This window comes from Vulcanococcus limneticus LL, from assembly GCF_002252705.1.
In the GTDB taxonomy this organism is placed as follows: Bacteria; Cyanobacteriota; Cyanobacteriia; order PCC-6307; family Cyanobiaceae; genus Vulcanococcus; species Vulcanococcus limneticus.
Genome location: NZ_NQLA01000002.1, coordinates 161,806 through 204,585 on the forward strand (window position 1 = coordinate 161,806; position 42,780 = coordinate 204,585).

General features: G+C 70.5%; 44 protein-coding genes and 2 tRNA genes (1 of these 46 only partly in view). 20 read left to right on the forward strand and 26 right to left on the reverse strand.

What is annotated here, in order from left to right; genetic code table 11:
- Positions 1 to 596 carry the 5' portion of an SPFH domain-containing protein gene (locus tag CJZ98_RS02000; protein WP_094587835.1) on the reverse strand. Its footprint begins 283 nt before the window's first position, so 596 of the gene's 879 nt are visible here — the first part of the coding sequence; it begins with the start codon at positions 594 to 596; its stop codon lies off the left edge, out of view.
- A 95-nt stretch (positions 597 to 691) separates the two neighbouring features.
- Here CJZ98_RS02000 and CJZ98_RS02005 point away from each other — a divergent pair, with 95 nt between their 5' ends.
- Complete coding sequence (locus CJZ98_RS02005; protein WP_094587836.1) at positions 692 to 1,129, forward strand: NfeD family protein; 438 nt, start codon at positions 692 to 694, stop codon at positions 1,127 to 1,129.
- A gap of 23 nt (positions 1,130 to 1,152) precedes the next feature.
- On the opposite strand, the gene CJZ98_RS02010 is transcribed toward CJZ98_RS02005, so the two are convergent.
- The 3 genes from CJZ98_RS02010 to ebsA form a co-directional block, all read right to left on the reverse strand.
- Positions 1,153 to 1,665: an LOG family protein gene (locus tag CJZ98_RS02010; RefSeq protein ID WP_094587837.1), complete on the reverse strand. Its 513-nt coding sequence runs from the start codon at positions 1,663 to 1,665 to the stop codon at positions 1,153 to 1,155.
- A gap of 92 nt (positions 1,666 to 1,757) precedes the next feature.
- Positions 1,758 to 2,903, reverse strand: coding sequence for a phosphotransacetylase family protein (locus tag CJZ98_RS02015; RefSeq protein WP_094587838.1), 1,146 nt, complete (start codon positions 2,901 to 2,903; stop codon positions 1,758 to 1,760).
- A gap of 24 nt (positions 2,904 to 2,927) precedes the next feature.
- Entirely contained in the window at positions 2,928 to 3,374 is a 447-nt protein-coding gene (ebsA, locus tag CJZ98_RS02020) for a type IV pilus biogenesis protein EbsA (protein ID WP_094587839.1), read from the reverse strand.
- 66 nt (positions 3,375 to 3,440) lie between these two features.
- On the opposite strand from ebsA, the gene CJZ98_RS02025 reads away from it, so the two are divergent.
- Positions 3,441 to 4,205, forward strand: a complete 765-nt coding sequence (locus CJZ98_RS02025) for an NAD-dependent epimerase/dehydratase family protein (RefSeq protein ID WP_232756112.1) — start codon at positions 3,441 to 3,443, stop codon at positions 4,203 to 4,205.
- On the opposite strand, the gene map is transcribed toward CJZ98_RS02025, so the two are convergent.
- A complete protein-coding gene (gene map / locus CJZ98_RS02030; RefSeq protein WP_094587840.1) occupies positions 4,206 to 5,099 on the reverse strand; it encodes a type I methionyl aminopeptidase in 894 nt (297 codons plus the stop codon). It lies immediately after the preceding gene.
- 100 nt (positions 5,100 to 5,199) lie between these two features.
- Between map and CJZ98_RS02035 the strand changes: the two genes are divergently transcribed.
- The 6 genes from CJZ98_RS02035 (at position 5,200) to gltX (ending at position 8,448) form a co-directional block, all read left to right on the forward strand.
- Entirely contained in the window at positions 5,200 to 5,520 is a 321-nt protein-coding gene (locus CJZ98_RS02035; protein WP_094587841.1) for a peptidase, read from the forward strand.
- A gap of 71 nt (positions 5,521 to 5,591) precedes the next feature.
- The gene (gene rplS / locus CJZ98_RS02040; protein ID WP_094587842.1) at positions 5,592 to 6,065 is read left to right on the forward strand and encodes a 50S ribosomal protein L19; all 474 of its coding nucleotides are present in this window, start codon (positions 5,592 to 5,594) and stop codon (positions 6,063 to 6,065) included.
- Positions 6,066 to 6,168: 103 nt separating this feature from the next.
- Positions 6,169 to 6,241 (forward strand) — tRNA-Trp (locus CJZ98_RS02045).
- 36 nt (positions 6,242 to 6,277) lie between these two features.
- Positions 6,278 to 6,466, forward strand: a complete 189-nt coding sequence (locus CJZ98_RS02050) for an SH3 domain-containing protein (protein WP_006043540.1) — start codon at positions 6,278 to 6,280, stop codon at positions 6,464 to 6,466.
- Positions 6,467 to 6,875: 409 nt separating this feature from the next.
- Positions 6,876 to 6,949, forward strand: a tRNA-Asp gene (locus CJZ98_RS02055).
- A 26-nt stretch (positions 6,950 to 6,975) separates the two neighbouring features.
- A complete protein-coding gene (gene gltX, locus CJZ98_RS02060; RefSeq protein ID WP_094587843.1) occupies positions 6,976 to 8,448 on the forward strand; it encodes a glutamate--tRNA ligase in 1,473 nt (490 codons plus the stop codon).
- Between the two features lie 20 nt (positions 8,449 to 8,468).
- Here gltX and CJZ98_RS02065 read toward each other — a convergent pair whose 3' ends face one another.
- Together CJZ98_RS02065 and CJZ98_RS02070 are read right to left on the reverse strand one after the other, a co-directional pair.
- The gene (locus CJZ98_RS02065; protein ID WP_094587844.1) at positions 8,469 to 9,686 is read right to left on the reverse strand and encodes a cation:proton antiporter domain-containing protein; all 1,218 of its coding nucleotides are present in this window, start codon (positions 9,684 to 9,686) and stop codon (positions 8,469 to 8,471) included.
- Between the two features lie 79 nt (positions 9,687 to 9,765).
- Positions 9,766 to 10,008, reverse strand: a complete 243-nt coding sequence (locus CJZ98_RS02070) for a hypothetical protein (RefSeq protein ID WP_094587845.1) — start codon at positions 10,006 to 10,008, stop codon at positions 9,766 to 9,768.
- A 107-nt stretch (positions 10,009 to 10,115) separates the two neighbouring features.
- Between CJZ98_RS02070 and CJZ98_RS02075 the strand changes: the two genes are divergently transcribed.
- A complete protein-coding gene (locus CJZ98_RS02075) occupies positions 10,116 to 12,653 on the forward strand; it encodes a CehA/McbA family metallohydrolase domain-containing protein (protein WP_198537422.1) in 2,538 nt (845 codons plus the stop codon).
- Between the two features lie 27 nt (positions 12,654 to 12,680).
- On the opposite strand, the gene CJZ98_RS02080 is transcribed toward CJZ98_RS02075, so the two are convergent.
- Genes CJZ98_RS02080 through CJZ98_RS02090 form a run of 3 tightly spaced genes read right to left on the reverse strand, consistent with a single transcriptional unit; the run spans position 12,681 to position 15,468 of the window.
- Entirely contained in the window at positions 12,681 to 13,505 is an 825-nt protein-coding gene (locus CJZ98_RS02080; protein ID WP_094587846.1) for a sulfate ABC transporter permease, read from the reverse strand.
- On the reverse strand, positions 13,502 to 14,398 hold the full coding sequence (gene cysT, locus CJZ98_RS02085; RefSeq protein WP_232756113.1) for a sulfate ABC transporter permease subunit CysT: 897 nt from the start codon (positions 14,396 to 14,398) through the stop codon (positions 13,502 to 13,504). The genes CJZ98_RS02080 and cysT overlap by 4 nt, the downstream gene beginning before the upstream one ends.
- Positions 14,395 to 15,468, reverse strand: coding sequence for a sulfate ABC transporter substrate-binding protein (locus CJZ98_RS02090; RefSeq protein WP_094587847.1), 1,074 nt, complete (start codon positions 15,466 to 15,468; stop codon positions 14,395 to 14,397). The genes cysT and CJZ98_RS02090 overlap by 4 nt, the downstream gene beginning before the upstream one ends.
- Positions 15,469 to 15,658: 190 nt before the next feature.
- Here CJZ98_RS02090 and polA point away from each other — a divergent pair, with 190 nt between their 5' ends.
- Positions 15,659 to 18,838 carry a DNA polymerase I gene (gene polA / locus CJZ98_RS02095; protein ID WP_094587848.1) on the forward strand — a complete coding sequence of 1,060 codons (3,180 nt, stop codon included), beginning with the start codon at positions 15,659 to 15,661 and terminating at the stop codon, positions 18,836 to 18,838.
- A gap of 45 nt (positions 18,839 to 18,883) precedes the next feature.
- Positions 18,884 to 20,359 (forward strand): cysteine--tRNA ligase, encoded by a 1,476-nt coding sequence (cysS, locus tag CJZ98_RS02100; RefSeq protein WP_094587849.1) that lies wholly within the window; start codon positions 18,884 to 18,886, stop codon positions 20,357 to 20,359.
- Positions 20,360 to 20,399: 40 nt separating this feature from the next.
- Here cysS and CJZ98_RS02105 read toward each other — a convergent pair whose 3' ends face one another.
- The gene (locus CJZ98_RS02105; protein WP_094587850.1) at positions 20,400 to 20,618 is read right to left on the reverse strand and encodes a hypothetical protein; all 219 of its coding nucleotides are present in this window, start codon (positions 20,616 to 20,618) and stop codon (positions 20,400 to 20,402) included.
- Between the two features lie 166 nt (positions 20,619 to 20,784).
- On the opposite strand from CJZ98_RS02105, the gene CJZ98_RS02110 reads away from it, so the two are divergent.
- Together CJZ98_RS02110 and CJZ98_RS02115 are read left to right on the forward strand one after the other, a co-directional pair.
- Entirely contained in the window at positions 20,785 to 22,035 is a 1,251-nt protein-coding gene (locus CJZ98_RS02110) for a 1-deoxy-D-xylulose-5-phosphate reductoisomerase (protein ID WP_094587851.1), read from the forward strand.
- Between the two features lie 52 nt (positions 22,036 to 22,087).
- The gene (locus CJZ98_RS02115; protein ID WP_094587852.1) at positions 22,088 to 22,447 is read left to right on the forward strand and encodes a (2Fe-2S) ferredoxin domain-containing protein; all 360 of its coding nucleotides are present in this window, start codon (positions 22,088 to 22,090) and stop codon (positions 22,445 to 22,447) included.
- A gap of 37 nt (positions 22,448 to 22,484) precedes the next feature.
- Here CJZ98_RS02115 and CJZ98_RS02120 read toward each other — a convergent pair whose 3' ends face one another.
- The 4 genes from CJZ98_RS02120 to CJZ98_RS02135 all read right to left on the reverse strand — a co-directional run bounded on the left by CJZ98_RS02120 (position 22,485) and on the right by CJZ98_RS02135 (position 26,726).
- Positions 22,485 to 23,606, reverse strand: coding sequence for an alpha/beta fold hydrolase (locus tag CJZ98_RS02120; RefSeq protein ID WP_232756114.1), 1,122 nt, complete (start codon positions 23,604 to 23,606; stop codon positions 22,485 to 22,487).
- Positions 23,607 to 23,686: 80 nt separating this feature from the next.
- On the reverse strand, positions 23,687 to 25,126 hold the full coding sequence (locus tag CJZ98_RS02125) for an NAD(P)(+) transhydrogenase (Re/Si-specific) subunit beta (protein WP_094587926.1): 1,440 nt from the start codon (positions 25,124 to 25,126) through the stop codon (positions 23,687 to 23,689).
- Positions 25,127 to 25,251: 125 nt separating this feature from the next.
- The gene (locus CJZ98_RS02130; RefSeq protein WP_094587853.1) at positions 25,252 to 25,539 is read right to left on the reverse strand and encodes an NAD(P) transhydrogenase subunit alpha; all 288 of its coding nucleotides are present in this window, start codon (positions 25,537 to 25,539) and stop codon (positions 25,252 to 25,254) included.
- Complete coding sequence (locus tag CJZ98_RS02135; protein ID WP_094587854.1) at positions 25,536 to 26,726, reverse strand: NAD(P) transhydrogenase subunit alpha; 1,191 nt, start codon at positions 26,724 to 26,726, stop codon at positions 25,536 to 25,538. Before CJZ98_RS02135 ends, CJZ98_RS02130 begins: the two co-directional genes overlap by 4 nt.
- Before the next feature lie 175 nt (positions 26,727 to 26,901).
- On the opposite strand from CJZ98_RS02135, the gene CJZ98_RS02140 reads away from it, so the two are divergent.
- Positions 26,902 to 27,483, forward strand: a complete 582-nt coding sequence (locus CJZ98_RS02140) for an EF-1 guanine nucleotide exchange domain-containing protein (protein WP_094587855.1) — start codon at positions 26,902 to 26,904, stop codon at positions 27,481 to 27,483.
- On the opposite strand, the gene CJZ98_RS02145 is transcribed toward CJZ98_RS02140, so the two are convergent.
- Entirely contained in the window at positions 27,476 to 28,150 is a 675-nt protein-coding gene (locus tag CJZ98_RS02145; RefSeq protein ID WP_094587856.1) for an SDR family oxidoreductase, read from the reverse strand. The genes CJZ98_RS02140 and CJZ98_RS02145 overlap by 8 nt on opposite strands.
- Entirely contained in the window at positions 28,151 to 28,327 is a 177-nt protein-coding gene (locus CJZ98_RS18700) for a hypothetical protein (RefSeq protein WP_198537423.1), read from the reverse strand.
- Between the two features lie 224 nt (positions 28,328 to 28,551).
- On the opposite strand from CJZ98_RS18700, the gene CJZ98_RS02150 reads away from it, so the two are divergent.
- The 3 genes from CJZ98_RS02150 to trxB all read left to right on the forward strand — a co-directional run bounded on the left by CJZ98_RS02150 (position 28,552) and on the right by trxB (position 32,243).
- Entirely contained in the window at positions 28,552 to 30,123 is a 1,572-nt protein-coding gene (locus CJZ98_RS02150; protein WP_094587857.1) for a DEAD/DEAH box helicase, read from the forward strand.
- A 263-nt stretch (positions 30,124 to 30,386) separates the two neighbouring features.
- Positions 30,387 to 30,650, forward strand: a complete 264-nt coding sequence (locus tag CJZ98_RS02155; protein WP_094587859.1) for a hypothetical protein — start codon at positions 30,387 to 30,389, stop codon at positions 30,648 to 30,650.
- 162 nt (positions 30,651 to 30,812) lie between these two features.
- Entirely contained in the window at positions 30,813 to 32,243 is a 1,431-nt protein-coding gene (gene trxB / locus CJZ98_RS02160) for a thioredoxin-disulfide reductase (protein WP_094587860.1), read from the forward strand.
- Positions 32,244 to 32,319: 76 nt separating this feature from the next.
- On the opposite strand, the gene infA is transcribed toward trxB, so the two are convergent.
- Positions 32,320 to 32,589 carry a translation initiation factor IF-1 gene (gene infA / locus CJZ98_RS02165; protein ID WP_015108791.1) on the reverse strand — a complete coding sequence of 90 codons (270 nt, stop codon included), beginning with the start codon at positions 32,587 to 32,589 and terminating at the stop codon, positions 32,320 to 32,322.
- A gap of 327 nt (positions 32,590 to 32,916) precedes the next feature.
- Between infA and CJZ98_RS02170 the strand changes: the two genes are divergently transcribed.
- Positions 32,917 to 33,606, forward strand: a complete 690-nt coding sequence (locus tag CJZ98_RS02170) for a pseudouridine synthase (protein ID WP_094587862.1) — start codon at positions 32,917 to 32,919, stop codon at positions 33,604 to 33,606.
- A 6-nt stretch (positions 33,607 to 33,612) separates the two neighbouring features.
- Here CJZ98_RS02170 and CJZ98_RS02175 read toward each other — a convergent pair whose 3' ends face one another.
- The 5 genes from CJZ98_RS02175 to CJZ98_RS18970 all read right to left on the reverse strand — a co-directional run bounded on the left by CJZ98_RS02175 (position 33,613) and on the right by CJZ98_RS18970 (position 39,400).
- Positions 33,613 to 33,828, reverse strand: a complete 216-nt coding sequence (locus CJZ98_RS02175) for a hypothetical protein (RefSeq protein WP_094587928.1) — start codon at positions 33,826 to 33,828, stop codon at positions 33,613 to 33,615.
- A 119-nt stretch (positions 33,829 to 33,947) separates the two neighbouring features.
- The gene (locus CJZ98_RS02180) at positions 33,948 to 34,910 is read right to left on the reverse strand and encodes an NAD(P)H-binding protein (protein ID WP_094587864.1); all 963 of its coding nucleotides are present in this window, start codon (positions 34,908 to 34,910) and stop codon (positions 33,948 to 33,950) included.
- A 106-nt stretch (positions 34,911 to 35,016) separates the two neighbouring features.
- On the reverse strand, positions 35,017 to 35,115 hold the full coding sequence (gene petM, locus CJZ98_RS02185; RefSeq protein ID WP_094587866.1) for a cytochrome b6-f complex subunit PetM: 99 nt from the start codon (positions 35,113 to 35,115) through the stop codon (positions 35,017 to 35,019).
- Positions 35,116 to 35,134: 19 nt separating this feature from the next.
- Positions 35,135 to 36,397 carry a N2,N2-dimethylguanosine tRNA methyltransferase gene (locus tag CJZ98_RS02190; protein ID WP_094587868.1) on the reverse strand — a complete coding sequence of 421 codons (1,263 nt, stop codon included), beginning with the start codon at positions 36,395 to 36,397 and terminating at the stop codon, positions 35,135 to 35,137.
- Between the two features lie 39 nt (positions 36,398 to 36,436).
- Entirely contained in the window at positions 36,437 to 39,400 is a 2,964-nt protein-coding gene (locus CJZ98_RS18970; RefSeq protein WP_094587870.1) for an HD domain-containing phosphohydrolase, read from the reverse strand.
- Between the two features lie 227 nt (positions 39,401 to 39,627).
- Between CJZ98_RS18970 and CJZ98_RS02200 the strand changes: the two genes are divergently transcribed.
- Positions 39,628 to 40,485, forward strand: coding sequence for an alpha/beta fold hydrolase (locus CJZ98_RS02200; RefSeq protein WP_332835040.1), 858 nt, complete (start codon positions 39,628 to 39,630; stop codon positions 40,483 to 40,485).
- 36 nt (positions 40,486 to 40,521) lie between these two features.
- Complete coding sequence (gene ilvN / locus CJZ98_RS02205) at positions 40,522 to 41,052, forward strand: acetolactate synthase small subunit (RefSeq protein WP_094587872.1); 531 nt, start codon at positions 40,522 to 40,524, stop codon at positions 41,050 to 41,052.
- 50 nt (positions 41,053 to 41,102) lie between these two features.
- Here the strand turns inward: ilvN and CJZ98_RS02210 are convergent, their stop codons facing one another.
- From CJZ98_RS02210 to CJZ98_RS18975, 3 genes are all read right to left on the reverse strand, one after another.
- Positions 41,103 to 41,846: a peptidylprolyl isomerase gene (locus CJZ98_RS02210; RefSeq protein WP_094587874.1), complete on the reverse strand. Its 744-nt coding sequence runs from the start codon at positions 41,844 to 41,846 to the stop codon at positions 41,103 to 41,105.
- A 36-nt stretch (positions 41,847 to 41,882) separates the two neighbouring features.
- Positions 41,883 to 42,458 carry a photosystem I assembly protein Ycf4 gene (locus tag CJZ98_RS02215; protein WP_094587876.1) on the reverse strand — a complete coding sequence of 192 codons (576 nt, stop codon included), beginning with the start codon at positions 42,456 to 42,458 and terminating at the stop codon, positions 41,883 to 41,885.
- A gap of 134 nt (positions 42,459 to 42,592) precedes the next feature.
- Positions 42,593 to 42,780, reverse strand: a 188-nt coding sequence (locus tag CJZ98_RS18975; protein WP_232756120.1) for a hypothetical protein, incomplete at its 5' end; no start/stop codon positions are given.

Sequence of the window (42,780 nt, forward strand, 5' to 3'; positions counted from 1 at the left end):
TTCACCTGGGAGTCGCGCTCCCCCTCGGAGCGCAGGATCGCCGCCCGCTTCTCGCGCTCGGCCGTCATCTGCTGCTCCATCGCCTGCTGCACCCCCTGGGAGGGCACGATGTCGCGCATCTCAACGCGGGTCACCTTCACGCCCCAGGGGTCGGTGGCCTGGTCCAGCTCCTTGAGCAGCACCTCGTTCACCTCGCTGCGGGTGGTGAAGGTCTGGTCCAGGTCGAGCTTGCCCATCTCGGCGCGGATCTGGGTGAGCACCAGGTTCACCATCGCCGCCTGCAGGTTGTCGAGGGCGTAGTAGGCCCGCGCGTGGTCGAGCAACTGCCAGTACACCACCGCATCCACCTCGATCGACACGTTGTCGCGGGTGATGCACTGCTGGGGCGGGATGTCCAGCACCCGCTCCTTAAGCGACTCCTTGCTCACCACCTTCTCCACCACCGGCAGCACGAAGGACAGCCCCGGCTTCAGCTCCCGGTCGAACTTGCCGAGCCGCTCCACCAGAACCGACCGGCCACCGCTGGTGACCTTGACGCTGCCCAGGCCGAGAAAGGCCAGCAGCACCAGGGCCGGCAGGGAAAAGAGGGTTTCCATCGCAGGGGATCCGGCGGAGCGGAACGAACAGGTGCCCAGGCTAGGAAGGGGCTCCTGGCGCTACCACCGGCGCTGGGCCGCCCCAGAATCAGGCCATGGCATCCCTGATCTGGCTGGCCCTCGCGGGCGTGTTGCTGCTGGTGGAACTGGCGGTGCCGGGCTTCGGCGGCTTCCTGATGGCCAGCGTGGCCGCCCTGGTGCTGGCCAGCCTGGCGGGACTGGCCCTGGCGCCGGGCCTGCAGTGGATCCTGTTCGTGGGCCTCACCGCGGCCGGCAATCTGGTGCTCTGGCGCTGGTCGCGGCGCCAGCGGCCGACCCGGCCGCTGCAGAGCAGCCAGGCGGACCTGGCGGAGGTGATCGAGGGCTTCGGCGGCGCCGATGGGGCGCCCGGCCAGGACGGCAGCCTGGGGCGGGTGCGCTGGCAGGGGCAGAGCTGGGCCGCCGAGAACCTGGGACCCTCCAGCGCCCTGGCCCCCGGCACCCGGGTCACGGTGATGGGGCGGGAGGGCACCCGCTTGCAGGTGATGCCCTGAGCCGCCGGGGCCGCGGCGCCCCCTCAGTCGAAGAACATCAGGCTCACCACCTTGCCCATGTCCTCGGCGCTACGGCAGCTGGCCAGCAGGGTCTCGCTGTCGTGGAAGGCGTAGCAGATCAGCTGGTCGCAGCGGCTGATGATCTCCTGGTTGCAGAGGCTGCTGGCCATCGGCAGCGGCAGCTCGTCGTGCTCGGGCTTCTCCACCAGGTGCAGCACCTGCTCCAGCTGGTCGCGGGATTCGCGCGGCTGGCGGTCCAGGCTCTGGGGCAGCAACACCGTGAGCCGCGAGGGCTCCACCTCCAGCACGCTGCGGATCACGGCGGAGTTGACCCCCTGGGCGCCGGAGGTGATCAGGTTGTGGCCCTCCTGGGCCAGGGAGCGGGCCACCAGTTCCACCAGATGCACCGACACCACCGGCACGTGGCGGCTGCCGAGGATGGCGATGCGCCGCTTGCTGCGGTCCTGGAGCATGGCCAGCTCCTGGGCCAGGGTGTCAATCCGGTCCAGTGCCGGTAGATCGAGGGACCGGGTCACTGCACGCCCATAGCCGTTGGCTCGAAACTAGCAGTGCCGCAAGGGAATCCGACGCTCAGGCCCCTTCTGGCACCATTGATCGGGCGAGTGGTTCAGGCCGCCACCGGCAGGCGCAGCTGGCGGTAGAGGCGCTCGAAATCGCAGTACTCCTCCACCAGGCGGAAGGCGTAGCTGGCCTTCACCGATTCGTGCAGCCGCACGTGGCCGAAGGTGCGCTCGATCACCTCCACGGTGGTGAGGGTGTCGTGCTCCACCTTGAGCAGCGGCACCTCCAGCTCCTCCGCCCGGGAGATCAGCTGGGGCAGGGGTTCGCCGGCGCCGGTGAGAATCAGGCACTGGGTGGAAGCCTCCAGGGCCGCCAGCTGGATGTCGGTGCGATCGGCTCCGGTCACCACGGCCATGTTGCGGCGGCGGCGGAAGAACTCCATGGCGGAGTTCACGTTCATGGCGCCGATCGAGAGGGTCTCCACCAGCAGGTCGAGCCGCTCGCGGCAGCAGAGCACGCGGGCATCGAGGCGGCGGGCCAGCTCCTCCACGGTCACGCTGCGCAGCAGCGGGCTCCGGGGCATCACCCCCAGCACCGGGATGCCGAGCCGCTCCAGGGCCGGCACCACCTCAGCGCGCAGCTGGGGCACCGCATCGGGGGTCACGGCATTGAGCACCACGCCGGCCAGCTGGCTCCCCAGCAGGCCATGGGCCTGCAGCAGGGCATCGGCGCTGCCGGCGTCGCTCCAGGGGTGGACCAGCACCACGGGCGCCTGCAGGGAACTGGCCAGCTGGGGCAGGCTGAGGCCGTAGAGCAGGCCCTCGCTGAGGCTGCCGGCGGCCTCCAGCAGAGTGAGGCCTTCGCCGGCAGCAGCCAGGCGGGCCCGGAAGGCCTCGAAGCCAGCTCCGGCGTCAAGATCGCCGGCCAGCAGCCGGGCCTGGGCGGCGGCGGGCTCCAGCAGGTGGGCGGAGGGCAGCAGCTGGTCGTCCGCGAGGCCCAGGATCTGGCCGACGAAGCGCACGTCGTCGTCGATCAGCTCAGAGCCAGGCGTGACCGACCCGGCGGCATTGAGAGCGTCAGCGGGCGTGGTGGCATCGAGGCTGGTGGCCAGGGGCTTGCCGAAGCGCACGGAGATACCCCGCTGCAGCAGTTGCCGGGCCAGGCCCAGCACCAGGGCCGACTTGCCGCTGAAGGGCTCGCAGGAGCCCACCAGAAGGGCGGCGCCGGGAGCGGAGGGGCTGGCCTGGCCCATGCCGTAGGTGCGGGTCGGGGGAATCTAGGTGGCCGCCGCAGGCGGCAAGGCGCCCACCAGCAGCCAGCGCCAGAAGCTCTCGGGCAGGTCCGCCGGGGTGCTGGAACCCTGCTGGGCCTCCAGCAGATCCATCAGCCAGAGCACCAGCAGGTAGGTGGGCAGGCTGAAGGTGTAGCTCACCTCGGGCAGGGCCGGGAATCGCAGGATGCAGCTGCTGAGCTCCTGGGGAGAGCCCGCCGCCGACCAGCTGAACTCAAAGTCATGGCCGCCGCCGGGTCGCAGGGCCCGGTGGCCGCTGGTCCGGCCGCGGGCCATCAGCTGCAGGGCCTGCTCCAGCCGCGCCGCCCTGTTCACGCCGTCGCAGTAGGGGGCGTACAGGGCCACCAGGGCCGCCGCGCTGCCCAGATCCTGGCTCAGGGTCTGGGCCTGCCCCAGTTGCTCGCCGAGATGTTCCCCCAGGCCCGCTGCCATCCACCCCAGCACGCATGCCCCAAGGATGGCGCATGCTGGCCACAAGACCACCCCCGCAGTAGATCCGTGGCCCCGCATCCAGGTTCGCCGACCGGTCCCTGGCAGGGGCGCCGCATCGCCATCACCGGCGCCAACGGCAGCCTCGGCCGTGCCCTGATCCGGGTCCTGCACCGCGAGGGGGCCCGGATTCTGGCCCTCACCAGCGCCGCAGCCGGCACCAGCGATCCCCTGGTGGAGCGCGATGAGGCAGGGGCGCCGATCCCGCTGGAGCTGGTGAGCTGGCGCTGCGGGGCGGAGGAGGAGCTGGCGGGTGTGCTGGCCGATGTGGACGTGCTGGTGCTCAACCATGGCGTGAATGTGCACAGCGCCCGCAGCGCCGAGGCCACCGGGCTCTCGCTGGAAGTCAACGCCCTGAGCAGCTGGCGCCTGCTGGAGCTGTATGCCGAGCTGAAGCCGGCCCGGGCCAGCGACCGACCCCGGGAGGTGTGGGTCAACACCTCGGAGGCGGAGATCCAACCAGCCCTGAGCCCCCTCTACGAGCTCAGCAAGCGGCTGCTGGGCCAACTCACGAGCCTGCGGGCCCTGGATCTGGCCGGCCCGGAGCTGCGGATCCGGCGCCTGGTGCTGGGGCCGTTCCGCTCCCCCCTCAACCCGATCGGCGTGATGGGGGCCGACTTCGTCGCTCGGGAGATTGTGCGCCAGGTGGGCTGGAACCTGGGGCTGGTGATCGTGACCCCCAACCCGCTCACCTACCTGCTGATGCCGGTCACGACCCTGGGCCGCTGGCTCTACTTCCGGCTGCTGACGCGGCCGTCGCCTGACCCGGGCTGATCAGAACTCCCGGTCGGTGAGGATCTCGCAGCCGTCGCTGGTCACGGCGATGGTGTGCTCCCACTGGGCCGAGAGGCTGCCATCCACGGTCACCACAGTCCAGCGGTCCTTGAGGGTGCGGCAGGCCTTGCTGCCGGCGTTGAGGATCGGCTCCACCGCCAGGGTCATGCCGGCCCGCAGCTTCATGTTGGGCAGGTCGCGGGTGCGGTAGTTGAACACCGAGGGCTCCTCGTGCAGGTTCCGGCCCACGCCGTGGCCCGTGTAGTCCTCCACCACTGCGTAGCCGTGGGCCTCGACGTGGTCCTGCACGGCGCCGGCGATGTCAAGCAGGGTGTTGCCGGCCTTGATCTGGGCCAGGCCCTTCATCAGCGACTCCTGGGCCACGCGGGTGAGGCGCTGGGCCTCCTCCGTGGCGCCCTCGCCGACGCAGAGGCTCACGCAGCTGTCGCCGTGGTAGCCGTCGAAGTAGGCGCCGGTGTCGATCTTGACCAGATCGCCCGCTTTGATCACCCGCTTGCTGCTGGGGATGCCGTGCACCACCTCGTTGTTGATCGAGGCGCAGATGCTGGCGGGGAAGCCGTGGTAGCCCTTGAAGCTGGGTACGGCGCCCATCTCGCGAATGCGCTTCTCCGCGTGGCGATCCAGGTCGCCGGTGGTCATGCCGGGGGCTGCGATCTCCAGGATCTCGCGCAGCACCGTGGCCACGATGCGGCTGGCCTGGCGCATGGTCTCGATCTCGCGGGCGCTCTTGATCTCCACGCCGCGGCGGCTCTTCTGAATGCGGGGACCGGTGGCCACTGCCGTCGCCACCGGGGCCGCGATCCCCTTGCCGGCACTGGTACCGGCCCCCGCCGCCCGGGTGGAGCTAGCCAGCAGATCGGCAAAGAGGTTCATCGGGTCAGTCCAGGACCGGACTTCAAGTTAGAACTTCGGCCCGGGAGCTGACGGTTCCCCGATCACCTCTGGCCCAGCCACTCATCTGAACACCGCCGCCATGGCGCCTTCACCCCAGTTCTTCGCCCAGGCGCGCCGCGTCCACGGGGCCATCGCCCCCCTGGTGCTGGCGCCGCTGCTGATCACGGTGCTGAGCGGCATGGCCTACCGGCTGCTCAAGGACTGGGGCGGCCTCGGCCGCGACCAGGTGCATTGGCTGATGGTGGTGCACGAGGGCGAGTGGCTGGGCCGCGCCGCCGAGCCCATCTACGTGCTGCTCAACGGCCTTGGACTGCTGTGGATGCTGGCCAGCGGCAGCCTGCTGCTGCTGCAGAAGTGGCAGCGGCGGCCTGGGCGGCCGGCCGGGGAGCCCGGAGGCTGAACCCCGAGCCGGTACACTCGCTGTTTGGCCGGGCGCTTTTTCCAGCCGGATTGGCAGCTGACTCGAAGGACATGACTGACGACATCAAGGACACGGCTGCCGAAGCCACCACCAGCGAAGCCCCAGCTAGCGAAGCCACCAGCGCCACGGCGACGGCCATCCCCGCCACCAAAGCCACCACGGGCAAGCTGAGCGCCCACGACCTGCTGCGTGCCTTCGAGGCCGAGCAGCTCAAGAGCGATCTGCCCGAGATCTACGTGGGCGACACCGTGAAGGTGGGCGTGCGGATCAGCGAGGGCAACAAGGAGCGCATCCAGCCCTACGAGGGTGTGGTGATCGCCAAGCGCCACGGCGGTCTCAATGAGACCATCACCGTGCGCCGCATCTTCCAGGGGATCGGCGTGGAGAGGGTGTTCCTGCTGCATAGCCCCCAGGTGGCTTCCGTGAAGGTCGAGCGGCGCGGTAAAGTGCGCCGAGCGAAGCTCTTCTACCTGCGCGACCGAGTGGGCAAAGCCACCCGCGTCAAGCAGCGCTTCGATCGCTGAGGCCGGTTCCTGGTTCAACCCAGGGTTTCCTTCCTCAAACCTGGCCGGATTTCGATCCGGCCAGCCGATGCAAACCCTTGCATCGACGGGGAGACATCGCCCTGCGCCGTTAGTTCAGTTGGTAGAACGCAGGTCTCCAAAACCTGATGTCGGGGGTTCAAGTCCTCCACGGCGCGTTGATGTCTCTCCACTGCAGTCTCTCGGTTCCGGACATGGAGTTGGATCTACAGCCCGGTGATGTGGTCAAGGTTCTCGAATCCGCCGCTTTGGGCTGGGTTCGTGCCCGGGTGATCCGCGTGAAATCCGGCGGTCGCGTGGTGGTCCAGAGCGACCAGGGCCGTGAATTCACTGCCCGCGGCAACCAGGTGCGCCTGATCGAGCCAGCCGGCTTCCGTCCCTGATGGCCTCCGGGCACCCCCTGCCGAGGGGGTGTCGGGTATGGGCCCAACCGCTATGCGTTTAAGGCCTCCGTCCCGATCCATCCCAACGATTCCGCACAGGAATTTCGCTCCATGCCCGCCTCCGTGCGGGCTTTTTCATGGCCCTGTGTTTTGGGTTCGGGGCGGGGCAGTCTCCATGGAGGGGCGGAAAGCCGGACAAGAGGTGCCTGAGCTGATCAGCCGTCAGCGGCTGGCGAGCGGTCAGTGCCAGCGTCCTGGCCTTGTCGGACCAGTGTCCGATGGTGGTCCTGCCCCGGTCAGCGGCCAGGCGTGTTGACGAAGGGCCCCACGACAACGGATACTTCTGGAGTCGCCGACGCGACGCAGACACGGCCCAAAAGCCAGTCTGGGAGTGCTCTCAGAGCACTATGGGACTGTAGTTCAATCGGTTAGAGCACCGCCCTGTCACGGCGGAAGTTGCGGGTTCGAGCCCCGTCAGTCCCGCTCTCATTCCATCAAGGAGTAGCCAGGTGGTAGCAACTGGTTCGGCGGTACGCGTTCGTCTCGCCCCCAGCCCCACCGGCACCCTCCATATCGGCACCGCTCGCACCGCGGTGTTCAACTGGCTGTTCGCCCATCGCCACGGCGGCCAGTTCCTCTTGCGCATCGAGGACACCGACAGGACGCGCAGCAAGCCCGAATACACTGCCAACATCCTGGAAGGCCTGGCATGGCTTGGGCTGCACTGGGACGGCGAGCCTGTGATCCAGAGCGAGCGGATCGAGGCCCATCGCGCCGCCATCCAGCAGCTGCTCGATTCGGGCCGCGCCTACCGCTGCTACGCCAACGAGGCCGAACTCACCGAGATGCGCGAGCGTCAGGCAGCCGAGAATCGCGCGCCCCGCTACGACAACCGCCACCGCGACCTCAGCCCCGAGCAGGAGCAGGCCTACATCGCCGAAGGCCGCGAAGCCACGGTGCGCTTCCGCATCGACGACGACGCGGAGATCACCTGGACCGACCTGGTGCGCGGCGAGATGCGCTGGGCGGGCAGCGATCTGGGCGGCGACATGGTGATCGCCCGCCGGGCCCCGGCCGATCAGATCGGCGATCCCCTCTACAACCTGGTGGTGGTGGTTGACGACGCCGCCATGGCCATCAGCCATGTGATCCGCGGCGAAGACCACATCGCCAACACCGCCAAGCAACTGCTGCTCTATGGGGCCCTGGGGGCCACCGCGCCGGTGTTCGCCCACACCCCGCTGATCCTCAACCAGGAGGGCAAGAAGCTCTCCAAGCGCGATGGCGTGACTTCAGTGAGTGATTTCCAGCGGATGGGCTACACGGCCGAGGCCCTGGCCAACTACATGACCCTGCTGGGCTGGTCGCCGCCGGAAGGCATGGGCGAGCGTTTCACCCTGGCAGAGGCGGCCGCCGCGTTTGATTTCGAGCGGGTGAACCGGGCCGGCGCCCGCTTCGACTGGGACAAGCTCAACTGGCTCAATAGCCAGGTGCTCCACGGGCGCAGCCCAGCCGCGCACCGGGAGGCGCTGGTGCCCCTCTGGCGGGCCGAAGGCTGGCTGCCGGCGGATCCCTCAGCAGACGCCGCAGCCGGCAGCGCAGCCGATCCCGCCTGGCAGGAGCAGCTCGCTGCGCTGCTCGGCCCCTCGCTGGTGCTGCTCGCCGATGGGGTGGAGCAGGCCAGGCCGTTCTTCGAGCGGCCGGAGCTCAGCGAAGCGGCCGTGAAGCAACTGGCGAGCGATGGTGCCCGGCCCGCCCTGCAGGCCCTGCTGGAGCGCCTGCCTGAGGGCGCCCTGAGCAGCGAACAGGCCCAGGCGCTGCTGGGGGATGCCGTGTCAGCCGCCGGCGTGAAGAAGGGCGTGCTGATGAAGAGCCTGCGGGCCGCCCTGCTCGGCAGCCTGCAGGGCCCGGACCTGCTCAGCACCTGGCTGCTGCTGCAACCCAGCGGCGAGGCCGCTGCCCGGATCCAGCGGAGCCTCTGAGGCGAAGCCCGACAGGGTGATCAAACCTCCACCAGCCCCAGCCGCCGCGCCAGGGCCGGAGCGCTGAAGCCCTGCAGCCCTACGGTGAGCAGGATCATCAGGAACACCAGACCCTTGAGGGCTGAGGCGCCTGGCACCCCGGCCGCCTCCAGCTGCAGCGCGAACAGGCTGGCCACGGCGGCGCTCACGATGCCCCGCGGCGCGATCCAGCTGAGAATCAGCTTCTCGCGCCAGCCCAGGCCCGGCAGGCCGATGGCCCCCAGCTGGATCACCAGCCAGCGGTAGAGCATCAGCACCAGCACACAGGCCACACCCCCGAGCCCCAGCGGGCTGAGTTCGGCCCAGGAGAGGTCGGCCGCCAGCAGCGGGAACAGCACCGTGATCGCCAGCTGGGCCAGCTGGCGGATCAGCTCATCGAGCTGGGTGGCCTCCTTGTCGAGGCGCAGGCCCACCACCACCCCGGCCGCCACGGCGGCGGGCAGGCCGGCACCGGGCAGCAGCCCCTCACTGCCGCTCACCAGTAGGAACAGGGCCCCGAGGCTGAGCTGCAGTGGGAGGGTGTCCTCACTGATCCGCACGGGGGCTCCTGTATCGGCCTGCAGCGCCTGCAACCGCCGCAGCAGCTCCGAGAGCAGCCAGCCGCCCGCCGCACCGATCGCGGCCCCGCCCCCAAGCCGCAGCATCAGCAGAGAAGGCACAGAACTCAAGCCCGCCAGGTCGCCCAGGATCAGCTGCAGGAGCAGCAGGGCCAGCACGGCCCCCACCGGCTCCAGGATCAGCCCCTCGGCCTCCAGGATCTGCCCCAGCACCGGGATCAGGCGCATCTGCTGCACCATCGGCGTCACCACCGTGGGGCCGGTGGCCAGGGCCACGGCGGAAAACAGCCAGGCCAGGGGCCAGTCGAGGCCGGCCAGCAGGTGGGCCAGAACAGCGGCACCAAGCAGGCCGAACACCGCCCGCACCAGCACCACCTGCACCACCGTGCGCTGCAGGTCGCGACCGGCCAGGCGCAGGTTGAGGCCGCCATCGAACAGCACCAGGCTCACCAGCAGTCCCACCAGGGGCTCCAGGCCATGGCCCAAGGCTTCGGGCTGCACCAGATTCAGTCCGGCACGGCCGATCAGCAGGCCCACGCCGAGCAGAAGCACCACCGCCGGCAGGCCGGTGAGCCGTGCCACCAACTGGGCCAGGGACCCGGCGAAGAAGGCTTCGCCCCAGAGCAACTCCAGCCTGTTCACGCCAACTCCTGGGGGACGGGCCCATCAGGCCACCTCGTTTCAGTACGACGCCATGGGGCGCCGCACCATCTCAGGGCGCTCAATCCTCCAGCGCCCCGTACTGGGGCTCCACGCGGATGCCCACCACGCGGCTGGGGCGGATCACCAGGTATTCCCCCTGGAGTTCGGTTATCGGCACGTTCACGAAGGTGTCTGCGGGGCCAGCGTTGAGCACCCCGCCGTACCACTGCTGGAAGGCGTCCAGGGTGGCGAAGTGCACCACCTGGTGATGGCCTCCAGCGAGGAAGATGTGTATGGCGAAGCGGCTGGGGGTGCGGGCCATCAGCGGGGGGCGCGGGGCGGCGGCGAGGAATCGCCCCCACAGGATGGCCCAGATGCAGCGCCGGAGGAATCCCGGGTCAGACTGAGGCCCCCAGCGCCGCCCGCCGCATGCCCGAGAGCCCCTGGCAGCCGGAGCCTGTGGTGGAGTCGGTGGCAGAGGAGGCGCGGCGGCTGCGCGAGCGCCTCGGACCACACCAGGCCCCCTTGGGCCACTACGAGCGGATCCGCTCCCTGCCCTTCGCCGGACGGCTCCGCTGCGACACCCGCCAGCTTGAAGCGGGCAGCTGGCAGGAGCTGCTGCTCGACTACACGGTGGGCGGATCCGGCATCGCCGATGGCGCCTGGCTGAAGCTCACCTTCCGCTTCTACTCCGACTGGGCCCTGTTCCAGACCCACGACCCCGCCGGGGCGAACTACGTGAGCGCAGAGGTCCAGAGCGGCCCGCTGCTGCCTGGCCAGTCGCCGGCCACGGTGCAGGCGCTGGCGGTGCGCTTCGACCAGAAGGGCCATGAGCGGCCGTTCCAGAAGGCCGTGATCATCGATCTGATCGACGGCTACCTCAATGCCGGCGACCACGTGCTGATCCGCCTGGGGGACCGCCGCGGCGGTGGGCCCGGCACGCGGGTACAGACCTTCGCGGAGGACGGCTTCCGCTTCCGCGCCTACGTGGATCCGCTCGGTACCTCCCGATTCGTGGCCGTACCCGGCGACGTGAGCCTGGACATCGTGGCGGGCCCGCCAACGGCGCTGCGGCTGCGGGGCCCCCGCTTCTGCCGGCCCGAGGAGCCGACCCAGTTCCGGCTGGCGCTGGAGGACCGCTGGGGCAACATCTGCCGGGACCTGGCCAGCCAGGGCAACCCCTGGGACGGCGGCCCGCGGGACGGCCGCCCGGCGCCCGTGACGGTGGAGATCCTGGAGGAGCGGGGGGGAACGGTGGGTCCACCCATCAGCCACCGGCGGCTGGAGCTGCCGGCCGGCGGCTGGGCCACGGTGGGGCTGGAGGGACTGAACCTGAGCGAGGGCCACTACCGACTGCGGGCCAGCCTCCCAGGTCGTTCAGAGGAGCCCCATGCCCCCGCAACAGCCGGCCTGGCGAACGCTTTCACAGCCACCGCCCTGCTCGCGGTGGCAGCCGAGCTGCCCGCGCCCCGCAGCTTCTACGCCGACCTGCATGTCCACGCCCACGACACCGTGGGCACCAACAGCCCCGCCAGTAACGCCGCCTACGCCCGCGATGTAGCCGGCATCGACGTGCTCGGCTACACCGCCAACGACTTCCAGATCAGCGACGCCAACTGGGCCGCCGGCCTGGAGGCGGTGAATGCCTACCACCAGCCGGGCCACTTCGTGGTGATTCCGGTGCAGGAGTGGTGCGGCAGCTCCACCGCCGGCGGCGACCACAACGTGCTGTTCCTCGGCGACGACCCGCCGGACTTCCCCTACAACGCCCGCGGCGAGCACAACCGCACCCTGCAGTGGAGCGAGGACATGGCCGGCCACGCGGTGGAGCTGGGCCGCTGGCCGGTGGAGCAGCTGTGGGATGCCTACGGCCACGCCCCCGAGGAGCACCTGCTGATCCCCCATGTGGGCGGGCGGCGCTACATCCCCGACTGGCACCACCCGGAGTTGGAGCGCCTGGTGGAGATCGTCTCCGCCTGGGGGCAGTTCGACTGGCTCTATGCCGATGTCATCGGCCGAGGCTACCGGCTGGGGGTGAGCGGCAGCGGCGACGAGCACCGCGGGCGACCCGGCGGCGGTGCCCCGGGGGTGGATGTGTTCGGGGTGCGCGGCGGGCTCACCGGCGTGATCGCGGATCGCCTCGAACGCCGCAGCATCGGGGCTGCGCTGCGGGCCCGCCACACCTGGGCCACCACCGGTGAGCGCACGGCGCTGCTGGTGCGCTGCGGCGAGCATCTCCAGGGTGATGCCTTCGAGCACAGCGGTACCGCCCACATCGACTACCAGTTGCTCGGCGATGATCCCGATGATGGCGGCGGCTGGGAGGAGCTGGTGGTCTACGACCACACGGGCCCGATCGCGCGGCGCAACCTGCACGCCGAGCTGGGCTTCGCCGATGACCTGGTGCGGCTGCGCTGGGGCGGTGCCCGCATCCGCGACCGCTACCGCTGGGCCGCCTGGCGCGGGCGCATCACGGTGCTCGGAAGCACGGTCCTGGGCTTCAAGGGCCAGGGCTTCGAGCACCCCGAAGAGGCCTGCTGGCGCGAGGGGCCCACGGCCATCGGCTTCCGCAGCGAGACCTACGGCGATGCCGACGGCGTGGAACTCAATCTGGACCAGCTGGCCCAGGCCCGCCTGCAGATCGAGGGCACGATCGACAGCTTTCAGAAGCTGGGCGGCGCCGCGCGCCGGCCCTTCGTGCACGCGCCGGAGTTCCGCTGGGAGGTGAGCGGGGCGGAGCTGATCGCCGCTGGCGGCGAACTGCGGCTGGAGCTGGGCGGCACCGAGCTGTTCCTGGCCCTCGAGCGGCTGACCCGGGCGCCCCTGCCCAGCGAGCTGAGCGGCCCGTTCAGCGTGGAGCCGCTGAACGGGCCCTTCGGCTGGCGGCCGATCTACCTGCGCGGCCGCCAGCGCAACGACGCCAAGGTGTGGTCGTCGGCGCTGTTCATCACATTCAGCGAGCCCTGATCGGCAGGTGCGCTCGCTGAGCAGCCCTCAGGGCTCCCGGATCCGGTCCTGGTGGCGGACCAGGGTCTGGACCAGCAGGCTGAGCAGCGCCACGGACCCCAGCAGCGAGGCGCAGGCGAAGGCCGCAGCGCCGTCGTATTCCAGATAAGTGCGCTCCACGTGCAGGGTGAGGGTGTTGGTGGCGTTGATGATCTTTCCCGACACCACCGAGATCGCCCCGAACTCCCCCACGGCCCTGGCGGTGCAGAGGATCACGCCGTAGATCAGGGCCGGACGGATGTGGGGCAGGGTCACGCTCCAGAAGGTGCGCCAGGGGCTGGCGCCGAGGCAGCGGGCGGCCTCCTCCTCCTCGCGGGGCACCTCCTGCAGGGCCGGATACACCTCCCGGGCCACGAAGGGCACGGTCACGAACAACAGGGTGAGGGCCAGGCCCGGGGTAGCGAACACGATCTTGACGCCGGAGCGCTCCACCGCATCGGCGAACAGCCCCATCTCGGGACTGAACAGCAGGATGAACATGAACCCCACCACGATCGGCGAGATCGAGAGGGGCAGATCCAGCAGGGCCAGGACCACGGCCTGGCCGCGGAAGCTGCGGCGCGCCAGGATCCAGCTGATCAGCAGCCCGAAGACGGTGTTCAGCGGCACGGCGATGGCCGTGATCAGCAGTGTGAGTTGCAGGGCATGGACCGCCGGCGGCTGGGTGATCGCCCCCCAGTAGGCGGCAAGGCCAGCGCTGAAGGCCTCCACGAACACCGTCAGCACCGGCAGCAGCACCACCAAGGTGAGGAAGCTGAGGCCCGCGGCAATCAGCAGCTTCGGGCCCCAGCCGGTGGGAGTGCGCAGACTCATAGGGCGCGGCTGCGGCGGTACCAGAGGGCCAGGCCGTTGATCAGCACCAGCAGTCCCAGGCTCCCCGCCAGCAACACCAGCGAGACGGCCGTGGCACCGTCGAAGTCGAACTCCTCGAAGCGCTGGTAGACATACACGGTGGAGGTGAGGGTCTCAAAGGGGATGTTGCCCGTGAGGATCGTCACCAGGCCGTACTCGCCCAGGCCGCGGGCCAGGGCCAGGCTGAAGCCGGTGGCCAGGGCCGGCAGCAGCTGGGGTAGCAGTACCTTGCGGAAGGTCTGGGCTGGCGTGGCGCCGAGGGTGAAGGCCGACTCCTCCACCTCCGGCTCGATCGCCTCCAGCACCGGCTGCACGGCGCGCACCACGAACGGCAGGGTGGCGTAGACCATGGCCAGCACCACCCCGAAGCGGGAGCCGGTGAGGTTGAGCTCGGTGATGCCGATCCCCGCCAGCCAATGGCCGAAGGGCGCCTCCGGATCCCAGAGCTGACCGATGCGGCCACCGGGGCCGTAGAGCCGCAGCAGGGCGATGGCCGCCACCACGCCGGGCATGGCGAAGGGAAGATCGATCAGTGCATCGGCCAGGCGCCGGCCGGGGAAGCGGTAGCGCACCAGGATCCAGGCCAGCAGCAGCCCGAAGCCGGTGTTGATCAGGGCCGCCAAGGTGGCCGCGCTGAGGGAGAGCTGCAGGGCACTGGCAGCCAGCTCGGAGCTGAGCAGCTGCCAGAGCCGCTGGGGCGGCAGCTGCAGACCCGCCCGCAGCAACGCCGCCAGGGGCAAGCCGAGCAACAGCACCAGGTAGAGGGAGGCCAGCAGGATCAGCCCCCGGCCCCCCAGACCCTTGCGGCCCCCCGGCACCAGGCCGGGAACCCCGCGAAGTCGGGCCAGGCTCACCGGGCGGCCTTCTGGGCCTGCTCGAACAGGGCGCCGTCGTTGAACAGCTTCTGGTTCACGGCGTTCCAGCCGCCGAAGTCAGCGGCAGTGCGCAGTTGCCGCACCAGGCGGAACTGGTTGCTGTAGCGGCGCAGCACCTGGCGATCGGAGGGGCGATAGCCGGCCTCAGCGAAGATCTCCTGGGCCTTGGGGCTGTAGAGGAAGCGGGTGAAGGCCTCAGCCACCTGGCGGGTGCCGCGCTTGTCGACCACCTTGTCGATCACCGTCACGGGGAATTCCACCTTGAGGTTGGAACTGGGCACCACGTAGGGGAAGTCCTTGGGGATGGCGTCGTTGGTGACGATGATCTCGTTCTCGAAGGTCACGAGCACATCGCCCACCCGGTTCTTGACGAAGGCATCGGTGGCCTCACGGCCTGAATTCACCTGCGACTTGATGTTCTTGACCAGGCCGAACAGGTAGGTCTTCGCCGCCGCGTCGCCCTTGTCCTTGAGCACGGAGCCATAGCCGGCCAGGAAGCCCCAGCGGGCGTTACCGGAGGTCTTGGGGTTGAGCGAGACCGACTCCACCCCGGGCCGGGCCAGATCGGCCCAGGTCGTGACCTTCTTGGGGTTGCCCTGGCGCACCACCACGGCCATCACCGTGGTGACCGGTACGGCGTTGTTGGGCAGGCGCCGCTCCCAGCTGGAACTCACCAGTCCCTTCTCCACCAGGGGCGTGATGAAGGTGGAGAGATTCTGGGCCAGCACATCGGCCTCGAGGCCGCCGAGGATCGAGCGGGTCTGGGAGGCCGAGGCGCCGTACGACTCCTTGAAGGTGACGGTCTGGCCGGTCTTGGCCTTCCACTCCTTCTGGAATTCGGGGATCAGCTTCGAATAGGCCGCCTTGGCCACCGCATAGCTCACCAGCGTGAGCTGCACCGGCTCGGGCTTCGACTGGGCCAGCGCCCCGAGCCCCCAGCTGGCCCCCAGGCCAGCGGCAGCCCCGGTGGCCGCCAGGAGCCCGAGCAGGGAGCGCCGGCTCAGGCGCCAGGTCGACGGGTGCGGGGGGATGGGGGAGGGCAGGGACATGGCGGGAGTGGGGGGAGCGACGCGGGGGCTGGGCTCGCCGGAAGCTGGCCAAACCCTAGGGATCCACTGGGGCACGATGGCCAGGGCCACGCCTGGCCCATGTGCCTGCGGCCACATGGGCCCACGCCCCGGGGCCCGCCGCTGCCTCTGCCAGGCTGGGCCGATTCGGGCGCCAGCCAGCCGCATCGCCATGGCAGCAGAGGGTTCCAGCGTTGCCGGCGGCTCGAGCACGACCACGGGGGCAGGCCTTGTCCCGGCCGTGGGGGGCAGCGAGAAGCCTCTGCTGCTGCTGGTGGATGGCCACTCCCTGGCCTTCCGCAGTTTCTATGCCTTCGCCAAGGGGGGCGATGGCGGGCTGAGCACCCAGGCGGGCGTGCCCACGAGCGTGACCTACGGCTTTCTCAAGGCCCTGCTGGACAACTGCAAAGGCCTGGCGCCCCAGGGGGTGGTGATTGCCTTCGACACGGCCGAACCCACCTTCCGCCATGAGGCGGATGGGGCCTACAAGGCCCACCGCGACGAGGCGCCCGAGCACTTCTTCCAGGACCTGGCCAACCTGCAGCAGATCCTCGTGGAGGGGCTCGACCTTCCCCTGTGCATGGCGCCGGGCTACGAGGCCGACGACGTGCTGGGCACCCTGGCCAACCGGGCGGCCGATGGTGGCTGGCGGGTGCGGATCCTCTCGGGCGACCGCGACCTGTTCCAGCTCGTGGACGACAGGCGCGATATCGCCGTGCTGTACATGGGCGGCGGGCCCTACGCCAAGAGCAGCGGCCCGCAGGAGATCCGCCGCGAGGGCGTGATTGCCAAGCTGGGCGTGACCCCCGAGGAGGTGGTGGACCTCAAGGCCCTCACGGGCGACAGCTCGGACAACATCCCCGGCGTGAAGGGCGTGGGGCCGAAGACGGCGATCAACCTGCTGGCCGCCTACGAGCACGTGGACGGGATCTACACGGCGCTGGAGGCGCTGGAGCAGGCCGGCCCCAAGGCCAAGGACCCCAAAGGCGTGCTCAAGGGCGCCCTGCTGCAGAAGCTGCGCGATGACCGGGAGAACGCCTACCGCTCACGCATGCTGGCCGAGATCCTGGTGGACATCCCCCTGCCGAGCGAGCCGCGGCTGGCCCTGGGGGAGGTGAGGGTGGACGCGCTGGCCGGCAGCCTGGAGGAGCTGGAACTGCACAGCCTGGCCCGCCAGGTGGAGCGGTTCGCCCAGGTCTTCTCGGCCCATCCGCCGATGCCGGCGGGCGGCGCGGGCGGCCAGGCGGCGCGGGCGGCTGGAACAGCCCGGAGCGCTGGAGGCGCAGCGAGCGCAGCGGCAGCGAGGGTTGGAGACGGGGCCTTGATGGCGCACCAGGCTGCACCAGCCAGCGCCAGGCCGGCGGAGACCACCGGTACCGACCCGGCCACGGCGACAGCCCGCGCCAGCGCCGAAACGGGGGCCCCCACCGCCAGCACCCCGCCAGCCCTGGAGCCCCAGCTGATCACCAACCCCGCCGAGCTGGAGGCCCTGGTGGCGCGGCTGCTGGCGGCCACCGATCCGACCGCTCCGATCGCGCTCGACACCGAGACAACCGCCCTCAACCCCTTTCAGGCCGAACTGGTGGGCATCGGCCTGGCCTGGGGCGCGGGCCCGGACGAGCTGGCCTACATCCCGATCGGCCATCTGCCGCCCGTGGCACCCGATCTGCTCACCGAACCCCCGGCCACACCGCCCCAGCTGCCCCTCGATGGGGTGCTCAGCGCCCTGGCCCCCTGGCTGGCCAGCGCCGACCACCCGAAGACCCTGCAGAACGCCAAGTACGACCGGCTGGTGCTGCTGCGCCACGGCCTGGCCCTGGAGGGTGTGGTGATGGACACGCTGCTGGCGGACTACCTGCGCGACGCCAACGCCAAGCACGGTCTGGACGTGCTGGCGGAGCGCAACTTCGGCTTCAGCCCCACCAGCTACGGCGCGCTGGTGCCGAAGGGCGCCACCTTTGCCGCCGTGCCGATCGAGGAGGCCGCGCTCTATTGCGGCATGGACGTGCACGTGACCTGGCGGCTCACGGGGCTGCTGCGGGCCCAGCTGGCGGAGCTCGGCCCGGCGCTGCCAGCACTGCTCGATCAGGTGGAGCTGCCGCTGGAGCCGGTGCTGGCGCTGATGGAAGCCACCGGCATCCGCATCGACAAGGGCTACCTGGCGGAACTCTCCACTGAACTGGCGGCCACCTTGCAGCAGCTGGAGGCCGACGCCAGGGCGGCGGCGGGGGTGGACTTCAACCTGGCCTCCCCAAAGCAGCTGGGCGAGCTGCTGTTCGACACGCTGGGGCTGGACCGCAAGAAATCGCGCAAGACCAAGACCGGCTGGAGCACCGATGCCGCCGTGCTGGAGAAGCTGGAGGAGGCCCACCCCGTGGTGCCGCTGGTGCTGGAGCACCGCACCCTGAGCAAGCTCAAAAGCACCTATGTGGATGCGCTGCCGGCGCTGGTGGAACCGGAAACCGGACGGGTGCACACCGATTTCAACCAGGCGGTGACGGCCACCGGCCGGCTCTCGAGCAGCAACCCCAACCTGCAGAACATCCCGATCCGCACGGAGTTCAGCCGGCGGATCCGCAAGGCCTTCCTGCCCCAGGAGGGCTGGAGCCTGATCAGCGCCGACTACTCCCAGATCGAGCTGCGCATCCTGGCCCACCTCTCGGGCGAGGAGGTGCTGGTGGAAGCTTACCGAACCGGCGACGACGTGCACGCCCTCACGGCCCGGCTGCTGCTGGACAAGGCCGAAGGCGAGGCGGTGAGCAGCGACGAACGCCGCCTGGGCAAAACGATCAACTTCGGCGTGATCTACGGCATGGGCGCCCAGCGCTTCGCGCGGGAAACGGGGGTGGGCCAGGCGCAGGCCAAGGAGTTTCTCAGTAAGTACAAGCAGCGCTACCCGAAGGTGTTCGCCTTCCTGGAGCTGCAGGAGCGGCTGGCCCTGAGCCGCGGCTACGTGGAGACGATCCTGGGCCGGCGCCGGCCGTTCGGCTTCGATCCCTCGGGCCTGGGGCGCCTGCGGGGCAAGGATCCACTGGAGATCGACCTGGAGGTGGCCCGCCGTGGCGGCCTGGAGGCCCAGCAGCTGCGGGCGGCCGCCAACGCGCCGATCCAGGGCTCCAGCGCCGACATCATCAAGCTGGCCATGGTGCAGCTGCACCACCGCCTCTCTGAGAGCGGCCTGCCGGCGCGGCTGCTACTGCAGGTGCACGACGAACTGGTGCTGGAGGCGGCCCCCGAGGCTCTCGATGCGGTGCTGGCGCTCACCCGCAGCACGATGGAACAGGCCGTGGCGCTCACGGTGCCGCTACTGGTGGAAACCGGCGTGGGGCCCAACTGGATGGAGGCGAAGTAGGGCCAAGCCCAAGCCGTAGGTTGGCCGCCATCTCCCGAAGCTCCCGTGACCCTGCGGCTCACCAACACCCTCACCCGCCGCACCGAGGAGTTCCGCCCGCTGGAGCCGGGGAAGGTGAGCATCTACTGCTGCGGCGTCACGGTCTACGACCTCTGCCACCTGGGCCACGCCCGCAGCTACATCGCCTGGGACGTGCTGCGCCGCTATCTGATCTGGAGCGGCTATGCGGTGACGTTCGTGCAGAACTACACCGATATCGACGACAAGATCCTGCGTCGCGCCGCCGAGGAGAACAGCTCGATGGAGGCGGTGAGTGAGCGCAACATCGAGGCCTTCATGGCCGACATGGCCCGGCTGAACATCCTGCCGGCAGACCGCATGCCGCGGGCCACCCAGAGCCTGGAGGCGATCCGGGCCCTGATCGGGGAACTGGAGGCGCGGGGAGCCGCCTACTCCGCCGATGGCGATGTGTATTTCGCCGTGCTGAAACACGCCGGCTACGGCAAGCTCTCGGGCCGCGATCTGGCCGAACAGCAGCAGAACGCCGATGGCCGCGTCACCGATGCCGAGGAGGCCCGCAAGCAGCACCCGTTCGACTTCGCCCTCTGGAAGGGCGCCAAGCCGGGCGAACCCAGCTTCCCCTCCCCCTGGGGCGCGGGCCGGCCCGGCTGGCACATCGAGTGCTCGGCCATGGTGCGCGCCGAACTCGGCGACACGATCGACATCCATCTGGGCGGCGCCGATCTGATCTTTCCCCACCACGAGAACGAGATCGCCCAGTCGGAGGCGGCCACGGGCCGGGAGCTGGCTCGCTACTGGCTGCACAACGGCATGGTGAACGTGGGCGGCCAGAAGATGAGCAAGTCGCTCGGCAACTTCACCACGATCCGAGCCCTGCTGGATTCAGGCGTCTCGCCGATGACCCTGCGGCTGTTCGTACTGCAGGCCCACTACCGCAAGCCCCTGGACTTCACCGCCGAGGCCCTGGAGGCCGCGGCCACCGGCTGGAAGGGGCTCAACGCCGCCCTGGGCCTGGCCGAGGCCATCGGCGCGGCGAGCGGTGACGATCCCCATCCCCGCGATGCCGCCGGCCTGTCGCCGGAGCTGGTGGCCGCCCGCCAGCGCTTCGCCGCGGCCATGGACGACGACCTCAACACCTCCGCCGCGCTCGCCGTGCTGTTCGAGCTGGTCAAGCCCCTGCGCTCCCTGGCCAACCGGCTTGAGCGCGGCGATGCCGCCGCGGCCGAGGCGGCCAGCAGCCCGCTCCTGGCCAGCCAGGGCCGGCTGCTGCTGGAACTGGCCGGCGTGCTGGGGCTCCAACCGGAAGCGGCCCCTGTGGCCGGAACCACCCACAGCAACGGCCCCTGCGACCAGACCATCCAGGACCGGATCGAAGCCCGCCAGACCGCCAAGGCCTCCCGCGATTTCGCCACCGCCGACCACATCCGCGCCGAGCTCCAGGCCCAGGGCATCGAACTGATCGACAAGCCCGGTGGCCTCACCGAGTGGCGGCGGGTCTGAGCCGGGATCAGCCTGAGGCGCCCCCGACAGCCCACCGGGCTCAGACATCGGGGCGCGCGGGGGGTTCTGCCTGACCGCGCATCATCTGCTCGATCTTGCGGATGCGCTGCTGGGTGGTGGTCCACACGTCGCGGCGGAAGCCGGGCTCACACTGCTCCACCAGCTGCTCAATGGGCTCGCCGCGCTCGAACGCCTCCCAGAGCTCGCGCTCGAGCTTGGCGCGCTCGATGAAGTTCCAACGCTGCAGCCAGCCCACCATGTCCGCCCGTTCGGCACGGCCCCCAGTGTGACGGGCGGTTCCACCGGCCAGCGGACCAAGCAGGCACTCACCAGGCCCGACGCCAGAACGAGGGCGCGGCCGGCCCCCAGCCTCGCCCGGGCCACCCGCCCGTAGGTGGGAAACTGACCCCACTTGCTGCAGTGCCGTGAAAGCCCTCTCCGTGCTGGGATCCACCGGCTCGATCGGCACCCAGACCCTTGAACTGGCCGAGGAGTTCCCGGATCGCTTCCGGGTGGTGGCCCTCACGGCCGGCCGCAACCTCGACCTGCTGATCGAGCAGATCCGCCGCCACGCCCCCGAGGTGGTGGCCCTGGCCGATGCCGAGAGGGTGGCCGAGCTGCGCGAGCGGCTGCAGGCGCTGGAGCCCGCCCAACGGCCTGCCCGGCTGCCGGAGCTGTTGGGCGGCCCCGATGGGATCTGCGCCGCCGCCGCCTGGCCCAGCGCCGATCTGGTGGTGACAGGCATCGTGGGCTGCGCCGGCCTGCTGCCCACCCTGGCCGCCATCCACGCCGGCAAGGACCTGGCCCTGGCCAACAAGGAGACCCTGATCGCCGCCGGCCCGGTGGTGCTGCCGGAGCTGGAGAAGAGCGGCTCGCGGCTGCTGCCGGCCGACTCCGAGCACTCCGCCATCTTCCAGTGCCTGCAGGGCACCCCCTGGGCCGACACGGCCCGCCTCAGCACCGGCCATCCCACCCCAGGCCTGCGCCGCATCCAGCTCACCGCCAGCGGCGGCGCCTTCCGCGACTGGCCCGCCGCGGATCTGGCCAAGGCCACCGTGGCCGATGCCACCAGCCATCCCAACTGGAGCATGGGCCGCAAGATCACGGTGGACTCGGCGAGCCTGATGAACAAGGGCCTCGAAGTGATCGAAGCCCACTACCTGTTCGGCCTCGATTACGACCACATCGAGATCGTGATCCACCCCCAGTCGATCATCCACTCGATGGTGGAACTGGCCGACTCCTCGGTGCTGGCCCAGCTCGGCTGGCCCGACATGAAGCTGCCGATCCTCTACTGCCTCAGCTGGCCCGAGCGCCTCGAAACCCCCTGGCGCCGCCTCGACCTCACCGAAGTGGGCACCCTCAGCTTCCGCGCCCCCGACCCGGCCAAATACCCCTGCATGGAGCTCGCCTACGCGGCCGGCCGCGCCGGCGGCACGATGCCCGCGGTGATGAACGCCGCCAACGAACAGGCCGTGGCCCTCTTCCTCGAGGAGCAGATCCACTTCCTCGAGATCCCGAAACTGATCGACGCGGTGTGTGATCGCCACAAGGCCGATCTCACCACCTCCCCCTCCCTGGACGACGTGCTGGCCGTGGACGCCTGGTCACGCGAGGCGGTGCGTGAGGCTGCAGCCCGGCTGAGGGCCAAGGCTCCGGTGGCGCTGCCGGCCTGAGCCCCCGATCCGGCGCCCACCGCTGCCCCCTGCTGCCCTCCAGCCCCACACCATGGCCGTTGTCCAGCCCCGGATCGCCCACCACCTGCTGCTCTGCGCCACCCCCAGCAAGGCGCTCTGCTGTCCCGATCCGGCCGTCGGCGCTGCCAGCTGGGAAACCCTCAAGCGCCTGGTGCGGGAGCTCGGCCTGGAGGATCCGGCCCGTCCCGAAGGGATCGTGCTGCGCACCAAGGCCGACTGCCTGCGGATCTGCGCCGAAGGCCCGGTGCTGCTGGTCTGGCCCGAAGGGATCGTCTACGTCGGCGTGAGCCCGGAGCGGATCGAGCGGATCGTGCGGGAGCACGTGGTGGGCGGAAGCCCCATCGAAGCCTGGATCCTCAGGCGGATGCCCTTCCAGCCGCAACCCACCTGAGCGAATCCTGCTCGCGCAGGCCGTTCAACGCCCCCCTTCAGGCCAGCCTCAGGCCCTGAGGGGGCGCAGCCTGCGCAAGTCGCTCCAACCAGCGCACTGCGACCTGGTCAGCCCAGCTGGCCTGGGGCCGATCGCCGGGGGCATGGAAGCCGTTGTGGCCGCCGCCAGGGCTCAGCAGCACCCGCGACAGGGCGAGATCGCCCCAGGCATGGGCGAGCTGGCGGGCCGGGGCCGCCGGCACCCAGGGGTCGTCGCTGGCATGAAGCAGCAACGTCGGGGGCAGAAGGCCGGGGCCGGCCAGCAGCCGGGGGAGGGGGCTGGCCGCCCCGTAATAGTGCTCCACCGAGCTGTAGCCCCAGCGCGGCGCGGTGATGGCGGCATCGAAGGCGCGGATCGTGCGGATCACACCGCCAGGCCCGCGGCCCAGCAGGGCCTCACGCTCGGCCGCGGAGATGCCAAAGGGATCGGCCAGGGTCTGGTCCCGCAGGCGCCCCAGCAGCCAGTGCTGGTAGAGGCCATTGCGGGGACGCTCGATCTGCCAGGCGGAGCCCTCCAGATCCAGGGGACTGCTGATGCAGACCAGGCCATCAAGGGGCGGCGGCGCGCCCGCGTCCAGACAGGCATTGAGCAGGACCGTGCCCCCCAGCGAGAGACCGGCGGCGAACAGGGGCAGCCCCCCCGCCAGCGTGCGGGCCCGCCGCAGCACAGGGGCGAGGTCGCGGCTGCAGGCTGCGGCATAGGTGCCCGGCGCCAGTGGGCGACCCCGGCCGGCGCCCCGCAGGTTGAGCCGGAGCACCGCGAACCCCTGGAGCTGCAGGGCCAGGCCCAGGCGCCGCACCCCCGGCCCCTCGCTGCCGCCCCCCAGACCGTGCAGCAGCAGCACCAGGCCCCGCGGCAGCGACGGGGGCCTGGCAGCGGGATCGGGCGTCGCCGGAAGCGGCTGATCCAGCAGGGCCAACAGCTGATGCTCAGCGTCGGTAGAGCCAGTGCCACCAGCCGCACCGACACCGGCCAGTCCGATCAGCACCGCCTCACCCCGATCCGGCGGAAGCCCCGGCGGGCGCAGGGTGTCCCGCAGCGTCTGCAGGTCGGCGCCCCACCAGGGGCCCCGGGGCCGGAAGGGATCGAGACCCAGCTGGCTCAGCAGGGGGGCGCCCACAGGGGAGAGCAGCGGCAACACCCCGTCACCCTGCCGCCATGGCCGCCCGATGACCAGGGGGCCAGCCCTGCCGCCGCGCCTCAGCCCGCCGCCACCGCCACCTTGCCCACGCCAAGGCTGCGCAGTTCGGCGGTGAGCTGTTGCAGCACCGCCTTGGCGTCGCCGAACACCATCGAGGTCTGGGGCAGCTCGAACAGGCCGTTGCGCACGCCGGAGTAGCCGGCCCCGAGACTGCGCTTGACCACGAACACCGAGCGGGCCTGGTCCACCTCCAGCACGGGCATGCCATAGAGGGGGCTGGAGGGGTCGTTCTTGGCCTGGGGATTCACCACGTCGTTGGCGCCCAGCACGATCACCACATCCGTGCGGGGGAAATCGGGGTTGATCGTCTCCATCTCAATCAGCTGCTCATAGGGCACATCGGCCTCGGCGAGCAGCACGTTCATATGGCCGGGCATGCGGCCCGCCACCGGGTGGATGCCGTAGGCCACCTGGATACCGGCGCTCTCCAGCAGCCGCGCCAGCTCCTTGAGGCTGTGCTGGGCCTGGGCTACCGCCAGGCCGTAGCCCGGCACGAACACCACCCGCTCGGCGGCCTCCAGGGCCAGGGCGCACTCCTCGGCGGAACAGGACGTGATGCGGCTGTAGCCCGGGTCCTCCCCGGAGCCGCCTTCGCCCACGGGGGCCGCGGCGGCGCCCAGGGCCCCGCCGAACAGCACCGATGTGAGCGAGCGGTTCATGCCCGTGCACATCACCTGGGTGAGGATCAGGCCGGCAGCCCCCACCATGGCGCCCGCCACCACCAGGAGCTGGCTGCCCACCACGAAACCGGCAGCGGCGGCGGCCACGCCCGAATAGGAATTGAGCAGGGAGATGACCACCGGCATGTCGGCGCCGCCGATCGGCAGGGTGAGGCCGATGCCGAGCAGCAGGGAGGCGACGGTGATCACGACCAGGGCCGGAGCCGGGGTCAGCAGCCCCAGGGGCAGGGCAGCGCCGGCGGCCAAGGCCACGAGCACCAGGCCGATGTTCACCGCATGGCGCTGGGGTCGCAGCATCCAGGGCGGGGTGGCCAGCCACTCCTGCAGCTTGGCCATCGCCACCAGCGAACCGGAGAAGGTGACGCCACCCACCAGCACCGAGGCGAGCACAGAGAGCTGACCCAGCAGGTCAAGGCCGGCGGGCAGGGCAGCGGCCCCGAGGGCCACCAGCAGCGAGGCCATGCCGCCGCAGCCGTTGAACAGGGCCACCACCTCCGGCATCGAGGTCATCGGCACCCGGTAGGCCACCAGGGCCCCCAGGCCGCCGCCGGCCAGCAGGCCGAGCAGCATCCAGGGCCAGCCGGCCACACCCTGCTCCAGCAGCAGGCCGGCGACCGCCACGGCGATGGCCACGGCCGCCAGGCCATTGGCGCTGCGGGCGGTGCGCACCTTCGAGAGCCCCTTGAGGCCCAGGGCCAGCAGCAGCACGGCCCCAAGATCCAGCGCCAGGTGGACGCTGGGCAACGCGGACGCGGGCATGGAGACAGCTGGCAGGAAGACGGTTGGCAGGGAGACGGTCAGCAGGGAGAAAGGGGGCAAGGAGGCCGTGGGCAGGAAGAGACCAGGTAGCAGGGAGCCGAACCAGGGGGAGATCAGAGCGACCATCAGCCGGCCCTCCGGCGGAACATCGCCAGCATCCGATCGGTCACGAGGAAACCTCCCACCACGTTGAACAGAGCGAAGCCCAGGGCCACGGCGCCCAGCAGGCGCAGGCCAGGGGAGGCGGCCTGGCCAATCAGGGCGAGGGCCGCCAGCAGGGTGATGCCACTGATCGCATTCGCCCCCGACATCAGCGGCGTGTGCAGGGTCGGCGGCACCTTGCCGATCAGTTCGAAGCCCAGCAGGCTGCCGAGCAGCAGCACCCACAGGGCCTCCGAGAGAGGGCCATTCATGCCGCCACCTCCTGGCCGGCCCGGGCGGGGCGAAGGTCCTCGCGGCGGCAGACGCCGGCGTGACTGAGCAGGCAGGGATCGAGCAGCGGATCCTCAGGGTCGAGGCGCAGCTCGCCCTCCTGGATCAGGGCCTCCAGCAGGGCCGCCAGGTTGCGGGCATAGAGGGCGCTGGCGTGCTGGGGTAGGGAGGCCGGCAGGTTGCCGGCGCCGATCACCGTCACGCCGTCCACGTCCACGGAGGCATCGCTGCGGCTGCCGGCACAGTTGCCGCCCTGGCCCACAGCCAGATCCACCACCACGGCACCGGGGCGCAGCAGGCCGAGCATCTCGCGGGTGATCAGCAGCGGCGCCGGCCGCCCGGGCACCTGGGCGGTGGTGATCACCACGTCCGCCTCGGCCAGATGGGGCGCCAGCAGCTGGCGCTGGGCCTCCAGAAACACGGCCCCGGCCTCGCGGGCGTAACCGCCCACTTCGCCGGGGGCCTCCTCCAGCCGCGGCGGCTCGATGAAGCGCGCCCCGAGCGACTCCACCTGCTCCCGGGCAGCCGGCCGCACATCGCTCACCTTCACCAGGGCACCCAGGCGCCGGGCCGTGGCCACCGCCTGCAGCCCAGCCACACCGGCACCGAGCACCACCACACGGGCCGGCTGCACGGTGCCGGCTGCGGTCATCAGCATCGGGAAGAAGCGATCGAGCGCCGCCGCCGCAAGCAGCACCGCCTTGTAGCCGGCGATGTTGGCCTGGGAGGAGAGCACGTCCATAGCCTGGGCGCGGCTGATGCGCGGCAGCAGCTCCAGGGCCACGGCCGAGAGGCGCTGGCGCTCCAGCCGCTCGATCAGGCTGTGGTCGCCGTGGGGATTGAGCAGGCCCAGCAGCAGGGCCTCGGGGCGCAGGGCTTCCAGGCCGCTGCCACCGGCTTCGGCCTCAGTGCCTGGGGCACCGGGGGTCTGCACCGCCAGCACCACATCGGCCTCGGCCCAGCGCTCCGCGGCCTCCGGGCCCTCGCCCTGGAACAGCTCGGCGCCGGCCTCGGCATAGGCCTCGTCCGCATAGCCGGAGCGCAGGCCTGCCTGCCGCTCCAGCCACACGGCACAGCCCCGTCCCCGGAGACGCTTCACCGTTTCAGGGGTGGCGGCCACCCGGGTCTCCCCGGGCTGGCGCTCCCTGGGTACCAACACTCGAATCAAGACAGAGCCCTACCAGGGACGGTTCTCCATTCATCGGCCGCCACGCCGGCGGCGGCAACGGTCGCCGGGGCTTTGTGCGCAGTCCGGCACAGAGGGCCAGAGAGGCCGAGGTGCCCACTTGCCATCCCCACCACGACGTGGCTACCGCGGAGGCTGAATCTGCTCCGACTTTTCCATGGCTCTCTCGGCGGTCGAGTGCCCTAACGGCGTCTGTCACAGCCACCACGGCGGCCATGCCGTGGACCGCCACACCCTGCAGGAGCAGCTGCACGCCCACGGGGAGGGCTGGTGTGAGCGGGTGGCCGAGCGGGTCTACGAGATCTCGGTCGACAGCTTCTGCCAGACCGTGATGCCCAACCTGCACCAGGAGGGCTGGCAGCGCCGGCACCTCGACTGGGAGTTCAAGCTCGACCGCGAGCCGGCCGAGGCCGAGCGCACGGTGGTGGATGGCGCCATCAACGCCATGGAGAGCTTCCTGCGCAGCACCGAGGTGCAGCGACTGTTCGTGAAGGAGCTGGTGCAGGGCACCCTGGCCGAAGCCGACCAGAGCGGTCTGCGCAGTCAGGCCGTGCGCCAGCTGATCGAACGGGAGCTGCTAACCCACCTCCAGGAGCAGCGGGAGCAGCTGCTGGAGCGCCTGGCCACCCAGCTGCTGAGCGAGGCCAACGGCGATGACGCCCGGGCCCGCCGGGCGGCCGCCGAGGGCATCGAAGAGGTGGAGCACCTCCTGGTCAACCACGCCGAAGCCCTCAGCTGAGGCTCGCCAACCAGGTCGAGAGGGCGGAGGCAGCGGCGGCCTCCGCATCGGCTGTGCTGGTGACCTCCACGATCCGGCCGATGCTGGCCGGCGTGGCCAGGGCCTCCAGGCACACCCGGGCCACCAGCCGCCGGGGGATGCTGCCCTCCCGCTGGCTGTCGGCTGGGCCGTAGCGCACCACCTGGGCCGCCAGGTCGTCCTCCTGCTCCCGCAGGCCCCCGGGGCGCACCACCGTCCAGTCGAGGCCACTCTGCTCCAGCCAGCGCTCCCCCAACCGCTTCCACACCAGGATCAGGCCGAACAGGTTGAGGGGATGCAACCAGGCGCCGGCCAGCAGCGAACTCACCAGCACCACCCGCCGCAGGCCCACCGCCTGGCAGGCTGCGATCTGGGAGCGCACCCCGAAGGCGTCCACCTTCAGGGGCGCCGCCAGATCCACCGAGGGCCTGGCGCCTGTGGCGATCACCAGCGCATCACAGCCCCGCAACGCCGCCTCCAGGGCTTCGCGATCACCCAGGTCCAGCCGCACCAGCTCGGCGCCGGCCAGACCCTCGAGCACATTGGAGTCCGGACGCAGGATGGCCCGCACGTCATGGCCCTGGGCCAGGGCCTCCTGAACCACGCGCCAGCCGGTCTTGCCGGAGGCACCGCTCACCGCCACGCGCATTCAGAACAGGGGCAGAAGCTCCTGTTCTAGGCAGAGGGCCTGCAGGGCTGCCCCCTGGCGCCTCAGCAGGCGAGCCCGCAGGATCATCGGGTCGATGTCGCACTCGAGGGCGAGGGCGCGCTCAAGCAGCAGGCGGGGCCCATCGGGGGGACGGGGGGAGGCGGGACGCGCATCCATGGGCTGGCAGGCAGGACGGGCTGGGCGACAAAACGGACTGGGACGCGGAACGTTCTGAAAGACCGGATGGGCCGATGGACAGGCGAAAGGCCCTGCTGGAGTGCCCGACAGCGGGGGCTGGCCGGAAGCTAGGGACGCCAGCACCCAGGCGAATACGTAGAAACACCTATCTTTCGCCCGGTGCTGCCGGCACACCCCTGGCCGGCGTCAGCACAATGGCGGCCATGGCAGCACCGTCCTTCGATCTGGGGCCCCGACCGGGCGGTGCCGGCGGTCGCGGCAACAGCGGCCCTGGCGGCGACAACACGATCCGGCCGCGCCAGTGGCAGAGCCAGCTGATCCAACTGCTGCGGCGCCGGCTGGAGGGCACGCCCCCCAGCGCCACAGCAAGCAGCACGGCCAGCGGCCAGGGCCCTGGCCAGGATGTGCTGATCCACGCCGGTCCCGGCGCCGGCAAGACGCTCGGGGCCCTGCTGGGATTCCAGCGCCTGCAGGCCGAGGGCCGGCTGCAGCACTTCGTGGTGTTCTGCCACCGCAGCGCGATCGCGGGCCAGTGGCGCGCTGCGGCCGCCCGACTCGGCCTGCGACTGGCGGAGTGGGAGCCGGAACTCAGCACAGGCCGCGGCCCCTGGGTGGACGGCAGCCACGGCCTGCTGCTCACCTACCAGGGTGCCGGCCGCAACCTGGAGCAACTGGAGCAGCAGCTCACAGCGTCCGAGGCGCTGAACTGGCTGGCCATCGCCGATGAAGTCCACCACCTGGGGGTGGATCCCGAAGAACCGGAAGCCACCGCCTGGGGCCATGCCTTCTCGCGCCTGAGCGCCTCGGCCAGTCTGCGGCTGGGACTCACGGGCACCCCCTTCCGGGCCGACAACCTCGGCTTCTGTGCGGCCCGCCGGGTGCAGGTGTTCGATGAGGGCGTCTGGGTGGAGCAGATCGCCCCGGATCTGAGCGTGGAGCCGCGCCAGCTGATCGCCGCCGGCGACGTACGACCGCTGGAGTTCCGCTTCCAGGACGGCTGGGTGGACCACGGCCGCCAGGGCCAGGCCTTCGAGGACGGCAGCGGCGATGGCCCGGGCGCCGCGGCGCCCCTGGGCGACACCGAGCGCTCGCCCCTGTCGCTGGAGCAGCGCGAGAGCTGGCGGGCCCGCAACCTGCGCCGCGCCATCCGCCTGGGGGATTCCAGCAGCATCGCCCTACGGCTGCTGCTGAACGCCCGCCGCCGCCTGGAATCGGTGCGGCGCCAGCACCCTGAGGCTGGCGGCCTGGTGATCGCCCGCGACATCGCCCACGCCCGCCGCATCAGCGGCCTGCTCGAGGAGGAGGGCGACCGGGTGCACCTGGTGCACTCCCAGGACCCGGACGCCCAGGCGCGGCTGGCGGCCTTCCAGGGGGGTGAGGCCGACTGGTTGGTGAGCGTCGACATGTGCGCCGAGGGCTTCGATGCCGCGCGGCTGCGGGTGGTGGCCTATCTCACCACCGTCGTCACCCGCACCCGCTTCGTGCAGGCGATCACCCGGGCCGTGCGCATGGACGACAGCCGCGCGGCCCTGGAGGCCGTGCCCCGCCACCCCTCCTACGTGTTCGCGCCAGCAGATCCACTCCTGATGCGGTACGCGCGCAGCTGGTCGCTGAGTGAGCCTTACCTGATCCGGCCCAAGACAACCGCCTTGCCGCCCGAGCCAGCGGCGGGCGGACGGGCCCCAGCACTGCCGCTGCAGGCCGTGGAGGATGGTGCCGGCGAGGTGATCCGCGTCAAGGGCCCCCAGCTGCCCAGCTTCCTGTCACGCCCCTGAGCCAGGGAGTCCAGAGGAAGACGAGGCAGTCCGACGCGGTAGTGCGACGCGGTAGACGCAGCGAGATACCCGAATCAAATACCCCCAGGACCTACCCCAACCAGGCCTCCAAAACCGGGCGCGCGTGTCTGCGCTGGCATGACTTTGCAGCAGTCACTACATCGCACAGCCGAAAAAAGTGCGACGTTCTGCGAATCCACACCACAGGTGGGCACCCTGCCCACCAGCGTGGTGCCACGCACCGGTCAACGGGAAGGAATCCGATGAAAGGCTCGATCCAGCGCCGACTGACCGTCGCCATCAACTGGTCCGCCGCCCGGATCGCCAGCCTCGATTCCCGCGAGTGCTATGAGGACAGCTATGCCCTCACCGAAGAATTCCGAGAATGGATTCTGTGTGTCGAAGAACACCCGAGCCTGATGGCGGAACACGTTCTGGTGGTGCCCAGCCCCGAGCAACTTCAAGTCCTGCTCGAGCTGCGCCAACAGGGGGCCGGCCGCGACGGCGACGGCCTGCTGGAGATCTGAGCCGACCCCTCAGCCTCGGGCAGATCCCGCTGCCGAACCAACTGGACCGATGCCAGCTGAGTCCTAGCCAGTTCAATCCCAGCCAACTGATCCCAACCCGACTCATCCCACGCCGACAGGCCCGTCCCCCTACACTCAAGGCGAAGTGAGTCCGCCTTAGCCATGGTGTCCGAGGCTTCTGCCGCCCAGGGGTCCGCCGACGCGGTGTCCAGTCAAGGGGGACCCGTTGAAAATCTGGTGATCGTGGGCTCCGGCCCTGCGGGATACACCGCCGCCATCTACGCCGCCCGGGCCAATCTGAGCCCCGTGGTGATCACCGGCTTCCAGGCGGGCGGCATCCCCGGTGGCCAGCTGATGACCACCACCCACGTGGAGAACTTCCCCGGCTTCCCCGACGGGATCATGGGCCCCGACCTGATGGATCGGATCAAGGCCCAGGCCGTGCGCTGGGGCAGCCGTCTGATCGAGGCCGACGCAGACGCCATCGACCTCAGCCAGCGCCCCTACCGCATCAGCACCGAGGGCCGGGAGATCCGGGCCCATGCCGTGATCCTGGCCACGGGCGCCAGCGCCAACCGGCTCGGCCTGCCCAGTGAGACGGCCTTCTGGAGCAAGGGCATCAGCGCCTGCGCCATCTGCGACGGCGCCACCCCCCAGTTCCGTAACGCCGAGCTGGCCGTTGTGGGTGGCGGCGACTCCGCCTGCGAGGAGGCCGTCTACCTCACCAAGTACGGCAGCCGCGTGCACCTGATCGTGCGCCGCCACGAGTTGCGGGCCAGCAAGGCCATGGCCGACCGGGTGCTGGCGAACCCCGCCATCACGGTGCACTGGAACCGCCAGGTGGGCGACGTGGCCGGCAGCGCCGACTGGATGGAGCGCCTGCTGCTGCAGGAGGCCAGCAGCGGCGCCCCCGCCGAGGAGCTGACAGTGAAGGGCCTGTTCTATGCCATCGGCCACACCCCCAACACCCAGTTGGTGCGCGACCAGCTGGAGCTCGATGCCAGCGGCTACCTGGTGACCCGTCCCGGCCGGCCGGAAACCAGCGCCGAGGGCGTGTTCGCCGCTGGCGATGTGGCCGACGCCGAGTGGCGCCAGGGCGTCACCGCCGCCGGCAGCGGCTGCCAGGCCGCCCTGGCGGCCGAGCGCTGGCTCACCCACCACGGCCTGGCCGTGACCGTGAGCCACGACCCGGTGGATCCTGAGCCCGCCGGCGAACCCAGGCGCACCGCCGAGAGCGACGCCAGCAACTTCGACCCCAATGCCCAGTGGCAGAAGGGCGGCTACGCCCTGCGCAAGCTCTACCACGACAGCCCCAAGCCGGTGCTGGTGGTCTATACCTCACCCACCTGCGGGCCCTGCCACGTGCTCAAGCCCCAGCTCAAGCGGGTGCTTGCGGACCTGGGCGGCGCCGCCCAGGGCGTGGAGATCGACATCGAAGCCGACCAGGAGATCGCCGCCCAGGCCGGTGTCACCGGGACGCCCACCGTGCAGCTGTTCTTCCGAAAGGAACTGAAGCAGCAGTTCAGGGGCGTCAAGCAGCGCAGCGAGTTCAAGGCCGCGATTGAAGGGCTGCTGAGCGCACCGGTGGGCTGAGGCTTGCCCAAAGCCCCCCCGCAACGGCGGGGCTTTGGGTCTCGGGAACGGCTGGGGCCCCAGGGGCCCGCAGACTTCAGCGGCGCCGGGGGCCGCCGGGGCGGTTGCCGCCGGGACGGGGGCCGGTGGCTCCGGCGTTGCGCTCCCGGTAGGTGATGCGGCCGCGAGTCAGGTCGTAGGGGCTGATCTCCACCAGCACTTTGTCGCCGGCGAGCAGCTTGATGCGGAACTTGGTGAGCTTGCCGGCAGCGCGGCACAGGCATTGGTGGCCCGCCGGCTGCTCAAGGGTGACGAGATAGAACCCGTTGCCCTGCTCTTTCTCGATCACGCCGGAGGTCTCAATCATGCGGGGCTGCCAGGGAACGTTCGAACTGCTCCGTTCAGCTTAGGTGTCGCCCTCGCCACACCCTTGTCTGCAGAGTCCCGTGGCGAGGCCGCCAGCCCGTCGCGCCGGGCCTGGGCGGCGTCTAGGGTCGCAACCCCTGCCTCGGCCCGACCCGGGCCCTTTGCCAATGGTGCTGCCACCCCTCTCGTTGGACCTGGGCCTGTTGCTGATCTCGATCGGCGTGGTGAACCTGTGGAAGGCTCGCTAGGCCTCCTGAGCCGCTCTGGCCGGCCCCATACGCCCGCACGGAGCCGGCACCGACAGCCGACAACGCCCCTCTGACCGCCCCTGACGACGCTCCTGTTCCACAAGCCCTACGGGGTGCTGAGCCAGTTCACCCCGGAACCCGGCAGCCGCTGGGGTTGCCTGGCGGAGCACATCCCCGTGCCGGGGGTCTACGCCGCCGGCCGACTCGACGCCGACAGCGAGGGGCTCCTGCTGCTCACCGCCAACGGCCGACTGCAGCAGCGCCTCACAGATCCGGCCTGGGGCCACTGGCGCCGCTACTGGGCCCAAGTGGAGGGCGAAGCCAGTGCAGAGGCCCTGCAGCGCCTGCGCGGGGGGGTTCTGGTGCAGGGGAAACCGACACTGCCGGCCAGGGCGCGGCGGCTGGGTGAGGCCGAGCTGGCGGCCGCAGCCCTGCCCGAGCGGGTGCCGCCGATCCGCCACCGGCTTCAGGTGCCCACGGCCTGGATCGAGCTGGATCTGCGCGAAGGCCGCAACCGCCAGGTGCGCCGGATGAGCGCCGCGGTGGGCCTGCCCACCCTGCGGCTGCTGCGGGTGGCGATCGACCTGATGGACGGCGAACCGCCCCTGGACCTGAGCGGCCTGGCCCCAGGCCAGTGGCGAACGGCCGGGCCGGAGGAGGAGCGGCGCCTACAGCGCCTACTGACCCGCACCGGAACGACGCCCGGGCCCCGGGGGCGCGGAGGCCGGGCCGGAGGCGGGAAGCCCGGCCGCAGCGGTGGCGGCGGATAAGGGGGCTTAGCCCAGGGCATCCCGCAGTTCACGCACGGCCTGAAGCTGGCCGTAGTAGTAGTTGGCGCGGGCCCGGAGGTCGGCATCTTCCAGGCTGTCAAGGGCGTCGAAGCCCAGGCTCTGCCAGAGCTCATGGCCGCAGGCGCGGGTGACTTCCTCGATGGCCTCCTGCTCCAGGTTTCCCAGACGGCGCTGGAGATTCTTGATCTGGGCGACGGACATGGCATGGAGGCCGCCCAGGACGGCCGAGGACAGTGCGACATGGGCCATAGTACAGACGCACCATCAGCCTGGAATGGAGCGGCCAGCCTGGCGAGGATCAGGCCTGGAGCTGCAGGCCCTCAGAACGGCAGTTTCTTCTTGGCATCCTTGTCGAGATCGGCCTCCAGCTCCCGCAGGCGCCGCAGGATCGTGTCGTAGTACTCCTTGAGGTAGTCGTCGAGCTGGGTGGTTTCGGCGGGATCGAGGCCGAAGACCGCATAGCTGGCCTCCATCGGTGCGTCGAGGCTGACGCCGCCGCCGGTCACCTTGTCAAAAGCAAGGCGCTCCACCACATTCACCGCCGGCTCGAAGAAGGAGGCAACGGCCTGCATCGCCCGCAGCAGGACGGGCCGCACCCGGAACACCCGCGCCGACTTGCCGCTGTACTTCTCACACAGCTGGGTGATCTCGCCGGTGTTCCAGGCCCGGGGCCCCACCACCGGGAACGCCTGGCGGACGGTCTCAGGCCGCTGGAGGGCAGCCACCGCGAAGCGGGCCACATCCTGGGTGTTCATGTAGGCGATCGATGTGGGGGTGCCGCTCACCCACACGGTCTGGCTCTCCAGCACCGGAATCGCCACCTGGCCGATCACGCCCTGCATGAAGGCCACGCAGCGCAGGATCGTGTAATCAAAGTCCGAGTCGATCAGCAGCTGCTCGGTGCAGTACTTGATGTCCATCAGCGGCACGTCGCGGTGCTTGTCGGCATCCAGCAACGAGATGAACACGACCCGCTTCACGCCGGCTCGCTGACAGGCATTGAAGAGATTGAGCTTGCCGGTCCAGTCGGTGTCGTAGACGCTGCCGCCCTCGGTGGCCCGGGTGCCGGCGGCATCGATCACGGCCTCCTGCCCTTCGAGGGCATAGTCGAGGCTGTCAGGCTCGAGCAGGTCGCCGCGGGTCAGTTCGCAGCCCCACTCCTGCAGGAAGGCCGCCTTGCGGGGGGTACGCACCATGCAGCGCACCTGGTGGCCGGCGTCGAGGGCGCGCCTGGCGATCTGACGGCCGAGGGTGCCCGTTCCGCCGATGACCAGAACCCGCATGACCCTCGCTCAATGAGGGTCGAGCCTAGAGGTGCGCCTGGCTACTGCGCGGCTGCAATCCGCCCGAAACGGGCCTTTGCAGGGACGGGACCAGGCGCCCCGGGGCTCACTGGCCTTCGAGCTTGAGCAGCAGCAGGCCACCCACCAGGCCCACGGGGATCAGCAGCCAGAAGACCGCCGCAATGCCGAAGATTTCAGAGGCCATGACCGCTTGCCGTAACGGCCTACCTATTTAGCGTGCCGCCCGTGGGGCCCGGGGCCTGGCGGGCGGGGCTGTCACGGGCTGCCGTGATCCGGCCGGCCAGCTCCAGCACCCGGTGCCAGGGGGCATCGCTGCGCAGCTGACCCGCCATCACGCCACTCGGGCAGGCGCTCCAGCCCTCCGCCCGCAGGGCCTCCACAAAGGCCTTTAGCGGCGGCGGTCCGCCCCCCAGCCGCCGGCCCAGCTCCACCAGGGGCCAGCAGCGGGCAGGCTCGCCGGGGTCGCGACGCAGCGCCTCCAGCAGCCGCGCCCCTGCCCGGCCCAGGCTTGCGGGTGCCCCGTCCGCCACGGCCCGCCGCTCCGCCTCAGCCATGGCGGCCAGGCTGGCGGGATGCTGCAGCGGACCAAGCCAGAGGGGCCCGGAGATGGCCAGGGGCGGCGTGGCGGCCCCGGGACCGGAACCTGGAGCGGCAGCCAGGCCAGCCCCCGCCTCGCAGGCACAGGCCGGCCACTGGCGCAGCGTCAGCAACGGCTGCACCAGCTGCTCGCCGCAGCCGTGGCAGTGGGCGATCAGGCCCAGCCGGCACTCCTCGCCGCTCTCGGGCCGGCGCAGCAGCTGAACGGCCGTGCGAAAGGTGCGGCCCTCGCTGAAGCTGAACAGGGGCCGCACCCCGCGCCCCAGGGCCCAGGCGGCCCTGGCCACCACCCCGATCTGCAGGCGCAGGGCCAGCTCCCAGCTGGCGGGATGGACGCGGGCGGCTGCCCCCAGGGAGCGCACGGCCGACCGGCGGTCGTGGCCAGTGGGGGAGCGGCCATCGGTGCTGGCCAGATAGAGCACGCCGCCGAAGGCCAGGGCCTCCAGGGCCAGGGGCACCAGCGGGGTGGGGCAGCCGAAGGCGTCCAGATCGAGCAGGTCGAAGCGCTCCTCCCGCAGCAGGCAGTCGGCCAGCAGCTTCTGGGCCGTGAGAGCCGTGCGCCGCAGGGCCACACCGGAAGCCTCCAGGGGCGCCAGGTTGGCCTCCAGCAGGGGCAGGCGATCACGGTCGGCATCATTGGCCCACACGGCGGTGGCCCCGGCCTCCTGGCCGTAGCGCAGGGCGCGGATGCCGCAGCCGGCCATGACATCCAGCACCCGCAGGCCCGCCGCTGGCGGCTCAGCCCCGCCGGCGCCCTGGGCCAGGTATCGGACCAGCAGCACGCCGAGGTCGCGACCCGGGCGGGAGTCGGGACGAAAGAAGCCGGAGCCGGTGTCCAGCTGGACAGAACCCTCGGCATGCAGCGGCATCGGCGGAGGGGACGGGCGGGCCCTGCATCCTGGCGGCCCTCAGGTCGCCAGCAGCGCCGCCTCATCCACGGCGTCGATCTGATCAGGCTGCAGGAAGCGCTCCGCATAGCGGCGGTAGACCCCGGAGCTGACGAACAGCGCGAAGAGATCGGGATCGATGTGCTGGTCGCGCTTCATGAAGGCCATGATCTTCAGGGCCTGGGACAGAGTCTTGGCCTGTTTATAGGGACGGTCGGAGGAGGTGAGCGCCTCGAAGATGTCGGCGATGGCCATCATGCGCGCCACCTCGCTCATCTGGTCTTTGCGCAGCCCCTTGGGATAGCCCGTCCCGACAAGAGTTTCGTGGTGACCACCGGCCAGCTCCGGCACGTCACGCAGATGGCGCGGGAAGGGAAGGGCCGAGAGCATGCGGATCGTGTGCACGATGTGCTCGTTGATCTTGTAGCGCTCCTCCGGCGTGAGCGTGCCGCGGGAAATGCTTAGATTATGCAGTTCTCCGCGGTCGTAAAGCCATTCGGTGGGCTGCAGGGTGAAGCCCCATGGGTTGTCGGGGCCCAGGCGATCGGAGTGGTGGCGCTCGAGACGATGGTCGGGGCGATCCGCCAGCAGCGGCTCGAGCACCGGCAGTGGAGCAGCGGGCTGGCGCTCCATGCGTCGGCGCTCCTCCTGGGAGGTGCCGAGGCGGTCGTCGAGGGTGCGGGTCCAGGTGCGGGCCCCGATGCCCTGCAGGCGCTCGATGTGCTCGGGTGACAGGAATTCGCCTCCCTCGTTGCAGGCGGCCACGAAGGCGAAGTCAGCATCGAGCTCGGCCCACTCCTGCTCCAGACGCTCAGCCAGCTGCGACGGGTCACCCCCCGCCAGCCGGTCCTGGTAGTAGCGGATGTGGGCATCGCGCTTCAGCACTTCAAAACGGGTGCGCACCTCATGGATGCGGTCGTAGATCGTCTCGAGCTTGGTGGCCTTGTCCACCACGTACTCCGGTGTGATCACCTTGCCGCAGTCGTGCAGCCAAGCCGCCACATGCACGGCCTCCCAGCGCTCCGGCGTCAGGGAGAAGTCGGTGAAGACCCCCTCCTTGGCCTCGCAGGCCGCCTCTGCGAGCATCTTGGTGAGCTCCGGCACCCGCTGGCAGTGGCCGCCGGTGTAGGGGCTCTTGGCATCAACAGCGTCGGCGATCAGCTCGATGAAGGCCTGGAACAGGGCCTTCTGGGAGGCGATCAGGTCGCGGGTTTCCAGGGCGATCGCCGCGTTGCCGGAGAAAGCCTCGATGAAGGCGACCCGGGCCGGCTCGGGAGGAGCGTCGAACCAGAGCAGCAGGAGCCCCAGCAGGTTCCGCTCCCGGCTGGCGAGCGGTAACGCCAGGTAGGGGGCCCCCTCCAGCTCCAGGGCGTAGGCCAGCTTGCGCTCCATGGGCGTGCCCTCGCTCGTGAGGGTGCCGTGCAGCACTTCGCTGGAATCGAGCCGGTGGCCCATCAGCTTCACCACCCCGGCGGTGGGCAGGGCGGTGAGGGGGGTCTGCAGCGGCTTCAACTCAGGCCCCATCACCACCGCGGGCTCCAGGCGGCGGTCGCCATCGCCGCTCAGGAACAGGGCGCCCCCACGGGCGTGGGCGGCGGAGATCGACTCCGCGAGGATCGTTTCCATCAGCCGATCCACATCCGGCTCGGCGGCGATCACGGCATTCACCGCCAGGAAGTGGCGGATCGTGTCCTTCATGGCGTCGATGGCGATGGCCAGGTCATCGACCTCCCGCACCATGGAGCGCACGTTGACGGACCCATCGAAGCGGAAGCTGCGCACCGCCTCGGCCTCGTGGCCGAGCTTGCGCAGGGCCCGGGTGATGCGGCGGGCCAGCAGCCAGACAATGGGGGTAATCAGCGCCACCACCGCCAGGGTGGAGAGGATCGAGTCGCGGCCAAGGCTGCGGGCGTCCTGCAGCAGCTCGTCGCTGGGCACCGCCACCACCAGGTACGACTGCAACCGTTCGAAGCGCTGGGCCCGACCCACCGCCACGATCCAGTCACGACCGTCGATGCGCAGCTGCCGGTCGGCCACAGCCGCGCTCGGCGGCAGATCGGCGATCAGCTTTGGCACCACGGCGCCCGCCTGGGCGAAGACGGGCACGCCCGCCCACTGCAGCAGCGGCGGGGACGTTGACTTAGCCCCGCCGCCGCCCAGGCCCACGCCGTCGAGGGCCAGCACCCGGCCCCGACCATCCACAAGCGCCAGGCGCGCGCTGGGGGTCTGACTCAGGCTGCGCCTCAGATTCCATAGGATGTCGGAGATGGTTGACACCCGTAGGTCGGCGCCCACCACGGCCCGTCGGTCGGGGGTTCGCTGGGCAACGGTGAGCCCGCTTTGCCCGGAGGTAGCAAAGGTGTAGACGTCGGTGACGATCGGCCAGGCCATGGCGATCGCCTGGCGATACCAGGAGCGGGTACGGGGGTCGTAGCTGGCCCACTGGGGAGCCGCGGCATTGAGCAGCAACCGCAGCTGGCGATCGAACAGGAGCCGGCGGCTCACCGGCCCGGCGGGGGTGCGCTCCAGGCTCTGCACCACATAGCTGGTGTCGGGCGTGGCCTGGAAGAACTGCCGCTCGCTGTCGTCCTGGAGACGACGCAGCAGAATCCGATCGCCGTTGGCGTAGCCTACGTAATACGCATTGATGGCCGGGGTGACGTCCACCACCGCCTTCATCTGCGGTAGCAGGCGCAGCCGGGCCGCAAGGGAATCGGCCCGGGAGAACAGGGCCAGCGACGCGATGTTCCGCTCGGTCTGCTGGATGTTGAGGCGCGTCTCCATCCTGGCGGTGGCCTCGGCCGCGATTGCCGCGATCAGCTGGCGGTTCGTGCCCAGCAGCAGGTGGCTGGTGCGCTGATAGGACACCAGGCCCACCGCCGCCCCGGTGAGCATCACCAAGGGGACAAAGACCAGCGACAGTCCCACGTGGAGCTGGACACGGCGGATGCGGGGGAACACCTGGAACAGGGACCTGCCGGCCACTGCGAAACGACCGTTAACATAATTTGATAGTTTTTTTTGGACAACGGTCTGCTGGATCGCAACAACGCCCCGCCGGTAACGATGCGCCCCAGGATGGGGGTTGTTCGGCAGCGCCAGCCATCCACTCCGATCCCCTCGGTTCCGATCCCCGGCAGCGGACCAGCGGCCCCCACTGGGGCGAGCACGGCCAATGGCACTGGCAGGGCCATGCGTGCCACTGGCGCCAACTGGGGGATCAGCGGCATCCGCCGCTTCTGCTGCTGCATGGCTTCGGGGCCGCCAGCGGACACTGGCGGCGCAATGCGGCCGGCCTGGAGGCAGCTGGCTGGTGCGTCTACGCCGTGGACCTGATCGGCTTTGGCGACTCGGCCCAGCCGGGCCACCACCGCCACCGCCGCCTCGACAACCGCCTCTGGGCCCGCCAGGTGCAGGCCTTCCTGGCCGAGGTGGTGGGCGGGCCGGCCGTGCTGGTGGGCAACTCCCTTGGCAGCCTGGTGGCGGTGAGCTGCGCCGTGTTCTATCCGGCCTGGGTGCGGGGGGTGGTGGCGGCACCCCTGCCCGATCCCACCCTGCTGATGCCCGTGGCGCGGCGACGGCGGCCCTGGCGGAGGCGGCTGCAGCGGCACCTGGTGGAGGGCCTCTGCGGGGTGCTGCCTCTGGAACTGCTGTTGCCCCTGATCGCCCGCACGCCCCTGCTGGATCTGGGCCTGCGCTCCGCCTATGCCGACGCCGGGGCCATCGACCAGGAGCTGCGTCGCCTGGTGGCACGCCCGGCCCTGCGGCCCACGGCGGCCCGGGCCCTACGGGCGATGAGCATCGGCATGGCCCTGCGGCCCCGCGGCGCCACTGCGGCGGTGCTGCTGGAGCGGATGCGCCAGCCACTGCTGGTGCTCTGGGGCAGCCACGACCGGCTGGTGCCGATGCGGGTGCGCCACCGCCTACCCGCCCACAAGCCGGATCTGGAGCTGCAGGTGCTGCCACAGCTGGGACACTGCCTCCACGACGAGGCCCCGCAGCGCTTCAACCGCACCCTGCTGCAATGGCTGGCCCAGCTGGAGCCCCAGGCGGCACCGGCGGATGCGTAATTTGGGCCCAGATCGACGTTCAGGGCACCTCCGGGCATGAAGCACACCCTCTCGGTGCTGGTGGAGGACGAATCCGGAGCCCTCAGCCGCATCTCTGGCCTGTTCGCCCGCCGCGGCTTCAACATCGAGAGCCTGGCGGTGGGCCCAGCCGAAGACGCCGGCTCCTCCCGGCTCACGATGGTGGTGGAAGGGGATGACCACACCCTCGAGCAGATGACCAAGCAGCTCAACAAGCTGGTCAACGTGCTCGCCGTCACCGACCTCTCGGCCATCCCGTCGGTGGAGAGGGAGCTGATGCTGCTGAAGGTCTCGGCGCCGCCGGAGCAGCGCTCCGCCATCCTCGATCTGGTGCAGGTGTTCCGCGCCAAGGTGGTGGACGTGGCCGACACTGCCCTGACCCTGGAGGTGGTGGGAGACCCGGGCAAGCTCGTGGCGTTGGAGCAGGTGCTGCAGAGCTATGGGATCCTCGAGATCGCCCGCACCGGCAAGGTGGCCCTGGAGCGCGCCTCCGGCGTCAACACCGCCTACCTCAAGACGACCGCCTCCGACAAGCGGGTGCCCGCCTGAGCCTCGGCCTGATCACCGGCTGAGGCTGGAGTAGGCCCGGCGGCCCGACCTCAGCGGCTGTCCTTCACCAGGGTGCCGCCCGAGAGCAGGGTGGCCTTGAGCAGCTTGTCGCCCTGGTTGATCCGATCCACTACATCCATGCCCTTGCTGACCCGACCGAAGACGGCGTAGCGGCCATCGAGCTCGGGCAGGGCCTGCAGAGCGATATAGAACTGGGCGCTGGCGGAGTTCGGATCCTCGGCCCTGGCCATGGCCAGGGCCCCCCGCTGATGGGGGAGCTTGACCCGGGCCAGTTGGTCGGGGCCAGAGCTGGGCTCGCCGTAGCGGGGCTTGGCCTCGCCGCTGAGGCCGATCTCCAGGGGGAGGTAGCGGGGCTGGCCGCTGGCCGGGTCGATGAAGCTGCCGCCGCCTAGCTGGTCCACCGGCACCTTGGGATCGCGGCTCTGGGGGTCACCGCCCTGCACCACGAAGGGAGCGGGCTCCTTCACCACCCGGTGGAACACCGTGCCGTTGTAGACGCCACGCCGCACCAGATCGACAAAGTTGCCGGCCGTGAGCGGCGCCGCATCACCATCGAGGCTCACCTGCACCTCTCCCTTGCTGGTGAGCAGGGACACCACGGCCTTGCCCTTCAGGCAGGGAATCCCGCCACTGCCGCAGCCCAGGTCAGCGCTGGGGCCGGGCGCGGCGCAGGCCACCGGCCCCAGGGGGCTGAGCAGCAGGGCCAGCACCAGGGCCAGAGGGCTGAAGCGGCGCAGCCTTGCGGGCAGGGTCAGGGAATCAGCAACGGTCATGGGGAGGAGCGGCGGAACGGGCGAGACGAAAGGGATTCAGACGCCCTCGAGCGGCACCCCCAAGAAGCGGGCCAGCTCGGCGCCCTCGCGCTCCAGATCGACCAGGGGAATCGGCTCACCCACGCGGGTCAGGGGCAGGTCGCGGCGGCCCTGTACCCGCAGGGCCAGGCGGCGGCGGGGGTTGAGGCCGTCGCGCACCTCCACCTTCACCGCCTGGATGTCCTTGAGGGGGGTCTCCACCTGGATCAGCTGGCGGAAGCCGCGGCGGGTCACGAGCAGGCGGCCGGCCGCCTTGTCGAAGCGGTTGGAGCCGGCACCCACATCGATGCCGATCACGGCCCACAGATAGGTGGCCAGCAGCGCGGCCGCCAGCCCGTAGAGGCCCATGACCAAGCCTTGGGGCACCCAGACCAGGGCCGCCGGGTGGCCGATCGGCAGCAGGTCCCGCCCGAGGTAGCTGGAGAGGCTGGTGAGCAGGAAGCCGGCACCGCCTGCGCTCACCACGGCGGCCACCAGCACGTTGGAGAGGCGGCGGGAACCCAGCACCTCCTGCTCAAGCACCACCGGGGCAGCCGCAGCCGGTGCGGACTGGGCGGAGGGAACGGAGGCCATGGGGGGCGAATCGCCAGGGGGCTGCCATCCTCGCGCCCCCGCCGCCGAGCTGCCGGACGCGAAAGCCGCCCGCAGGCGGGGGCCCGCCCAGGCCCTGAGCACAAATACCCAAACGTCAATGGTGACGGGCCGTGTCAGCCCGCCGGAGCCGCTCTCGCGGTGGCTGGGAACGTTGTTACGATCGCGCGGTAACCCTCAGCTCGCGGGTTTTCCGCACCGCTCATTCCGCTCTCATGACGATCGCTGTAGGGCGCGCGCCACAGCGGGGATGGTTCGACGTCCTCGATGACTGGCTCAAGCGCGACCGCTTCGTTTTTGTCGG

Excerpts from the sequence above, each read along its gene's own strand:
- CJZ98_RS02005 (WP_094587836.1), top strand. The coding sequence starts at position 692 with ATGGCATCCCTGATCTGGCTGGCCCTCGCGGGCGTGTTGCTGCTGGTG.
- CJZ98_RS02015 (WP_094587838.1), bottom strand. The coding sequence starts at position 2,903 with ATGGGCCAGGCCAGCCCCTCCGCTCCCGGCGCCGCCCTTCTGGTGGGC.
- ebsA (WP_094587839.1), bottom strand. The coding sequence starts at position 3,374 with ATGGCAGCGGGCCTGGGGGAACATCTCGGCGAGCAACTGGGGCAGGCC.
- map (WP_094587840.1), bottom strand. The coding sequence starts at position 5,099 with ATGAACCTCTTTGCCGATCTGCTGGCTAGCTCCACCCGGGCGGCGGGG.
- CJZ98_RS02035 (WP_094587841.1), top strand. The coding sequence starts at position 5,200 with ATGGCGCCTTCACCCCAGTTCTTCGCCCAGGCGCGCCGCGTCCACGGG.
- rplS (WP_094587842.1), top strand. The coding sequence starts at position 5,592 with ATGACTGACGACATCAAGGACACGGCTGCCGAAGCCACCACCAGCGAA.
- CJZ98_RS02050 (WP_006043540.1), top strand. The coding sequence starts at position 6,278 with ATGGAGTTGGATCTACAGCCCGGTGATGTGGTCAAGGTTCTCGAATCC.
- CJZ98_RS02070 (WP_094587845.1), bottom strand. The coding sequence starts at position 10,008 with ATGGCCCGCACCCCCAGCCGCTTCGCCATACACATCTTCCTCGCTGGA.
- CJZ98_RS02075 (WP_198537422.1), top strand. The coding sequence starts at position 10,116 with ATGCCCGAGAGCCCCTGGCAGCCGGAGCCTGTGGTGGAGTCGGTGGCA.
- CJZ98_RS02080 (WP_094587846.1), bottom strand. The coding sequence starts at position 13,505 with ATGAGTCTGCGCACTCCCACCGGCTGGGGCCCGAAGCTGCTGATTGCC.
- CJZ98_RS02090 (WP_094587847.1), bottom strand. The coding sequence starts at position 15,468 with ATGTCCCTGCCCTCCCCCATCCCCCCGCACCCGTCGACCTGGCGCCTG.
- polA (WP_094587848.1), top strand. The coding sequence starts at position 15,659 with ATGGCAGCAGAGGGTTCCAGCGTTGCCGGCGGCTCGAGCACGACCACG.
- CJZ98_RS02105 (WP_094587850.1), bottom strand. The coding sequence starts at position 20,618 with ATGGTGGGCTGGCTGCAGCGTTGGAACTTCATCGAGCGCGCCAAGCTC.
- CJZ98_RS02115 (WP_094587852.1), top strand. The coding sequence starts at position 22,088 with ATGGCCGTTGTCCAGCCCCGGATCGCCCACCACCTGCTGCTCTGCGCC.
- CJZ98_RS02125 (WP_094587926.1), bottom strand. The coding sequence starts at position 25,126 with ATGCCCGCGTCCGCGTTGCCCAGCGTCCACCTGGCGCTGGATCTTGGG.
- CJZ98_RS02130 (WP_094587853.1), bottom strand. The coding sequence starts at position 25,539 with ATGAATGGCCCTCTCTCGGAGGCCCTGTGGGTGCTGCTGCTCGGCAGC.
- CJZ98_RS02140 (WP_094587855.1), top strand. The coding sequence starts at position 26,902 with ATGGCTCTCTCGGCGGTCGAGTGCCCTAACGGCGTCTGTCACAGCCAC.
- CJZ98_RS02145 (WP_094587856.1), bottom strand. The coding sequence starts at position 28,150 with ATGCGCGTGGCGGTGAGCGGTGCCTCCGGCAAGACCGGCTGGCGCGTG.
- CJZ98_RS18700 (WP_198537423.1), bottom strand. The coding sequence starts at position 28,327 with ATGGATGCGCGTCCCGCCTCCCCCCGTCCCCCCGATGGGCCCCGCCTG.
- CJZ98_RS02150 (WP_094587857.1), top strand. The coding sequence starts at position 28,552 with ATGGCAGCACCGTCCTTCGATCTGGGGCCCCGACCGGGCGGTGCCGGC.
- CJZ98_RS02155 (WP_094587859.1), top strand. The coding sequence starts at position 30,387 with ATGAAAGGCTCGATCCAGCGCCGACTGACCGTCGCCATCAACTGGTCC.
- trxB (WP_094587860.1), top strand. The coding sequence starts at position 30,813 with ATGGTGTCCGAGGCTTCTGCCGCCCAGGGGTCCGCCGACGCGGTGTCC.
- infA (WP_015108791.1), bottom strand. The coding sequence starts at position 32,589 with ATGATTGAGACCTCCGGCGTGATCGAGAAAGAGCAGGGCAACGGGTTC.
- CJZ98_RS02175 (WP_094587928.1), bottom strand. The coding sequence starts at position 33,828 with ATGTCCGTCGCCCAGATCAAGAATCTCCAGCGCCGTCTGGGAAACCTG.
- CJZ98_RS02180 (WP_094587864.1), bottom strand. The coding sequence starts at position 34,910 with ATGCGGGTTCTGGTCATCGGCGGAACGGGCACCCTCGGCCGTCAGATC.
- petM (WP_094587866.1), bottom strand. The coding sequence starts at position 35,115 with ATGGCCTCTGAAATCTTCGGCATTGCGGCGGTCTTCTGGCTGCTGATC.
- CJZ98_RS02190 (WP_094587868.1), bottom strand. The coding sequence starts at position 36,397 with ATGCCGCTGCATGCCGAGGGTTCTGTCCAGCTGGACACCGGCTCCGGC.
- ilvN (WP_094587872.1), top strand. The coding sequence starts at position 40,522 with ATGAAGCACACCCTCTCGGTGCTGGTGGAGGACGAATCCGGAGCCCTC.
- CJZ98_RS02210 (WP_094587874.1), bottom strand. The coding sequence starts at position 41,846 with ATGACCGTTGCTGATTCCCTGACCCTGCCCGCAAGGCTGCGCCGCTTC.
- CJZ98_RS02215 (WP_094587876.1), bottom strand. The coding sequence starts at position 42,458 with ATGGCCTCCGTTCCCTCCGCCCAGTCCGCACCGGCTGCGGCTGCCCCG.